Source organism: Aureimonas sp. AU22 (assembly GCF_001463745.1).
Classification (GTDB): Bacteria; Pseudomonadota; Alphaproteobacteria; order Rhizobiales; family Rhizobiaceae; genus Aureimonas.
In genome coordinates this window covers 56,592-114,262 of the sequence record NZ_BBWJ01000049.1, presented here as the reverse complement: position 1 = coordinate 114,262, position 57,671 = coordinate 56,592, and the positions used below count along the sequence as shown (strand labels likewise).

Below are 57,671 nucleotides of genomic sequence, written 5' to 3'. Positions count from 1 at the left end.
TCTGGATGGGGAGATCCTGAGCCCGGAGGCGCGCGAACATCTCGCCTTCTTCAGCGTCCGGGTCCACGATTCCATCAAGGTCGCGGTGCGCAACGCTCAGCGGCGCGGCGAGTTGCGTGACGACGCGCCGCTGGACGACCTCGCTTTCCTGCTCGTCAACATCGTCAATTCGTCGTCCGTGTTCACGCAGGATGCCGGAAGCTTCGAGCGGCTGGAACAGTTTTTCGAAACGTTCTCGCGCGTCGTCTTGTCGGCCTACGAGCCGGAAGGGCCGCCCCGCGACGGCGGCGGTCGGGACGTATCCGCTTCGGCCTGACCGGCCGCCGGGAAGGCCCTTGGGCTTGATGCCGCTTCCGGCGCGCCCGTTCAGCACCATCGACGCACGACATCGACGCCGTGCGCATCCCAGGACGCTTGCCGCGCGAGGCCACGCTTGCCCTGCACAGTGGCATGGAAAGCCGCGCTCGCAAAAAAGGTTGCCAACCTCGCCTCGATTACTTATCGATAAGTAAGTTTACGGACATCGGGGCATCCATATGCAAGTCATCACGGCCGCCCAGGCCGCTGCACTCGTGCGCGACGGGGACACGATTCTGATCGGCGGCTCGGGCTCGGGCCATGCCGTGCCGGAGGCGCTCATCGAAGCCGTGGAAAGCCGCTTCCTCGAAAGCTTCGAACCGCGGGCGCTCACCACGATCCATCCGGTCGGTCTCGGCAACCGGGGATCGGCCGGCGCGGCGCGCTTCGGGCACGAAGGCCTCCTGAAGCGCGCCGTGTGCGGCACGGTCGTCGACGCTCCGTCCGTCGCCGAACTGGCCCGTCAGGGCAAGGCGGAGGTCTATACCCTGCCGCAGGGCGCCCTCTCGCAACTGGTCCGCGAGATCGCGGCGGGGCGGCCGGGCCTCGTGTCGCATGTCGGACTGCACACCTTCGTCGATCCCCGCCAGGAGGGTGGCAAGCAGAGCGCGGCGTGCAGCGAGGATCTCGTCGAGCTGATCGAGCTGAAGGGGCGCGAGTGGCTGTTCTACAAGCCGTTCGACATCGATGTGGCTTTCCTGCGCGGCACCACTGCGGACGAGGACGGCAACGTCTCCATGGAGGACGAGCCGATCTTCGGCGAGATGCTGTCCATGGCGCAGGCGACGCGCCGCTGCGGCGGCCTCGTCATCGTGCAGGTGAAGCGGCTTGCCAAGCGCGGCATGCTTCCCGGGAAGACGGTGAAAATCCCAGGCATGCTGGTGGACGCCGTGGTGGTGGATCCCGATCAGATGCAGACCTACCAGACGGCGTTCGATCCGTCCTATGCCGGACAGCTCAAGATCCCCTTCGGCTCCTTTCCGAAGCTTCCCCTCGACGAGCGCAAGATCGTGGCGCGTCGTTGCGCGATGGAGCTGAGCGTCGGTGCCGTCTGCAACATCGGATCGGGCATCTGCACCGGCATCGGGCTCGTGGCCGCCGAAGAAGGGCTGCTCGACCATGTCGTCTTGACCAACGAGCAGGGACTGATCGGCGGCGCCCCCGCGAGCGGCCTCGACGCGGGCGCCGCGCGCAACTACTGGGCCATGATCGACCAGCCCTACCAGTTCGACTTCTACGACGGCGGAGGGCTCGACGTCGCGTTTCTCTCGGCCGTCGAGATCGATCCGCAGGGGAGCGTGAACATCAGCCGCTTCGCGGGACGCGTGGTCGGCATCGGCGGCTTCGTCAACATCAGCCAGAACGCGCGCAAGATGGTGTTCGGCGGCACGTTCACGGCCGGCGGGCTCAGCGTCGAGGCCCGGGACGGCACATTGACCATCCTGACCGAAGGCAAGCATCGCAAGTTCGTCCAGACCCTGGAACAGGTCACCTACAACGGCGCCTACGGGCGCGAGCGCGGCCAGACCACGGTGTTCGTCACCGAGCGCGCCGTGTTCCGGACCGGGCCGAATGGTCTTGAACTCTTCGAGATCGCCCCCGGGATCGACTTGGAGCGCGATGTCCTCTCGCACATGGCGTTCCGCCCCGCGATCGCGGACGACCTGAAGGTGATGGACCCGCGTCTCTTCGACGATCGGCCGATGGGCTTGGAGGCGGAACTCCCGGGCGCCTGGCCGGTCCACGCGCGCCTTGCGGCGGCGCATCGTTGAACCGGGGAGCTCAAGCCATGACCGGCACGGCCAGCATTCGCCTTCCGAAACCCGATCGTTCGGTCGAGACCTATCGACTCGTCGGACAGCCCTTGCCGGTCGTCCCGCCAAGCGCCCCGTTCAACCGGATCGCCTACGCCGCCGGGCACGTCGTGTTCGATCCGCTGGAGCCGAGCGATCCATGGGTCACGCCTGCGATCGACTGGGAGCGCACGCTCGCGTTCCGCCAGCACCTTTGGAGCCTCGGCCTCGGCATCGCCGAGGCGATGGACACGGCGCAGCGCGGTATGGGCTTCGGCTGGGATATGGCGCACGAGCTTATCCGCCGGACGATGGACGCCGGGGGGCGGGATGCGTTGGTGGCGTCCGGCTGCGGCACGGATCAGCTGGACCCCGCTCGACCGCACGATCTGGACGCCGTCATCGCCGCCTACGAGGAGCAGATGGAGGCGGTGGAGGCCTGTGGTAGTCGCGTCGTCCTTATGGCGTCGCGCGCACTCGCTCGGGCCGCTGCGGGCCCGGACGACTACCGCATGGTCTATGACCGCCTCTTGCGGCAGGCGAAGCGCCCGGTCGTGCTCCATTGGCTGGGGCCGATGTTCGACCCGCAACTCGACGGATACTGGGGGCATGCCGGATACGAGGGCGCCAGCCAGGTGGTCGTCGACATCATCGAGGCCAATGCCGACAAGGTCGACGGGATCAAGATCTCGCTTCTGGACGCCGGCAAGGAGATCGATCTTCGCTCGCGCCTTCCTCAGGACGTGAAGATGTTCACCGGCGACGACTTCAACTACGTGGATCTCATCGCTGGCGACGGAGATACCCATTCCCACGCCCTGCTCGGCGCGTTCGACGCGATCGCACCCGCAGCGTCGGCCGCGTTGTCGCGCTTGTCGTCCGGTGACGTGGCCGGCTACCGCGCCGTGCTCGATCCGACCGAGCCCCTGTCGCGCCATCTCTTCGCCGCGCCGACGCAGTTCTATAAGACCGGCGTCGTCTTCATGGCCTACCTCAACGGCCATCAGGACCACTTCACGATGGTGGCCGGCATGGAGAGCGCCCGTTCGACCCTGCATCTGGCCGACGTCTTCCGTTTGGCGGACGGCGCGAACCTCCTGTCCGATCCGCAACGGGCGGTCGATCGCATGCGGGCCGTCCTCGCCGTGCGCGGGGTCGCGGCATGACGCATGCGGCCGGTGCCGAACGGGGCAACGAGGGTTCGCCGGCTCTTTCCGGCGCGACCCACCTTTATGCGATCCTCGGTGATCCGATCGCCCAGGTCGCTTCGCCGCGGCTCTTCAACAGCGCCTTCCGGCGTCTTGGCGTCGATGCGGTCCTGGTGCCGTTCCATGTAGCGCCGCAGGGTATCCCCGCGGTGCTCGAAGCCTTTCGTGTCGGGCAAAACTTCGACGGGCTGGTCGTCACCGTTCCCCACAAGATCGCCATCGCCTCTCTCATCGACGAGGTCGGACCGCTCGGTCGGCGCATTGGCGCGGTGAATGCCATCCGCAAGCTTCCCGACGGTCGGCTCGTCGGCGACAACTTCGACGGTCTCGGGTTCGTTCGCGGGCTGGCCGGCAAGGGGCACACGTTGCGGGGACGGCGCGTCGTGGTCATCGGCGCCGGTGGCGCGGGGTCGGCGGTCACCCACGCGATTCTGGACGAGGGCCCGTCCGCACTCGGCGTCTTCGACGTCGATGCCGTCCGCCTTGCATCTCTTCTCGGCGACCTGAGACTGGCGTCCTCGTCCGTCGACATCCATGCGGCCCGTGCCGATGCCGAGGGCTACGACGTGATCGTCAACTGCACGTCGATCGGCATGCATGACGGCGACCCGCTGCCGCTGGCCATCGACCGCCTGAGCGAAACCGCACTTGTGGTCGACATCATCCTCGAGCCGTCCGAGACGCCGCTTCTGAGAACTGCGTCGAGCCGAGGCTGCTCGACCCATCCTGGTATCCATATGCTGGATGGCCAGGTCGACGAGATCTGCCGCTTCTTCGGACTGGGTGGGTGAGGCGCATGCCGCGGTCGCTGGATAGGCACTCCGTCAACACGGCGACCCTCGGCTACCAGATGCCGATCGGCGAGACTGTCGATGCGATCGCCAGAGCCGGGTTCGGGGGCATCGCGCCCTGGCGGCGCGAGGTGGAGGGGGGCGATGTCGACGTGATCGCCCGGCGCATCCGGGACGCGGGGCTGCGCGTCAGCGGCTATTGCCGCAGCACGTATATTCCCGGCACCTCGCGGGCGGCATGGGCCGCCAACGTCGATGACAATCGCCGAGCCCTGCGGGACGCCGCACGCCTCGGTGCCGAATGCTTCGTTCTGGTCGTCGGCGGGCTGCCGGAGGGTAGCCGCGACATGCCCGGCGCCCGGCGCCAGGTTCAGGATGGCGTCGCGGATCTCCTAGCCGAAGCCACGACGCTCGGCGTGCCGCTGGCGCTCGAGCCGCTTCATCCGATGTATGCCGCCGACCGGGCCTGCGTGAACACGATCCGGCAGGCGCTCGACCTGTGTACGCTTCTCGATCCCGCCCGAACGTCGCATCTCGGGATCGCGATCGACGTGTACCACACCTGGTGGGACCCCGAACTGCCGGAGGCGATCACGAGGGCGGGCCGGGAAGGGCGCATCCTTGCCTATCACGTCAACGACTGGCTCGTGCCGACAGGCGATCTTCTGATGGACCGTGGCCTGCCAGGCGAAGGGGTCATCGACCTCGAAAGCATCGGTGCCCTCGTGCGCGACGCAGGCTATCGCGGGCTGACGGAAGTGGAGGTGTTTTCCCACAGGGTCTGGAAGCACCCACCCGATCGCATCCTCGCCGACTGCGTCGCGTCGATCGTCCAGGGACCGCCTACGTATCTGCAGAACGTTCGATGAGGTCATTTGAGAATGTCCGCTTCGTGATGTCGGAACCGTAGCCGGGACGTCAGGGAAGGGTCGAAAGCGGATGAACCGCTTCCGGGTATCTGCTTCCTTGGCGTCGATCGGCTGGACCAGACCCTGATGAGCTTGATTCAATGACGCGCGGCAGGATGCTAAGCGTGAGCATGCGAACCTCTCGCGAATCGACATCCCATCATTGGTGGATGTTGATCTTCACGCGGCAGGCGAGGGAAGGGATCGGGAGGGGACCGCAAGGTGCGGCCTATCTCCAATGTCGGAATGATCCTTTCGAAAGGACGAGACCAGTCGTCAACTATCAGGCATCTGCCTTGGCAGATGTCTTGGTTGACCGCTTGCCCTTCGGCTTCGCCATGGGCGCGGGAACTGGCGCGACTTCAGAAGCTGTGGCTTCTTGCGCTACCGCATCTGCGGTCGCCGAGCGCTTGCGTCCAAGCCCCAACTGCTTCGCCACTTCAGCACCGAACTTCGAATAGTTCGGAGCCACCATCGGATAGTCCGCCTTCAGGCTGTACCGCTCGCGATAGGTGTCGGGCGTCAGGCCATGCGTGGCTAGAGTCAGGACCCATTGATTTGAGGCGTGCCGTCTGATTCAGGCTCCGTCCGGGGGGCTGGATATGAGCGATCTGTACTGACTGACGGACGAACAGATGGATCGGCCTCGTCCGTTCTTTCCCAAAAGCCACGGCAGGCCACGTGTCGACGACCAGCGGGTTCTCACCGGCATCATCTTCGGCAACCGCAACGGGTTGCGATGGCGCGATGCGCCCAGGGACTATGGGCCCGCGAAGACGCTCACCAACCGTTGGAAGCGTTGGGGTGAAGCGGGCGTCTTCGTCCGAATGATGGAAGGCCTGCCGCAGTCGGCGCCGATCCCAGGACCGTCATGATCGATGCGACCTATCTGACGGCTCACCGCACGGCAAAGAGCCTTGCGGTCAAGAAGGGGCTTGGACGACTGATCGGTCGGACAAAGGGCGGCATGAACACCAAGCTCCATGCTGTCGCCGATGCGAACGGTCGCCCGCTGAGCTTCTTCCTGACCGCTGGGCCGGTGAGCGACTACACCGGGGCAGTCGCGCTGTTGGACGCTCTGCGCCAAGGCGCAATGGTTGCTCGGCGATCGGCCTACGATGCCGATTGGTTCAGGGACGCTCTTGAGGCGAAAGGCATCAAACCCTGCATTCCAGGCCGAAAGTCCCGCAATGCACCCGTACGCCACGACAAGCGCCGTTATATCAGTCGCAACCGCATCGAGATTATGTTCGGGCGGCTAAAGGACTGGCGCCGCGTCGCAACACGCTACGATCGCTGTCCGACCGTCTTCTTCTCTGCCATCGCGCTAGCAGCCACCGTCCTGTTCTGGCTCTAAACTACGAGTCCTGACCCTAGCCACCAGAAGTTTTTAGCAAGCCCGTCCGAGCAAGTTGTTGGGTAAAATGCTGCGTTGGCAGGCCATAACTGACGACGACGATGTCGAGATCGCGCTCGCCGACAATTCGAACTGCCCGAACGAGCGCGTCATCGATCCATTCGTCGGCATTGCCGAAGGCGCCGCCTCCGAGACGCGTGAGCAGAATTCGATTCGATGCGCCGCGCTCGGCATTCAAAACGCCGGCAAGAAGGGTTGCTTCGTAGGCCGCCTCCAAAACGAGACGTGCGAACGATGTCCAATGCGCCTTTAGCAGCCGGCAGTAGGCAACTGGCAAGGCCGAGCAGAAGATTTGACTGACGGTCTGCCCAGGCAGAGGTCCGTCCGTCACCTCTACGTCCTGGTGCAAGCCGAACTGCATAAGACCGCGTAACGCGTCCCGTTCATTCTCGTCGAGAGTTTCGAGAAGGCCTGATAGAGCAGCCAGCCCACTTGCGGTCGGCAGAGCATATCCATTCTGCATACACCAGAGGTCTTCGACGATCCAGTTCAGACGCTGCGCCAGTTCGCGGCCCAGATCGGCAAGTCCGTCGAGCTGACGGTCGGCCGTTTGTCCGATGCCGTCGGCAACCGGAGCGAAATAGTTTCGGTAGATCGTCGCAGCTCCGGCCGCGATTGCGCAGGCGGGGCCTTGTGTTCGATCGTAAGCATATCGGGTGACCCCATCCTCCGGCGTGACATCCGGTCCGACCATTTCGAGCATGTTGAACTGCGACGCGACCTGAAACAGCGCCCCTTGGTTTCCCTCGTGGCCATGCAGGGCTCGGACGTCGCCTTGGACGATGGAAAGGCGGGATCGTCCCGCTCGGTGGACGCGGTTCGCTTTGATCCGCAGTTCAGAAAGGGACGGAAGCGTCAGACGACCAACACCGTAGCTCCAGTCCGTTCCGTTAACGGAGAGTCGACCGTTAACAACAGAGAGCCGCGCTTGCGTTTCGGCGTAGGTGCTTTCCCGAAAATGCGTCAGTCGCTCGAACCAGTCCATCCTGCACTTCTCCGTTTTCTGTGCGAACGGGAATCTACTGACTGGTTTCCCCTTCAGCGACCCGCCAATCTCGTTGTTTCAGATAGGGGCGTCAGTTTTTGTCGCCTCGCCGTGCGATGGACGCCGACAAATTTTTGGAGATCGAAACAACATGAACACGACGAGCTTCGAGCACGCATTGACGCCCACATTCATCGAGGCCTTACGCAAGCAGGCCGAACAGTCAGGTTGGTGGCACGATGTCCTCAATGATCCGAAGCTCATCATCGCAGTTCGTGGTCGGAGCCTGAACGTCTACTGGCAGGGCCAGGCAATTTTCAATGTCTCATGCCCGAACGGCTCGCTCCGCGTGACGACGCACGAGAAATTCCTGACAGATCCCGAACTGGCTGCTCAGGTGCCGCTCTTAGAAGATGGAACTTTCGAAACTGCTGTCCTGAAAGAGCGGGGGCTCATCTCTTACTACAATAGCGGAACCGGCAATACGGGTACGCTCTCGAAGCTGAAGAAGACAGCCGCGTTGTTCTCGGGCGACGAGAAGCGTGGCTGCCATGAGATCGCAATTCGCAATGCCAAGGTCATTGACGTCGAGATCGCCTTCCCCGGTCGGCATGTGATCGAGGGCGACGAAGATCCCTGGAACGCCCCGCGGGTCGATTTGGCGGCCATTGAGGAGGACGGCGATCATGCGCGCCTCGTCTTCTGGGAGGCGAAGACTTATCGAAATGGCGAACTGCGGGCTATCGGGGATAACTCTGCCCCGGTTTGCCAACAGATCAAAGCCTATCGCACCATCCTTGCCTCGCAACGGGAAGCGATCGAGGACAGCATGACCCGCGTTGCGGCCAATCTCGTGGCATTCCAGAAGATGGGTTGGAAGCGGGAACTCTCGCCCTTGATCGTGGACGTCGGGACTGGAAAAGCCAAGCTTCGTCTTGGCGACGAGCCGCAGGTTGGGCTGATCGTTTTCGGCTTCGATGCTGCACAGCGCGACAGCAAGGTCTGGAAGGACCATCGCACCAAGCTGGAGAAGGAAATTAAGAACGTGCGGCTGGTCGGCGACGCGAAGGACATCAAGATTTGATGAGCCTGACGCTCACCGTTCATCGCGGCACGCGGGAAATCGGCGGAAGCTGCATCGAGATCGCCCATCCAGACGGCGCGCGTCTCGTCCTCGACGCCGGCCGCCCGCTGGACGCGCCGGTGGGGGCGAGTGGGTTGTTGCCAGCGAGCTTGGATAGGGTCAAACCCGCGACGGTCCTCGTCAGCCATCCGCATCAGGATCATCATGGGTTGCTGCACGAGTTGCCAAAAGACTGGGTAGTCTGGACGGGACAGGCCTCAGCGCGGCTTATCGCCATCTCCGAGAAGATGGCAAAGACTTCGGCGCCGCGCGGATTGCGGACCTGGACGAGCCGGGGCGCACCACTCCGATTTGGCCCGTTCACCGTCACTCCGATTCTGACCGATCACAGTGCATTCGACGCCTATATGCTGCTCGTGGAAGGGGCCGGACGGCGCATTCTTTACACGGGGGACTTCCGTCGGCACGGACGCAAGTCCTCGCTTGTTGATGCGCTGATCGCCCGTCCACCAAAAGAGGTCGACGTCCTCGTCTGCGAGGGCACCAACCTGGGAACGGATAAGCCGACGGCGACCGAGGCCGAACTCGAGGGCGAATTCGCAGCGCTCTTCCGTCGGACACGAGGCCGCATATTCGTTGCCTGGTCGGGACAGAACATCGACCGCACGGTGACGCTGTACCGTGCGGCGAAGCGAACCGGTCGCACGTTGGTGATCGATCTCTACACTGCTGATGTTCTTGACCGCATCGCAGACGGCACGAAGCTGCCACGTGCCGGATTTCCGAATCTGAAAGTCGTCGTGACAGCGGGTTTGCGGACGTTTTATGTGGTTCAGGGGCGCGAGGAGTTCGTCTCGCGCATGGTGCCCCATGGTGTCGCTGCGCGGAACGTTCCGGCCGACGCAGTCGTGATGATACGCCGATCTCTTATTCGCGACTACTCGCGGGCCGGGCTTCATCCGACGAAGGATGACGCCTTCAATCACTCGATGTGGCGCGGCTACTTGAAAGAAGCCTATTACGCCGAGCCGCTAGAATGGTGCCGAGCCGGTGGGGCGAAACTCGCCTACCTGCATACGAGCGGCCATGCGTCCTCCGACGATCTGCGCGCTTTTGCGGCGGCCATGTCCGCCAAGGTCGTCGTGCCGGTCCACGGGCAGAATTGGGACGCCCAAGGACATGGTTTTGATGCGATTCACCGGCTTGGCGACGGCGAGCCGTGGGTGCTGCAATGATCTATGTGCCTCCGTCCTTCAAACCGTGATCATATGTATCTCGACCGGGCCGCCCGGGATGTCAGGATGGAAGACTGCGACACAAAGCCGATCCGTCCAGACTGCGCCCGTATCGAGATTGGTACGGAAGACACGAAGATCCGGCCCATCGGGATCCGGCGTGTGTCCGTGAACGACGTGAAGGCCGAAATCGTGTTCGGCCATCAGGAAGGGCTGGCGGATCCAGAGCATGTCCCGTTCGCTCTGCTCTCCGAGCGGCAGTCCTGGACGAACGCCGGCATGGACGAAAAAGCGGCGTGCGTCGTCGAAGAAATGCGGAAGAGCACTTATCCATTCGAGGTGGCGGGCGGGTAAAGCGCCTGAATAGGACGCGAGCGTCTGATCACCTCCGTTGGCGAGCCAGAAATCACGGGCGCCTTCCGCCGCAGTCTGCGCGTCGAGAAGCATCTGCTCGTGATTGCCACGCAGGCAGACGTAGCGGTCTTGTGACCGCAACGGACCCTCTATCAATCTGGCTATGACGGCTGCGCTGTTCGGACCTCGATCGACGTAGTCTCCGAGGAAAACGATGCGACGAGCCTTCTCTCCCCGACCATGGCTATCGATCCAGTCGAGAGCCGGGGCGAGCAGGTCGTCGCGACCGTGGATGTCGCCGATTGCGTAGGTCAGAGTCATTCGCCGTCTCCATTGCGCTGGCCGACACGCCACGAGCGGACGGCAGGCGCTCTCATGGCGCAGCCGGAAAATCGGTGCGTTGATGGTCCTCAACAAGAGCCCGCAGAGCGGCCGGTTCGACGACCTCGACCTTGTCCCCCCACTGGTATAGGAACCAAGCCATCTCGAGGTGGCCGGCAGCGTGGAAGCGAACGGTCAGCGATCCGTCGGGGTTCTCCTCGATGGTCTGGTCCGGGTGGAACCGGAAGCCGCGCGCGTTCGCGGCTACGTCCGGCAGGAAGCGCCAGACGACCTCACCATACTCATCCTTGTTCTGAAACACGCCGAATGCACGCTTGGCGTGATCGACGAGTGAGAACCCCTCGGGCACATGCGAGCGCGCGGACATCATTTCCACATTCGCCATCCGGTCGAGGCGCCAGAGGCTTGGCTCGCCTTCCCTTCTCTTCGCAGTAAGCGCCACGAGGTAGGTCCGATGGCCCGTGATGAGGCCGTAGGGGTGAACGACCTGACGCTTGACGCCGCCGGTGCCGCGATAGTCGAAGCCAACTTGCTTCATGGCGAGAAGCGCATCACCAATAGGTTCGATGACGGCCCGGTCCTGAAGCGGCCGAGGTCCTGGACGGGCAGCGAGGTGGTAGCTCTGCAGCATCGCCTCGATGTCGGTTTCCACTCGTGACCGCATCTTGTCCGGCAACAGCATGCGGACCACCGCCAGAACCTTCTCCAGCCGTTCGACATCGCCTGGGTCTCCAGCCGTCCTCGCGGAGGTGACGCTGCGCTCGAGGGCCGCGACATCGCGCGCGCCGATCGCGGATAGATCCACAATGCGGCCGCGCCGAAGCCAGACCGTTTTACCCTCCGGTTCGGTCCTGTCCTCGTAAGCGTCCGGGAATAGAGCCTGCAGTTCGCTCAAGATACGCTGCGTACGCCTTCTCGCTGCCTCCGTTCCTCCGCCCCAGCGTTGGTCGATCTCCGAGAGCGTCATTCCGCTGTGGCGGGCTGACAGGTCAAGGGCGAGCCGTAGCAGTTCGCCAGCCTTGGCATAGCTCATGAGGTATCTCCCGTCCTTCAGTGATGGGACGACCATTTTCGTCGCCCCCATCCTCTATCTCTCCACTGGCGGACAATTCAGTCGGAGACAAGGTATGGAAGGGCTCTACACCAGCGGTCACGCGGCGGCACGCATGAACCAGCGGGGAATTCGTGAGGAGACCGTCGAGACCCTCCTGAGCTTTGGCGAGCGAAAGCGATCGCATGGCGCCGACCTCTACTTCATGGACCGGACCGCCCGCCGGCGCGCTCGCGACGAGCTCGGCGCCAAGGCCTTTGCCCGGATCGAGAAGAGCCTCGATGCCTACGTCGTCGTCGGTGACGACGGGACGCTTGTCACTGTGGCCAAGCGCCTGCGTCGCCTGCGCGACTGAGCGCATCTTCTAACTGACGTTCCCACCACCTTAGACGGAGATTCCATGCCGCTCAGACGTCATCGCGCTCGACGTTCATTCGCTGCTTCCCTTGGCGGATTCGTCGATCTGCCGTTCGGCGCGTACGAGAAGCACGTACTGCGGAGCTACGCGCTGACGGTCCTGCGGCCCGATCGGGGCAAGAGCAAACTCGAGATCACCGACGAGCTCATCGAATGGTACAAGTCGCATCGTCGCCTTCTCGGCTTCCGCGTGGGCCCGATCGATAGCTGGATCCGCGAGGCCGAAAGCGCTCGACGTTCAAGCTTTGGCAACACGTTGCGCTTCACTCCGGGAAACCTGCCAGAACTCACGGAGTCAGCGCCCAAGGCGTCGGCGTTCCAGTCCCGCGTCGACTGGATCGGTCGAACGCTGAACCTGGAACCCGCCGAAGTTTCGCTTCTGGGCGCCGTGGCGCGGCTGACGCAGGTTCCAAGGTTCCGCGAACTGATCGGCGCTGCGTCCGGATGCATGCGCGATGATGACGAGGTGCCAATCAAGAATGCCGCGCACATGGCGGGGTTGTCGGAGCGCGATACACAACTCCTCGGTACCTGCCGGACAGCGCTTTTTCAACTCGGTCTCCTTGAGGACCGAGGCGGCTTCGACGTTGCTCTCTCGGCACCCGTCACTGCGATCCTTGCAAGCCGCACGACGAGCGAGGAGGCGATGAGACGCTCGCTTTTCGGCGAACTCACCCCGTCCAGCCTCGATATGTCGGACTTCAACCATCTGGGCTCAGCGCGAGAACTTTTTCTCTCCTTGCTCGATGGCGCTCTTCAGAAGAAGGTATCGGGGGCGAGCTTTCTCTTCCATGGCGAGCCGGGCACAGGAAAGACCGAATTCGCCCGTGCGGTCGCTGCCGAACTCGAGGCGCAGGTCGTCTTCATCGGCGAGGTGGGTTCCGATCGTCGCGGACCTCATCGGATGGCTGAGCCCACGCGAGCCGACCGTCTCGCTCATCTCGCCTTCGCTTCGGCTCTCGCCAAGCAAGCAGGGCGAACCATTCTCGTGATCGACGAGGCCGACGATATCTTCACCGGAGTCGATGACGAGAAGTATTCGAATCGGACGGGCTCGAAGGTCTTCATGAATCGTGTGGTCGAGACCTGTCCGGTCCCGATGATCTGGATCACCAATCATCCCGACCGCATGGGGCCGGCGGTGCTACGCCGCATGCTGACGGCCGTGGAGTTCCGCGAGGCGGAAATGACGACGCGCCGACGAATCGTCGAGCGCCACGCCCGGGCTCACGATGTCGCCTTCGCGGATCATGACATCGCCGCGCTCGCCGCTCTTCCAGCGTCACCCGCGCTGCTGCAAGCCGGCATCCGTGCTGCGTCTCTTGTCGGGCATAATGAAGCGGCGCCGGGGGAGGCGGCCGTCGCTGTCACACGTTCGCTCCTGCGGGTCGCCGGTCGCGATAGGCCCGCGCTCGCCATTCCCGGTCCGATCGGGTTCGATGCCTCTCTATCGAACGCGGACCAGGATCTGGCCGAGATAGAGCGGAGAGTGGCGCTGGCCGGGCCTGGCCCCCTTTCGTTTCTGTTCTCGGGCCTTCCCGGCACCGGGAAGAGCGCCTTTGCACGTCATCTGGCGACCCGCCTTGGAATGGAGGTTCTGGAGAAGCGTGCCTCCGACCTTCTCGGGATGTTCGTCGGAGAGAGCGAGAAGCGGATCGCGGACGCGTTTCACGAGGCAGCCGATACAAAGCGCTTCTTGATATTTGACGAGGCCGACTCCCTGCTCGGCGACCGCTCCGGCGCGAGACACGGCTGGGAGGTGAGCCAAGTCAACGAAATGCTGACTTGGATGGAGAGCCATCCGCTGCCTTTTGCGGCCACGACCAATCTTGCGGTCCGCCTCGACCCGGCGGTCCAGCGCCGGTTTCTCTTTAAGGTTCGGTTCGAGGCGTTGACGCCCACTCAGATCGCCTCGACGTTTGAGCGCGTCTTCGGCACCTCGGCACCAACTTCTGTGGAACGATTGCACCCCATGACACAGGGTGACTTTTCAATCGTAGCGCGTAAGGCAAAGATCATGCGCGAGGGGTGTCCAGTGCAAATCGGTAGGATGCTAGCGAGCGAAGTCGAGGCCAAAAGCGTCGGCTGTGGCCGCATCGGGTTCTAGGGGGAACGGCATGACAATTTGGCGGCTTCACTTGCGTCCTTGGGACCTCGATCCACGCGGAGTCGTGGAACACTGCATCGAGAACCGGATCCTTGGCGTTGGATACCGTGGGGAGGGTCTGGTGGAATTGAAGAATGAGTCGACGGAAGACTATCTCAAGCGCCACATCCTAGACCATGACGGGAAAAAGCACACCTCCGTCCACCTCATGATGCGTGAGGTTCGAGAGGGTGACTTCATCTGGACGCGTGACGAGAAGGGAGCTTTTCTTCTCGCTCAAGTAACGGGCTCACCTCATCGCAGATATGGCGATTGGGCCGAACTGCAGGATATGTTTCACGTTGCGCCGGTTCGTTTTGCCGTCGAGGGCAGCGGTAGGCTCGATGACGTCGAGGTTCCCGGCAAGGTGAAAGCAGCCTTCGGCTCCCGCGGTCAGTCCCTGTGTCGTATCTGGGAGCCGTTCGTTTCGGACTATACCTCTTGGCTGTTCGCATCGAAAACAGGCGGCGTCCAAGTCGCTCGTCCGAAGGGTAGGCTCGTCAACACGCTGAGTGCTTTTGAACTTGAAGACCTCGTGCTCCTTTTTCTTCAGGAGCACGGCTGGCGGGTCGTCTTGAGCAGCCATTCGCCCAACACGCCTCGTTACGAATGCAATCTCGTTCGCGCCGACGGCCGAACGGCCGGCGTTCAAGTCAAGAATGGTGACACCATTCTGCCGGCCGCGCAGTATTCGTCGGATAAGCAGGTCGATACCGTCCTGCTCTTCGCCGCTTCGGGAAATTATGGAGAAGGCCCGCTGCCGCCCAATGTGCAGATCATTTCGGAGGCCGACCTCCTCGCTTTCACGCAGGCTAAGCCCAACCTTCTGCCAGGCCCGATCGCAGTCTGGTCCACGCTGGAAGCACCGAAATGAACACAACTGGCGAAGTCTGGAGTTCGGAACTATGGGAGCAGACACGCAAAGCGGTCGAGGATTGCGATTTCGCGTCCCTTGGAGATTTGGTCGCGTTCAAGCATGTCGACGGGCGTTTCGGAGCGATTACGATCAGCGATCTGATCGGTGGGCGGCTCAAGCTGACCGTCCGGCGCTCAGGAGACATCGAGATGTTTGCCGACGCGCAACAACTCATCGATGCAGGCTGGGCCATTGACTGAGCAGCCCCATCGCCTGTCACCAACACTAGCGGGCGCGTTTCTCGGCTGCCGGGCGTCCGTCGCCTGGTCACTGGAGATGCGTTCCGGTCTGCGTGAAAAGCCGTCGGAAGACGTCGATCCGCAGGCCGAACTCGTGCTCCGAAAAGGGCTGCAACACGAGTCCGCTTGCCTTTCTGCGTTGCGTTCGCTGTACGGCGTGGAGTGCGAGATCTCCGGCACTGCAAAGGACCGCTTTGCCGATACGACCGAGGCGATGGCCCGTGGCCATCCGCTGATCTATCAGGCTGCCCTCGGACGTTCGCCTTGGATCGGCTACGCCGATTTCCTCGTCCGGATCAACGAGCCGAGCGCGCGCTGGGCCTGGTCTTACGAGCCATGGGACGCGAAGCTTTCGCGTTCGGCCAAGCCGGAGCAGCTTCTGCAGATCGCGCTCTACGCCGACATGTTGGAGGATGTGCAGGGGCGCGTGGCCGAGCGGGGCCATCTTATGTTCGGTACAGGTTCGGCGGCCGAGCCCTACGCCATCGAGAGCTTCGATCTCGCACACGTTCGCCATTACGTCCGGCGAGCGGCAGGGCGCCTCGAAGCCTTCTCGTCGGCTCCCTTCCCCGCCTTCACCCCCGATCCGTGCGGGTTCTGCAGCAAATGTTCCTGGGCAGACGTCTGCGACGAGCGATGGGAGGCGACTGACCATCTCTCACGCGTCGCAGACATCTCCCGTCTGCAGATCGCCAAGCTGCGGGCCCAAGGGATCGACACCGCGGCCAGCCTCGCGGACATCGAGGGGGCCGCCGTTAAGGGCATGGCTGCCGAAACGTTGGCTCGCCTGGTCCAACAGGCGCGGCTGCAACGTGACAGCGTAGCGTCGGGCATGCCGAAGCATGAACTGCTGCCGCACCGTCCTGGCCTCGGCTTTGACCGCATGCCCGCGCCCGATCCGGGCGACCTCTTCTTCGACTTCGAGGGCGACCCGATGCATCCGGGCGGCCTCGAGTATCTCTGCGGCGTTCTCTGGCGTGAACCGGACGGCGGGCGAGACGAGGCGGTGCCGGATTATCCTGATCTGACGTTCCGGGCCTTCTGGGCGCATGACCGCGCCGAAGAGGGGCGAACCTTCGTCGAGTTGACGCGCTTCCTGACGGCGCATCTAGCGCGCCACCCGAAGGCGCATCTCTACCATTACGCGCCCTATGAGAAGACCGCACTTCGGCGCCTCGCGTCGCTCCATGGTGTGATGGAAACCGAGGTCGACGATCTTCTGCGCGCAGAGCGGCTTGTCGATCTCTACCGTGTCGTCCGAGAGGCGGTCCGGGTGGGCGAGCCGAGCTACTCGATCAAGAACCTCGAGCGCTTTTACATGAGCCGGCGGAAGACGGAGGTCACCTCCGGGGGCGACAGTCTCGTGATCTATGATCGCTTCCGGGAGACCGGAGAGAGTTCGCTGCTCGATGCACTGCGCGACTACAATCGCGACGACTGCCTTTCGACGCTGCTCCTGCGGGACTGGCTCGTTGAACTCGCGCGACCGACAGGCCTGTGGCCGGCGGCCGGTGCGGCGCCGACCCAGCCTACGGAGCGCGAGATCGAACAGCAGCAGGCCCGCGAGGCGCAGGAAAAGGCGGATGCCGCCTTATCGGCGAGCCTGGTCGGGGCGCACGACCCCGACAGTCCCGAAGGACGTGCACGTCAGTTGATGGCTGACCTCGTCGGGTTCCATCGACGCGAAGACAAGCCAGTCTGGTGGGCGTACTTCGATCGTCTTGGCCGGGACGCCGAAGAGCTCTGCGAGGACGAGGAGTGCCTCGGCGCCTGCATCGCGGACGGCCATGGCTGGATCGGGCGCGAGAAGCAAAGCTTCACGTTCCGCATGCGCTACCCGGAACAGGACACCAAGCTGCGACCGGGCGACGCTGTGTATCTCGCTGAAACAGGGCAGACAGCGGGCACCATTCTCGAGCTCGACGAAGCCGCACGCATGATCGTCCTGAAACGGGGGGTGCCCAAGGGCGAACTGCCGCAATTCCTGTCGCTCATCCCAGGCGGCCCGCTCGACAATTCCGTCCTTCGCCAAGCCGTTAGCGACGCTGCGTCCGACATGATTGCGGAAAGCCCGGCCTACCCCCACATCGCTGCCCTCCTGAAGGGCGACGCTCCCCGGATTGCGGGTCGGACCACCGGGCAGGCTATCGTGCCTCCCGGTGATCGCGACGATCCCGGGCGCACACTTGCTGCGGCGCGTGACGCCGTGCTCGGTCTCGATCGATCTTGGCTGACTATCCAAGGGCCACCTGGGGCTGGAAAGACCTACACAATCTCTCATCTGATCGCCTCGCTCGTGGCCGCAGGCAAAACGGTTGGGATCGCGTCGAACAGTCACAAGGCGATCGACAATGTCCTCCATGCCTTTGAAAGCCGCCTCGACGAGGCGGGGCGGCCTGTCGAGATCATCGGACAGAAGAAGGACGGCGGCGGCGAAGGCTTCTCTGGGCTTGGATATATTCGGAGCGTCACCTCCAACAGTCAGATCGATCCGACGAGCCCGGTCGTAGCCGGAACTGCGTGGCTGTTCGCACGGCCTGAAATGCGCGGCAGCCGCGACGTGCTCTTCATCGACGAGGCAGGACAGGTTTCGTTGGCGAACCTCGTCGCCATGGCGACGAGTGCACGTTCGATCGTGCTGGTCGGCGACCACATGCAATTAAGCCAGCCTATCCAGGGCGCTCATCCGCGCAGGAGCGGCATCTCGGGACTCGATCACCTCTTGGCAGGAGCAAGCGTCGTACCGCCCGAGCGGGGCGTCTTTCTCTCACGCACATGGCGCATGCATCCGCACCTCTGCGAATTCATCTCGGACGCGGTCTACAATGGTCGGCTTCTTGCAGAAGCCGGCTGCTTTAACCAGCGTCTTGTTCTAGGAAAGCAACCTCATCCGTCGCTGAAGCCGACCGGGCTGAGCTTTGTGCCCGTGATCCACGCCGGCAACCGCCAGGCATCGCCGGAGGAGGTCGCAGTTGTCCGCACGATTCTCGCCAACGCGCTCCTTCACGAGGTGATCGACCGGAAGGGCCAGCGTCGCAGACTTGGCCTGTCGGACATCCTCATCGTGGCCCCCTACAACATGCAGGTGAACCGGCTGCGTGATGCTTTGCCGGAGGGTGCTCGCGTCGGCACGGTCGACAAATTCCAAGGTCAGGAGGCCGAGGTCGTCATCGTCTCGATGACGACCTCGGGAGCCGACGACATGCCCCGCGACGCCTCGTTCCTTCTGTCGCGCAATCGCCTCAACGTTGCGCTCAGCCGCGCTCGCTGCCTCGCCGTCCTCGTCGCTTCGCCCGGTCTTTTAGACATGGTTGCAGGCAGCGTCGAAGAGATGAAACTCGCCAATCTGTTGTGCTGGGCGGAAGCCTATGCCCGTTCGAACCATGTAGATCATCTGTGACCGACGAGGAACTTCTAAAGCGCTTCGAGCTAGACGGAAATACGATCGGGGAGCAATGGTCGCAGACCGTACGCTCCAATTTTATCAAGATTGTCCGAGAGGTGCATGATGCCAATTGGGATTGGTATTGGATCATCGGACCAAGTCAGCGACCACAACTGCGCTTCGGTCGGAAGGAGAAGGATGGAGTAAAAGGCAGGTTCTGCGGTTTAATTCGGAACTACAACTCTAACAACGCTTACCTAGGGTTTAACAGGCGCGCAACTTCGAATTACGAACCAACCAAAGCTCCTTTGAACTTGCGCGGCCAGATTCCAGCTGATCTTAGTCAGCGGTTGGAGGCCATACGGCCGGCGGGCAGGCCCCTGGAGGATATAAGCCGCGGTCCGTACTGGCCGGATCAATTTGCTGCGGAGGAGAGCGACGAAGAGGACATCAGTGATGCGGTCAACGTGGACGACGAAACCGTAGATACAGTCCACGTGCCAAGCGGCACTCATGAACCGCAAAACATCATTCTGTACGGGCCGCCCGGAACAGGCAAAACCTATACCGCACGGCGGCGTGCCGTAGAGCTCATTGATGGCCATGCTCCCAGCAGCCGTAGTGCCGTCAACGAACGCTATCGTGCGCTTGAAGAGAAGGGGCAGATCGCTTTCGTCACTTTCCACCAGTCCTATGGCTACGAGGATTTCGTCGAAGGACTGCGTCCCGAAACGTCCGCGGGGACCGTTGACGAAGCCGGCACGGAACTAGGTGCCGCGAGCAGCGCCGGCTTCCAACTCGTCCCAAGGGCGGGAGTTTTCCGAACCCTTTCGGAACTCGCGGAACAGGCGTTGACGGTACCTCGCGCCGCGCCGTCACCGCTGACGCCAGCTGTCGCCGAACGCGGCAATGGCGAGTTCTCTCTTGAAGGTCGAAGGGTTTACAAGATGAGCCTCGGCCGCGCGGGTATCGAGGACGACATCTTCGAGGATGCCATTCGAGGTTCGTTTGCTGCGCTCGGCTGGGGTGGCAGCATCGATTGGTCCGATCCGAAGTATCGAACGTACGACGAGGTCGCAGCCCGGTGGCGCCAGCAGCCGGGGGAGGAAAAGGCAAGCGGAAACCGCGGAGACGTCGCCCAACTCTGGCGGTTCAGGGAGATGAACGAAGGCGACGTGATCGTCGTCTCACAGGGCAACCACCGCTTTCGCGCCATCGGCATCGTGAAGAGCGACTATTATTTCGAGCCGAACGCCGGCAACAGCTATCACCACCGTCGCGCTGTCGATTGGCGCCTTCGACTTCAAAACCCGCTACCCGTCTCGGAAATCAGCTCCGGCGATTTCACGCAGATCAGCTGTTATCGCGTCGCCGATGCCAACCTGAAGAAGGCTGCCCTCGAGCGCTTGCTCAGCACCGTCTCGGAGCCGGAGGCCGGCGCCATTCTAACACTCCCGCCAACAGCCGATCATCCCGCCGATTCGAATGCAGCTGACAAAGGCCGGCAATTCTTCCGGGTGGGGTACGGTCCAGACTTCCACGACGTTGCGATGGTAAAGCGCTCCCTGAACGACGGCTTCGTCGCGACAAATGCCTGTCGCGACAAGGATCTCTCGGCCGCAATCCATACGCCCACCAGCACCGCGGTCCGGGAGCTTCACGGAACCGAAGCCGGATCGGGCGAGCCCTATGACGCAGCCACGTTGCTGAAGATGAAGCCCGGAGACGTCGTCCTATTGCAGGAAGGCCGGGACTTGACGCGCGCGATCGGAACGGTCGCGGGCGGCTACCGCTACGATCCCTCCGATCCAGACGGCTATCAGCACAGGATCCCAGTCAGCTGGCGGAACGTCTTTCCCGCAGCCGTGTCTACCAACCACTTCCATGTGAAGGATCCCAAGAGCGGCGAAGCGGTTCTTCGCTACCGCGAAGGCGTAAGGACCGATGCCATCGCAGCGGCGATGGACCCTCGAGCAAGCGCCGGGCTCGCGGCAGGGCCTTCGCCATCAGCTCTTGCGACAGGCAGCGAGATGCCCTCGTATCCCAACACCTTCGAGACAGGTTCGGCGGGGTCTGCCCGCGTCGACCAGTTCGTTCTCGTCATCGACGAGATCAACCGCGCGAACATCTCCAAGGTTTTTGGCGAATTGATTACGCTAATCGAGCGCGACAAGCGTCTTGGCATGGGCGAAGCCATCGCTGTCACACTGCCTTACTCGAACGAGAAATTCGGGGTTCCGGCCAATCTGCATATCCTTGGCACGATGAACACGGCCGATCGCTCGATTGCTCTTCTCGACACGGCATTGCGTCGTCGCTTCACCTTCGAGGAGATGACACCTGATCCGTCTCTCTTGGAGGTTGTGGACGATATCGACCTCAAGGGGTTGCTCACAGCCATCAACGAGCGGATCGAGTACTTTCTCGATCGGGAGCGCCAGATCGGGCACGCTTTCTTCATGGGATGCAGGAGGAAGGCGGATGTTGACGCGGTGATGGCCCACAAGGTCATTCCGCTTTTGTGCGAATACTTCTTCGAGGACTTCTCCCGCGTCGCAGCCGTTCTGGGACAGACCGATGGCAGGGCTCCGGGCTTTCTCGAATCCCGGGAGTTACGCTCTCCCTTCGGGGGCGGAGCGGCGGAGGCGCGACGCAGCTGGCGCATCCTGCCGCAGGAATCCTTCACAGCAGCCGCCTACCAGCGGGCGATTGCGATATCCTCGGCGAAGCCCAACGAAGACACGTTCGCGATGGACAGTGCTTTCCCGTCATGAAGCACTACAGAATGCGTGAATGGGAGTCGCGTCCTCTCGGATCCATCGACGACTCAATCTCTCCGATCCATGCCGAGGCCCTGATCTCGGCCGTGCGGGCGGTAGGGATAAAGGGATGCAAGGACGATTGGCAGAACCGAAACCTGCCCTTCGATTCCCATGACGGCCAATCGGATCGGAACGTTCTAGAGCACGGTCGCTACCATCTTCGGGCAACTAGCTACGTTGGACAGGTTGCGGCAGCGGGATGTTCACTCGAGATTCTGCCGAAGATCGATCATTTGGCGAACGATGCTGCCGTCCGGGCACGCCTCGTCCATATGCTTGGTATCGCGCTCGATATCGACATCCTCGCAGGGGACACCGCGCAGCATGGATCGCAGGACGAAACGCTGCTCGACATCTTGATCCGCTTGTTCGCGGCCAGGCTCACCGAACAGGTGCGTGGGGGCCTGCCGCGATCCTACCTGCGTCATGAAGAGGTTCGAGCGTCGCTCCGCGGCAAGCTCAACGTGATCCGCCAGTTCTCGAGTCTGGCGGCGACGCCACAGCGTATCGCCTGCGCCTTCGATGAGCTCTCGCCGGATATTGCGTTGAACCAGATCATGGCCGCTACCGTGCGTGCGTTGCGGCCACTTGCGCAAAGGCACGAGACCCAGCGCCTTCTCTCCGAACTGGCCTTCGCCTACGCCGACGTATCCGCTCTGCCTGTTGCTCTGTTGCCGTGGCAAATGCTCCGGTTCGACCGCTCGAATATGCGGTGGAGAAACCTCGTCGAGCTTGCGCGCCTGCTTCTCGCGCGTCTCTGGCAAACGACGGGATCGGGCCAAGCCAAAGGCACCGCACTGCTGTTCGATATGAACGACCTCTTCGAGGTTTACGTGGCACGGCGGCTGGCTCGCGTTCTGCCCGCAAATTGGGAGATGGCGGTACAAGGAGGCCTGCGCCACTGCGTCACCGAAATTGGCAACGGAAAGTCGCGTTTCGCAACGAAGCCGGACCTCTTGTTGCGACGGAACGGTGTCGCCCGCATCGTTATCGACACCAAATGGAAGCGTCTGAGCCACCCTGCGAACGACGCCAGGCGCGGCATATCACAGGCGGACATCTATCAGATGATGGCCTATGCGGGCCTCTATGGAGCCCCGATCCTTCTGCTCTACCCTTGGCACGAGCGTTGCGGTGGCGAAGCCGCTGCGGCGCTCGCGACCTATCTGATCTCCGATGGGACCGAACGGACCATCAGTGTCGGCACGGTCGACGTCGCTCGCGATGATACGGGCCGTCAGCTGTCTAGTCTGCTCGGTACCCTGATGCAACCTCCCCGATAACTCTGCAGTACAAGTCCATGGCGAACACCATCAAGAACCCCACGTGCGATGCCTTGGTCGGCGAGGCCGACGCGAGATTTCGACGCCATCCCGATAAGCCGCAAGGGACGCTATACATCGCAACCTTCGTAACGCCGACTGGAACGCCATTCGCCATAGACATGTCGACTGCGAGTAAACTACCGATCTGGGTGCCGGCTAGCGTAGCTAATCCGAACGAGCTGAGCGACCTGCCGCAGGAATTCTATCCCCCAGACAGACCGCGTAATTCAAACCTCAACGTCGCCGGCTTGAAAGTTGGGAACGCGCTTACACGGTTCACGCCCCAGTCCCTCCACGAAGCGCGGCGGGTATTGGATCATCTTGCGCACCGGTAAGCCTCGAGTTTGGGTCGTAGCGCGGTGATCGTGTTTGACTGAAGTTGATTCGGTCTTGGCGTCGGCACCCGCAATTGATTGGCGTTCGTGCCCGATTATTCCACTCAGGCACCGTGTCAAGCTCGAACGAGAGTTCGCAGTTCTGTACCGGAGTGGTGTAATTTTTGGCGCACCCGACAGGATGAAAGTGGGCACTGGCAGATCGAGGTTGCGCTGTGACGGGGGACAGGCGCACCGCTCCTTTCGCGGCAGCTTCGTCCGTGTCTGAACCAACTCGGAGCGCGTCAACGGAGGCAAGCTATCGGAAATGCTATGATCGTCTATGGGTGCAGTTTGGTGTCCAAAACCCTTATAATCGCTTGGACGCCACAACCTACGCTCACTGGCTCATCGGGCGACGGCATGACCTGGATGCCGCGACGTTTCGCCAGTATCGCAGCGCCTCTACCTTCATGATTGGCGAGCGGCTCCGGGATGAAGCGTTCACTTATGGAGAACGAGAGGACAGTCTGCACGCCCTTAGTCTGTTGTTGGCCTCACGGTCTCCATTTTCGACGGGTTCGACAGGAGATCGAGTTTGCTCCAAGCCTCTTCCGAGGCGGACCTCTGCCAAGAAGGCAAAGACCGTCTCTCCAGGCGATTGGGATCGGCTCATGGCAACTCTAGCCTTGAGCCGAAGCCGGCATGTTCGGTCGATCGGCCTTCTTCTTGCAGCGGGTTTGTATACCGGGCTTCGCCCATCCGAATGGAGAGACGCGCATCTGACGATCGAGCCTGTTTCGGGAGAACGTCGTCTGACAGTCGTCAACGGGAAAAATAGCAACGGCCGCGCGCATGGACCAACCCGAACCTTGATTTGGCAGCAGGCTTGTTCCGAGGTGGACGTCATCGCCGCATGGATGACGCATCTCGATCAGCTTTTACCCCGCGATCCGGACGAGCGAGCGCGCAAGTGGGAGGCGCTTTACAAGATGTGGCGGGACAAATTACACGAAATCACATCAAAGCTATGGCCGCGTCGGAGCCAGCTCCCCTGTTTCTACACGACCAGGCATATGTTTGCAGCGGCGGCAAAGGACGCTCGCCTCAGCGGCGTTTGCTCGCGCGAGGAGCTCGCTGCCTTGCTTGGGCATGCGACGGACGCGACAGCTTCCACACATTACGCTCGTCCTTCTAAAAACGGCAAAGCCAAAAGGCCCTTTACGCTACCAGTAGCGGATCCATCCGAGGTAGCTCGTGTGCGTCAGGTGATGAACGAGCGCGAGGCGAAGGCAACCTACCGGATAGTCTTGGAAGAGACGTCGGAGAACGAGAGTCATCTGAAAATGGATGGCCCGTGAGGCGTGAGGCTGCGCTGTCCTTGAAACCGGAGAAAGAAACTGATGGAGCAGTATGTAGCAGTGCCAACGCGCGGTCGTTGATGGTCAGCCTTCGAGAAGCAGAACGTCTTGCGCCAGTGACTGTGAAATGGATCGATAACTGTTAGAACACTTATAAGCGTCCGCTTTCTTGACGACGATCGGCTTGTCGGTGTAGCTGCCGGCCCACTTTTCACCAATAGGTCATGTTAGCTGACATTCCCACCCAGTTTCACTTGTGTCTGCAAGCCAATTGGTTATCTTTAGCGCAGAGTTAAACGCTTAACGATCGTCACAGCTATCGCCGCGGTTGAGTGGTAATCAATCATGATTATCAGCAGGGTAGACCTTCGACAGCCGGTGAGAGTGTTAAGTATTGAGTTAATGAGTGTGGATTACTGGTCGGCGTCTTCGCTTTTGGAGTTCGCCATGCTGAGTCGCCGACAAGTCGTCAGAGTTCTTGCCGCGTTACCTGCGGTTCTCCTGACTCCCTTACACGCTACGGCGGCAAGGGCTTTGCTGCATGTCAGGGGAGCGATCGGCGATGCTGGTAGTGAAGGTCAAGTCTCGTACGACGCCGCAGCGTTCGATGCCCTTCCACAGACCCGCTTCGTCACCACGACCCCCTGGCACGACGTTCCTGTAGAGTTCTCAGGCGTCGCTGCCCGTGATCTCTTCGCAGCGGTCGGCGCACGTGGTGAGAACCTGCAACTCATCGCGCTCAACGACTATGTGGTAGAGGCGAAGGCCGGCGATATCGTTATGGGCGACGGCTTGTTCGCAACCCGGCAGAACGGGGTCCCCATGCCGGTTAGCGACAAGGGACCGGTGTTTCTGGTCTTCCCCTTCGATCAGCGACCGGACACGCAGCACCAGGTTTATTACAGCCGTGCCGTCTGGCAACTTACCGAGATCGTCGTGGCGTCATGATCCACCAGGGGAAGTTGACGCTGCCGCGCAGCTTCCATCGGCTGCGGTTCGGCCTCATCGCGGTAACGGCGCTACTCGCCGTCACCGCCGTCGCGGTCTCCGTTCTGGCCGCCGCCTATCAGCATCGCATCGATGAGGCGTCGCGTTACAATCGAACCTTCGATGCAGCGCAGACGCTTTCGGAGCTCCTCCGGCTGCAACTGGCCTTCGCTAGAGCCGACAGCGCGAATGATCTTGACGAACTGGAGTTGCGCGCCGCCATTTTGAAGAACCGCACGACCCTTCTGGACAGCGTAACCTTCCCGATCGCGGAAATGCGAAGCGAGTTTATCCCGCGCCTTGCCGAAGCGATCCGACAGATAGAGCCGCTGCTCGAACGGATGCCAGGTTCAGACGCTGCAGCACACGCCCTCGCTACCCTCGATCCGCTCGTGCAGCCGTTGGCGCGCATGACGTCCCGCAGCCATGCCCTGGCCGGCGACGAGGTGGCCCGAACGCAAACGCATCTGCGCTTCGTCTTCGCCAGCCTGTGCGCAGTAACGCTCATGCTGGTCCTGTTCGGTGCTGCTCTGGTCATCTTCGTTCTAAGGCAGAACCGTCGTCTCGACCGCACTGTGCGCACCGATGCGTTGACGGGTCTGGCGAACCGCCTGGAGTTCGGCTTGCGTCTCGACCGCCTTGCGGCGGACCGTGGTTGCGCCGTGGTTCTTATCGACGTCGATCACTTCAAGACGTTGAACGATACGTATGGGCACGACGTCGGCGATGCGGTGCTGGGCTATGTCTCGCGTCGCCTGACCGGAGCCGCTCCCGATGCAGCGCTGGTGGCACGCATCGGCGGTGACGAGTTCGCGGTCCTCTACGAGGGGGATGACACGCAGCGACGGAGCCGGGCGGCCTGCGAGCGCATTTTAGCCCTCATGCGGCAGCCGATCTCCCTCCAGGGGCGCGATGTCCCGGTCGGTGTTACGCTGGGTCTGCGTGCCTCCGACGCAGGCGAGCCGGTACAGTCGTCGGACGCCCTGTTGAAGGATGCCGATCTTGCTCTCTATGCGGCAAAGGTCGCAGGTCGCGGCCGGGCAACCGAATTCCAACTTGAAATGAAGCAGGCCTTTCTCGACCGTCACCGCCTGCAGAACGATCTGCGAGGTGCCGTGGAACGCGGCGAACATCATCTCCAGTTCCAACCTATAGTCGACCTTCAGGCTGATAGGACCCTAGGCTTCGAGGCCCTCGTGCGATGGGATCATCCGGAACTCGGCTCCGTGCCGCCATCTCGGTTTATCCCCTTGGCCGAGGAGAGTGGTCTCATCCTGGACTTGGGTCGCTGGGTTCTTTGGGAGGCGATTAGATCCGCACGCCTGTGGTCCGAGGACGTCTTCATCGCGGTGAACATATCGGCCCGTCAACTGACCGATGCTGACCTTGTTCCCTTTATCTCGGCCACATTGGCAGAGCACGGCGTTCCGCCTCGACGGCTCGAGATCGAGATCACCGAAACGGCGCTGGTCGACAACGATGCAATCGCGATCCGGACGCTGCAAGCGCTCCGAGATCTTGGATGCCGGATCGCCCTCGACGACTTCGGAACCGGCTACGCGTCGCTCAGCTACCTCCAGCGCTTTCCTTTCGACAAGCTCAAGATCGATCGCTCGTTCGTGGAGAGCTGCCGCGTCAACGAGAACAGCTCAGCCATCATCGCCGCGGTCTGCGCCCTAGCGCGTCGCCTTCGGCTGGGCGTAGTTGCTGAAGGGATCGAGACGGCAGACCATCGCGTCTTCGTGGCCGAAGCGGGCTGCGGACTGGGCCAAGGCTACCTGTTCGATCGCCCCCTCACGCAAGCAGCGGCTCTGGAACGCTTGGCGCGTGAAGCACATCAGACGCAAGCCCCGACATCAGCTGACACCTCGACTTTTTTCGATGCCGTTTTTTGCTAATCTGCGTGGGTGCCCTCACGGTTCAGTTCTGAGACGGAACGAGCACTCATCGCCATCGCACAGGCTTGCCGATTGGTGGTCATCTCCGTGTTGGTTTCCAGAAAATCTGTGATCCCACTTGGGGGGGCATAACTGGTTGGGAACCAGGTGGAAGTGCGTTCCCGGGCGGCGATACGAGGCCCGTCAAAGACTCGCGTGGGTCGGAAACGGATGGACCGCTTCCGTTGGTTGTCAGGGTCGGTTTCCGCATAGCTTACGTTCGCTCACGGGGATCGACCCAAGGTGACAGACGTTTCGCAGCCCATCGAAAACCGTGCGGCAATTTGCCGTCCGAGATCGTCGGTCTGGGATTACGTAACGAACCTCATGACGCGATAAATTATCGTTCGGTAAATGTGTCGCGGCTAACCCGTTCACGATGACGTTTGGTCATCGCGTTGGGAGCCTACGCACCGTGCTTCAGAACACCAGTATCTTCCGCAAATTCATTCTCGCGATCGCGACCGTCAGTCTGATCGGGCTGGGTCTGTCGACCTACAGCGCGATCCAGATGAATCGCATCGGAGCCGACTATGCCGCCATCGTCGACGTGAACGATCCGGCTGTGGTGAAGCTGGCTCGGGCCGGAAGAAACGTCAGCGACGCGGCTTACTCAGCCTACAAGGTCCTGGCCTACGACGGCCGGAGCAACGAGGCCCAAGCCGCTTCCGCAAATTTCGACGTGAAAATGGAAGCCACTCGGAAGTTCCTAGAAGAGATCGGTGCGAGCGTTCCCGTTTACGGAGCTGCTCTTGCGGAGATGACAGCCGACGTCAATGAGATCGCCACCAAAGGCCGTGACGCCATCAACCTTGGGCTCCAAAATCGCGGTGACGAGGACAAAGCTGTCCTAGCTGCCATGGACGGGACCGCTTCGCAGTTCGCCACGCGCTACCAGGATCTTCGCGATCGGATGCTGAGTGACAACGCGGCGCACTCGGACGTGCTGACCGCGCAAACCTGGTCGACCATCTACACGACGATCGGACTGTCGCTGGCCGGGTTGCTTTTGGGCATGGTCGGGGCAGGCCTCATGGCATCGCGCGGCATCACCGATCCGCTGTCGCGGCTTCGCGGGCAGATGGACCGACTTGCCGCGGGGGATCTCGATGTGACGGTCAGCGGTGCGGAGCGCGGCGACGAAGTCGGAGCAATGGCCCGCACGGTCGAGGTGTTCAAGCAGGCGGGGTTGGAGAAGCTGCGTCTGTCCGCGGAAGCCGACGCAGGTCGCCGGGCGCAGGCAGAGCAGCGCGACCGCCAGTCGGCGATCGACAGCGCCAAGGCCGAAGACCTCAGCGCCTTCGTGCATCACGTGGAGGCGGGCTTCGCTCGTCTGTCGAGGGGCGACCTGACGGTGCGCATGGACCAGCCTGTGGCCGCGGAGTTCGAGCCAATCCGTACCCAGTTCAATCAGTCCGTCGTGCAGCTCGAGAATACGATCGGCCAAGTGATCGGCGCTGTTGGGGCGATGCGTTCGGGTCTGTCGGAGATCACCATCGCGGCCAGCGACCTCTCCCAGCGCACCGAACAGCAGGCAGCCAGCCTTGAAGAGACGGTAGCCGCGCTCGGCCAGGTGACGCGGGGCGTCGGCGAGACGGCCGTACAGGCAGACGCCGCTCGCCAGACGGCCGGCATCGCGTGTCGCGAGGCGGAGAAGGGCGGCGAGGTGGTGTCTCGCGCGATCGCAGCCATGAGTGAGATCGAGCAGTCCTCGCAGAAGATCGGCAACATCATCGGGGTGATCGACGAGATCGCCTTCCAGACCAACCTTCTGGCGCTGAACGCGGGCGTCGAGGCCGCGCGCGCCGGCGAGGCGGGCCGGGGCTTTGCGGTGGTGGCGCAGGAGGTGCGCGGCCTTGCCCAGCGCTCGGCGGAGGCGGCAAAAGAGATCAAGGCGCTGATCTCCGTGTCGGGCACCCAGGTCAGTTCGGGCGTCGAGCTAGTGACGGCTTCGGGCCTCAGCCTGGAGGCGATCGTCAGCCAGGTGGGCAGCGTCGCGCGGACGATCGCCGACATGGCGGGCTCGGCTCGTGATCAGGCCGTGGCGCTACGCGAAGTGTCCGTTGCGGCCGATCAGATGGACAAGGTGACCCAGCAGAACGCGGCGATGGTGGAAGAAACCACAGCGGCAGCTCAGGCGCTGTCAAACGAGACCGAGCAGCTCGGCGGCCTCGTAGCAGGATTTGTCACCAGCGGGACGCAGGGCTCCACCGGCTGGACTGCGCAGGGATCCAGTTCGGCTACCTCCAGGCGCCCGGTCGTGCCGGCTCAAACGTCCGTGCGTCCGATGCCGCAAATTCGCAGGACAGGCCTTGGAAGCGCTGCCGCCAAAGCCGCGCCCGCCAATGACGGCTGGGAAGAGTTCTGAAGATAAGGCAGCGAAGCGGATCGCCGTTCGTCGGTTGGTATGGGCAGCCATTCGCTGCCCATACGAACAATCTGAGGACGGACAGTTTTCAGCTGGATCCACCTCGATAAGTAGGAAAGCGGACGCACGCCTTCGCCGGGCAAATCCAAGTCATCGATCATGTCGTAGCACTTGTTCGATGGTCGGCAGCGGATGGTGTTGCGCAAGCTGGAGGTAAGGAGTGTAGAGGTAAGATAGCGCACGATTTAAACTCGTGGCCCTCGAGGCGTGCGTTGTAGAAGCCTAGGGTCGAATGCTGCACAGCTTTTTCGTTTGGAGTGTCGCGCTCAGCCTCTGTGTTGCAACCCGAAGTGCGGTGGCTGCCGATCCGTCGATGCAAGACCTGCAGGTCATCGGCCGCGCGCTCTCGTTCAAGGAGGGCGCCAAACGCGCCACTCTTTCTCTCGCGATGGTCTACGATGGGACAAGCGCTCGCTCTCAAAGCGAAATGCAGGCAACCCTTGCGGCGGTGCGCGGGGGCCTGCGGGTCGGCGACGCAGTTCTGAAGGTCGTCGCGGTAGAGCAAAATCAGTTTGCTTCGCCGTCAGGCTTTGACGGTGTCCTTACCTTAAGCGACGTTGATCAGACACGCCTCGCCGGTACGCTGAACGGCCGGGGTGTGCCCTGCCTGACCCTGGATGCCCAACAGGTGAAGAACGGGGCCTGCACAGTTGCGATCCGCTCCCGGCCCAGCGTTACCATATCAATAAACTCCAAGAATGCTGCGGCAGCCCATGTCCGGTTCGCTACGGCTTTCATCATGATGGTTCGTGAAATATGAGTGCCCATCGGACCATCGTCATTGCGATGTCGCTTCTGGCGCTCACCCCGGAGGGGACGCGGGCGCAGACCGTCGACTACTCGGCCGCCGAGGGAATGTTTGGCGAGCCAGTGACCGTATCGGCCACCGGCAAGCCGCAGCGCGCCAGCGAAGCGCCCACCAGTATCAAAATCCTCACCGCCGATGACATTCGCCGCTCGGGCGCGACCGATATCCCCTCGATCCTGCGCTTCGTGCCCGGCCTCGACGTGCGTCGCTACGGTCAGTTCGATTCCGCCGTCGGTATCCGGGGCTACAACACCGCGCTCAATCCGCGCGTGCTCGTGCTCGTCGATGGGCGCCAAGTCTACCAGGACGACTACGGCTACACACTTTGGTCGCTGATTCCCGTCACCCTCTCGGAGATCCGGCAGATCGAGATCATCCGTGGCCCCAACGCGGCACTCTACGGCTTCAATGCTGTGTCGGGCGTCATCAACATCGTCACCTACGATCCCTTGCGTGACCGCAAGAACGCCGTGAGCGTCCAAGGTGGCACGCAGAACCAAATCTACGGCGAGGGCGTCGCCACGCTTCAAAGCGCAGACCGCTTCGGCATCCGCGTCTCGGGTAAGGCAACCCGCGCTGACGAATTCGGGGGCTACCGAGCCATCGACACGATCGAGGGCCCGGACGTCGAAACGGGCGCAGCCGATATGCGCTATCGCCTAAACGACAAGACAGAGCTTGGAGTGTCCGCATCGATCGGCCAGATTCGAACGGATTTCTACCCGGATCTGGGCTCCTACCTACCGCTCGACGTGGAGTCCGACAGTCTTCGCGGCACGTTGTCGAGCGATACCGCAATCGGTCTCATTCAGTTCGACGCCTACCGGAATGCGAACAATCTTCGTTCTACCGGAACCAAGATCGACCTTGGCTGGCAGCAGGACACGACCGTCGTCAAGGCGAGCGATCTCGTACGGATCGGCAGTGACCATACGGTGCGGATCGGAGCCGAGTATCGGAACAACACAATCGCGTCGGACACGTATTTCAGCGGTGAGATGACGAGCGACGTCCTGTCCGGTTCAGCCATGTGGAACTGGCAGATGCGCCCGAACCTTTCGTTGACCAACGCCGTCCGGGTCGACGCCATGTCGGTCCGGCGTGACGGTTCCGATGTCTCGATTCCGGGCATCGGCAAGCGGTTCGAAGATCGCCGGATCGTGGAGCCAAGCTTCAACAGCGCTCTTCTCTACGCGCCAACCGAGGTCGACACGTTCCGGCTGTCGGCCGCGCGCGCGCTACAGCTTCCGAGCCTCCTGTCGCTCGGGCTCTTCTATTCGCAGGGTCCATTCCTAGGAGCGGGAACGACCGATCTCGATCCGAGCGCGGTGATGAACTACGAGATCGGCTACGAGCGGAAGCTGCCCACGCTTGGCTCGCAACTTAGCGCGTCGGTATTCGTGCAGGATACCGACAAGACGATCGGGTCGCCCTTCGCTGCACCTTTCGAATTCACGCCCGAGGGACAGATCTTGACGCTCGCCGACAATTTCGATGGGAGCAGCGCGGTCGGCGGCGAGATCGGCATCGACGGGCACAGTGAAACGGGCTGGCGTTGGAATCTCAGCTATAGCCTTGCCAGCATCCGAGATCGCTCGCCAGACGCCGTTCTCTTCGACTCCCCTTCAATCAACTACGCTGCCCAGAACCCAGTTCACTCCGTGATCGCCGGGCTAGGCGTTACCTGGGACCGCTTGGAGATCGACGGACAGGCGCGCTGGCAATCGGAGTTCACGGATTTCCGGTTCGACGACACGCGCGCCCAGAACGTTGCGATCGAGGTCCCCGACTACGTCACTTTGAACGTCCGGGCAGGTTATAAGCTGAACGACAAGGCGACCGCATCGGTCACGGCCGAACAGTTGAATGCGGCACGCATCCTGACCTCGGCTGGCCGCCCGAGCGAGCGTCGGCTGATGGCTGGCTTGAAGTTCGAGTTCTGACGCATGTCCCTGTCGCATGAGTGGAAACACAAGGCATGACCCACCTTCTGGCCGATCTTGCCGCGGCGCGTGATCCTTGGTGGAGCTTACTCGCGCTGTTGATATCGGGTGCTGGCGTCACTCTGATGCTCCATCTTATCACACAGGCGACCCAAGCGACCGGATGGAGCCGGACTGCACGGATAGGGGGTGCTGCACTCGTTTCCTCGGGCATGGGCTGCGCCGTATTCCTGGCCGCCTTCAAGAGCGCCTACCCGTTGATCCCGATCGCCATCCCGCTCGCCTACGCGGCCGGTGGCAGCCTGATCATCCTGATCTGCAGCCTTGCGGCCGTCCAGCTCGCGGCAAACAGCCACCGGTCCGGCCGCAACGTGTTCCTCGCCGGCTCGCTCATGGCGTTCGGGTTCTCCTGCCTCGTCTTCACCGGCGTTTCGGGAATGGTCGCGCCGTTCGCTTTGTCCTATGATCTGACTGCGGTTCTCGCCGTCATGATCCTCGGATCCATCCTCGGCAGCTTCGCGATCTGGGAAAACGGCAACGCGGCGCGGCAGCGACCCCTCCTGATCGCCATTCCGCTCGGCGTAGGTTCGATCGCCGCGATGGCTTTCGGCTCGGTGGCAGCCATCCTATCCTTCGGCGACTGGATGAACGCGGTCGCCCAGCCCGACGATCTGACATCGTCGCCCATCGTCGTGATCGCGGCGGTCGAGGGCGTTACCGTGCTCGTCCTGAGCCTCTTGGGATCGCTCGTCGATAACCGTGTGGCCGCGCGCGACAAGCTCGAGGCCGACCGCCTCCATCAGCTGGCGGACGGCACGTTCGAGGCCATCCTGATCCATCGGGACGCCACCATTCTGGACGGCAACCGCAACTTGGCGGTGCTTCTCGGCTTGTCGGACGAGCCCGTCGCCGGTTGCTGTCTCGAACGCTTCGTGCCGGAAGCCAGCTGGCCGCTTTGGGCCGCCAGCGCTTCCTCGCAACGAACCGAAGGTGAGATCGCCACCGCGGACGGACGCAGCCTTCCTGTTGAGATGCTGTCGCGACCCATCGAGTATCGCGGCAGAACCGCTACAGTGACGGCTCTGCGCGATATCACCGAGCGGCGCGCTTCGGAGGCGCGGATCCGCTTCCTCGCCCATCACGATGCTCTGACCGAGCTCCCGAACCGGGCGTTGCTCGGCGAGGAACTGGCGGCGCGCATTCGTGCAGCCACGGTAGAAAGTCGCTCGCTTGCGGTCCTATGTCTCGACCTCGACGGGTTTAAGCTCGTCAACGACACGTTCGGCCATGCTGCGGGCGACGACCTCCTGCAGCAGGTCGCGGGACGGCTCCGCGCCTGCCTCAGAACAGGCGAGCTGGTGGCCCGACTCGGCGGCGACGAATTCGTCGTGCTGCAAGCCATCGACGACCAGTCGGAGCAGTCCAGCGACCTTGCGCAACGTATCATCCAGAGCTTGACCGAGGTCTTCGATCTGGAGGGGCGCCGAGCCCATATCGGAACCAGCATCGGCATCGCGATCTGCCCCGCAAACGGCGTCACGCCCCAGCAGCTCCTGACGCGCGCCGATATTGCGCTCTACAGGGCAAAACATAGCGGACGCGGATGCCTACGGTTCTTCGATCCGGCGATCGACCACGAGGTAGATGACCGCCCGCAGCTCGAACAGGAACTGCGCAACGCTCTTGTCAAAGATGAGCTGACGCTCCTTTACCAGCCGATTTTCGACGCGGACGGGCGCGTCGTCTGCTTCGAGGCGTTGATGCGCTGGACGCATCCCATCTTGGGCGAGATCCCTCCATCCCGCTTCATCCCCATTGCCGAGAAGCGCAAGTTCATCGTGCCAATGGGCGAATGGGCAATTGAGAGGGCCTGCACTACCGCAGCGTCATGGGCAGCTGGCTGCCGCGTGGCAGTCAACTTGTCGCCGGTTCAGATCCTTCAGCCCGACCTGGCGCGCAAGGTTGAAACAATCCTTCGCCGTACCGGTCTGGCTGCAGACCGGTTGGAGCTGGAGATCACGGAAGGTGTTCTGCTTCAGGACGCCGAGACGGCCTTGACCGTTCTTGGCAAGCTGAACGCACTCGGCGTGCGGATCGTCCTGGACGATTTCGGCACGGGTTATTCGAGCCTTTCCTACCTCCACCGCTTCCGCTTCCAGAAGCTCAAGATCGACCGTCTGTTCGTTGGTCGGCTGAGCGAGGACCAAAGCGCCCGTTCGATCGTCAAGGCGATCCTATCGATGAGTCAGGAGCTTGGCATTGAGGTGACGGCGGAGGGTGTAGAGACGACGCAGCAGGCATCCACGCTCCGGGCACAGGGCTGCAACGAGTTCCAGGGCTTCCTTCTGGGTTACCCATCGACGGCCGAGACCGCGAAGGAGTTGGCCGCGCAGTTGAGTACCCACGATATAGTCGAACAGCTCCGCGCCGTTTCCCGGGAGCTCCATGCTGGTGATGGCTACGCCAAACAAGCATCGTAACGCCCCCGACCCAACTACGTCCGCTTACAAGACGTAGCGGAACCAGCATCGAAAGGCCGTAATGGGTCGAAAGCCGTCGCGCCGAGTTGGGCCCGACGGCTTTCCCCTCTACAAGATGCCGTAGCTCAATTGCCAAACGCCTTGGTCAGCGCGGAAACTGCCATATCCGTCGCCTCCTTGGCCTGCGGCACGACCGCCGCCATGCCGAAGAACTCGTGGGTCACGCCATCATAGGTCTTCTGCTCGGTCACGACACCGGCTGCCTTCATCTTCGCGGCCAGCATCTCGCCTTCCGAGCGAAGCGGGTCGATCTGCGCGTTGATGATGGTGGTCGGCGGAAGGCCAGCGAGATCCGTCCGGTTGACAAGGTCGAGACGCGGGTCAGCAGCCTGCTCCTTGCTCTCGAAGACATTGGCGACGAACCACTCCATCGCCTGCTTCGACAGCGGCATGGCCTCGGCGTTCTCGACATAGGACGGCGTCGTCATGTCCTTGCCGGCGACCGGGTAGACGAGCACCTGGGCGAGCGGCGCCGTCAGCTTCTGGTCACGTGCGGTGATGGCCACGTTGGCTGCGAGATTGCCGCCGGCACTTTCACCGACAAGTGCGATTTTCGAGGCATCGCCGTTGAACGAGCCGGAGTTTTCGACCACCCATTTGTAGGCAGCGTTCGCGTCGTCGTGCGCGGCCGGGAACTTATGCTCGGGCGCATGACGGTAGTCGGCGGAGACGACGATGGCCTCGGCTCCAGCCGCGATGCCACGAGCCGATGCGTCGTAGGTGTCGATGTCCGCGATCACCCAGCCGCCGCCGTGGAAGTAGACGACTATCGGGAAGGGACCCGTTCCTTCCGGCGTGTAGATCCGGATCGGGATCTCACCGGCGGCGCCCGGGATCATCATGTCCTTGGTCTTCACGGCCGCAACGGCTGCGTCGGGCTGGATGCCCTTTTCCTTCATGACCGCCATGGCGGCGTCGGCCGGCGTCGGACCCTTGCGCGTGTCCTCGACAGACTGGGTGCCGATCGGCTTGGCGCCGAGCTCTTGGAGCTTGTCCAGGACCGCCTTCATCTCTGGCGCAGGCTGTGCCATCGCGGGCTTGGCATTCTCCGCGGCCGGCGAAGGCGTCGGGGTCGCGGTTTGAGCGAGCGCGGCGGTCGACAGGACGGTCGCGGCGGTGAGGGCCACGACGATCGAAGATACGGACTTCATGAAGATTTCCTTTGTGCGAGATCTTCTTGAAGTCGCTCGAGCGGGGGATGTTCCAGCCGAACGGCAAGCCCTGCCGAAGCCAGCGGCTGGTGCCGAGCTCGTTGTTAATGACACTGGATGGTCTTGGCTTGGTGGAATGCGAATAGACCATGCCCGAGCGTCCGAATCTTCCGACCCGAATAGATCGGCTGGACCAATGGGCCACTGTTGGGTCCTGGGCAGGCCAGTGCCATAAGTGATATATGACGAACTGATCCATCCGCTCAACGGAGCGTTGCGACGGTCTTACCGCTGACCCCATCGGCAACTCCGCGAACGGGACGAAGATGGTCCCCGGTGGCGACCCGCCCGGGAGTATCAATGACCGTGCGGGTCTTCGCGGCGGCCACCCAAGTTGCCGACGCGATATGACTTGCTTCCCTTTCGGAAGGAACAGTGTCAACCATGCAAAAAAGCCCGCTCACGGTGATGTCGTCACCGTGAGCGGGCCTGCGCGCTTCTTCCGGGCACGGATCAACGCGGTGCAATGCACATGTGCCCCGATGACAGCGTGTCAACCCGACCCCGTGCAATCCGCGGAGCTCATCGCCGCCGCGTAACCCACACGCTCCCGCAGCATTGCGCCCCCGGGGTTAAGCTGGGATTGAGGTGTCGTTTCGTGTGGTTGAGCGAGATTATCGAGGCCTACGAAGTGGGTGTGATGTCCGCAGACGAAGCCCTTGAACTCTCCAGCTGCGTGACGTTGCTCGACATCTACCAGACGGAGGAGGATCTACGCCTCATACTGACCTGGGCCGGATGCCGGGTTTCAGCGAACGACAACCGGCGTCGATGACGTTCGGCTTCTCAGCGAAGGCGCTGGAGTCGGTTTCGAAGGAGCTCCTCTGTTTCGGACAACGCGTGGGTCAGCACGGCAGGATCGCCGACAAGCTTCTCCGTGAGGATGTGTTCGAAGCTCTGGTGCAGAGCGAGGACTTCGTTGCACAGCACTTGGCCTGATGCCGTAATTTGGACGAACGTTCGCCGACCGTCGTTCTTATCGGAGATGCGTGCGACCAACCCCTTCTTGATCAGACGATCCAGCATCTTGCTGACCGTGGAAGGGCGAACGTTAAGCTGCTTGGCGACCAGTGAGACATGCAGCGGCTGCCCGCCTCTGACTGCAAGCAGCAGCTCATCCTGACCGTTGTGAAGCCCGAGCTCGACCAGCTTCAAGCCCATGATGGCTCGCGTCTTCTTGGAAATCGACAAGAGCAAGGCCGTGAGTGGAACCTGTGATAGGCGGTCCGGCTCAACTTCGAGGAGAGGATCTGCGGCTTCCAGCATCTCAACCTTCACTCTAGGGGGCGAACGCACCGAGGGGCGATAACCAGACCTCCGAAAGTCACGATGCTACTAAATTGCCAGCTACAGGTCGCTGCCGATGCCGCTCGGAGGCAAATGGGCGGAAGCGGCATACGGACGCAGGAGCTTTGAAGCGGGAGTAAAACCCCACGTTTGCGCCGAAGCGACCCGCTCGAGTGGCGTGGGGTCTCGAGCGGGTCTTCGCGTCGACCGCAAGCAGCGGCTGACGCGATGCGGAAGCTTCATTGTCGGCTACGGCAGGGCAGGGACCATGAAGGGGCACGGGACAGCCTCCAGTCATCGGAGAGTCGGCTCGGTGCCCTCAGATCAGGTGAGCCGCGCTGCTGGCAGCCGCGAACGAGAAGATGCCGATGATTCAGGCGGCGCCTTTGTAAGCGAAAGGGCGAAGACGACTGGGAACCGCCGATCCGATCGTCATCCAGAGCGTGCCGACCGCGATCGACAGGAAGGGGAAGAGAAGGACGCCGCTCATGCCTTGCGTGGGGAGCGCCGTCGGAATGATGATCGTCCCGACCAGCATGGCTTTCGGGTTCAGGAGCGTCGTCAGGAACACTCGCTTGATGGCCTCGCCGACCGCGGGTACCCGTTGTTCGACGGGCTGCGTCCAAAGCTTGTAGGCGGAATAGAGCAGCCATGCCGCCGCGACCCCCTTCAGCGCCGGCAAGGCGATCGGAATGTCCGCGATGAGTTCGGAAGCGCGAACGAACGCGAAAATCGCAATGACGTAACCAGCTGCTTCCGCGAGTGGAAGCATCCAGGCCCTGCGCAGTCCCATGGCGGCACTGCTGGCGGCGAGAATGGTGTTCGTTGGGCCCGGCGTCAGCAGAAGCGCCATCGAGGCCAGGACGAACGGCGCGAATGTATCGAGCGGCATGGGGCGTTCCATGTTCGGGATCGAAGCCGGAATGCCGCGAAGCGGATTGGGTTGCATGACGGCTAAGCTGTTGCAATTAATGAGGAAGGCTGACTTCACGCGGCCGTGAACCTTCCCTGGCTTCCGACGTTAGCCATGCCTGCTTGTCAGACATGGAGATGTGTCCGGCAGGTGAGCGGGGACAGCCATGCAGATCAACGACGACGTCACGCTTGTCTGGAGCGATGCGGAAAGGCGGCCGACGAACGAGCAGTGGTCGGGCAAGGCGGCGGACCGTTGGCCGTCGCTCGGCGAAGCCATCCGGTTCGCGATCGCCATGCAGACGGACAAGGCGGCACTCGGTCTGTCGCCTTGGATCTGGACGCCGTCGGGACACGTGTACTCGCCGGGAACGATCACCGCGATGGGACGCGCCTTCGAGGAGAACCGGTTGCGAGATCGGGGTATGCCTAAAGATTAGATGCTCGGCGCCCGACGCGTTACAATTTTGGCGCTAGCCGAAAGTGGTGAGTAGCGGACGGAACCCTTCAAAGAGGCTCGTTTCTGACGGCGATCGACGCGACTGGGTGGAAAGGCGACGGTCTGCTTCTGACCGACATGTTAGAAGAAGCGGACCTACGTGGTCGAGGATCTCTGTCCGCCAGAGGCGATGGATCTGTTCGAGCGCAGTCGCGAATATAGAAGCATTTCGCAAGCGTACGGACTTCCCGGTTTCATACCAGGTGACCCTTAAGCGGCGTATCCGGGCTGAGTCGGCGAAACGACGACGCGCTGTCCGTCAGCTCTCATCGGTTCTCTGGAGTTCCGTGAGACCCGCCGTTATGCGGCACCTGAGTCCCTTGGGCGCATAATCGAGATCGACGCCGCCATCCGCCGACCCTCCGAGCCCCATCTGGATCAACCGCGTGCCGAAGCTTTTTCGGGTCGGGACCTCGACGGGAGGACCTCCGCTCTCGCGCCACTCCCATGCCAGCATAGGAACTCGCGTGTCCGAATGCCGATCAACCGACCAAATCACGTCGACGACCCCGTCGGGCACGGACAACGCGCCGTACTTGCCCGCGTTCGTCGCGAGCTCGTGCACGATCAGGGAAAGGGTCAGCGCGGCCTTCGGCCCGATCAGGATCCGCGGACCCTTCAACCGGACGCGGCGCCCATCGTCATGGATCGCCAAGGCACCAGTGATGATCGCGTCGATGGAGCCAGCGTCCCGTTGTCCGGTGAGCAGGATGTCGTGTGCCTTGCTCAGCGCCAGGATGCGATCGGTCAGCGACTTTCGGGCCGTGGTCATGTCGGGTGCAGTGCGTAGCGTCTGCGTCGTAATGGACGACACGATGGCCAGCGTGTTCTTCAGTCGGTGCGCGAGCTCGGCGTTCAGGAGCTGGCGCCGCTCCTCGGCGGCGACGCGTTCGGTCACGTCACGGACGGCGCCGATGAAGCGGCGTGACCCATTCGCCTTGCGGATCACCTGTCCCTTCACCGCGACCCAGCGCAGGATGCCGTCCTCGATCCCGACGGTTCGGAACTGCAAGTCGAACTCGCCGCCCTCCAGGGTCGACACGAACTGGCGGTCGAACTCGGGCCTGTCGTCGGCATGAACGGCCGCAAGCTTGGTTTCCTGTGCCACCGGACGTCCGGACGAGACGCCGAACGCCGCGCGGACGCGGTCGTCCCAGAGGAGCTCCCTCGTGTCGAGGTCGAGATCGAAGACGCCGACCTCGCCCATGTCCGCGGCAAGCCGACGGCGGTCTTCACTCTCGCGCAGGGCGTACTCGGCACGGCGTCGTTCCGTCGCCAGGCGTGTCCGTGTCGCCGCTTCCCCGACGAAGGCGACGTCTTCCTCCGTCCAATGGCGTGGCTTGTCATCGTTCACATAAAGGATGGCGACGGTTCGGCCGTTCTCCACCGTCGGGTAGTTGACGAGCGTGCGAACCGAGAGGCTCTCAAGCGCCGCCGAGTTGTTTGTGGTGCGGGGATCCAGCCTGACGTCGTCGATCACCACCGTCTCGCCACGGACGAGGTTCTCGCTGTAGCGTCCATAGTCGTCGAAGTGATGAGTCCCGGCGACGGACGCGAACGCGGGGGCGGTCCAGTCATAGGGCACGGTCAAGGTCACCCCATCCTCGGCGATGGTCCCGTACCCGACCCGGCCGACGCCGAGTGCCTTCCCGATCACCGCGGCGGCCGACTTCGACAACGCGTCGTCCTCGACCTGTTCAAGGAGGGCGTCGTTCAATTCGGCGAGCGCAGTCCGCCGCGCCTCCGAGACGATCCGCTCCGTCACGTCGAGGAAGATCACCGTGAAGCGGTCGTCGCCGAGGGGTTGGACGGCTCCCTCGTACCAGCGACCGAGCGCGCCGACCTGCCGCGTGAAGGAGGAGCCGACATTCCGGTCGACGACACCCGCCATCTCCGCGATCCATTCGTCCTCAACCTCGGGGATCAATTCCCGCACGGTCCGGCCGACCGCCGCGCCAACGGGCACGCCCATCAGCTCGTGCCAAGCCCGGTTCACCTCCTCGTAGCGCCAGTCGACGACTTTGCCGGCCTCGTCGCGAACGACGCTGCCGAGAAGGAAGCCCTCGTGGAGCTGCTCGAAGAGGGAGCGCCACTTCTCCTCGCTGGCTCGGAGCTCCGTTTCGACCTGCACCCTCGCCGTGACGTCGCGTGCCACGCCGAGGAAGCGGACGGGGCGGCCGTCGTCGTCCTTATGGAACTCGCCCTTGCGCGCGATCCAGCGCAACTCGCCCGTATCAGCTCGGCGAATGCGGTATTCCACGTCTCGGGGTGACTCGGCTGCGCGGCGAGTGGAGTTCGTCGATACCAGGTCCCGGTCCTCAGGAACGACGAGCGCCTCGAAGTCCTCGGCCGGGCGTTCGGGCCTCTCGTCGAGACCGTAGAGGCGACAGAACTCAGGCGTGCCGCTTAGCGTCCCCGTCGCAACATCGACGGAGAATACGCCGATGCCGCCGGCCTCTTGCGCCTGGCGCAGCCGCGCCTCGGCAACCTCAAGCCTGCGGCCGGCGAGGTGCTCGGCCGTCCGGTCCCGCAGGATCTTCACAAAACCGGCGTGGCCACCACTGCCGTCCAGAAGGGGCATCATCTCGCCACTGGCCCAGAAGCGGGAGTTGTCCTTGCGAAGGTGCCAGCGCTCGTCCTCGGCGCGACCGTCCCGTAGCGACAGGTCCATCTCGACGTCGGCTCGCGACGCGGCCCGGTCCTCCGGCGTGAAGAAACGATCGGCACGCTGTCCGCGCATCTCGTCCTCGGTCCAGCCGAAGATGCCTTCCGCCCCCTTGTTCCATTCCGTGACGAAGCCGTCCCTGTCCATCACGACGATGCCGAAGTCGACGGCGCTGTCCAAAACCTGACGGGCCCGCTCCTGCTCAGCCGTTCGGGCTCGGGCAGTGACATCGCGTTCGGCCAAAGCCCGTCGCAAGTCGAGTTGCGTCATCACCTGCCGCGACAACGCCTCGAGAGCTCCCCGTTGCGTTGGGTTCAGTCCGCCCGGCCTCGCGATGTGGTCGATGACACAGAGCGTCCCCAGGACCTCGCCGTCGGGTGTGACCAAAGGAGCGCCCGCATAGAAACGCAGGCGCGGCTCGCCCGTCACGAGCGGGTTGTCGGCGGTACGGGGATCGGCTGCCAAGTCGGTGATGACGAGGAGGTCGGTCTGCTTCAAAGCATGGGCACAGACCGACTGCCCGAGCGGTGTCTCGCACGACTCGAAGCCGATGCGCGCCTTGAACCACTGACGGTCTCGGTCGACAAGGCTAACGAGCGCCACGGGCGTTCCGCAAGTCTGCGCGGCAAGCATGACGATGTCGTCGAAACCCTGCTCGGGCGGCGTGTCGAGGACACCGTAAGAGGAGAGGGCGTCCAGCCTCGCATCGTCCGCGGCCGTTGCCTCGATGCCACTTTGTCGGTCTTGCACGTCAAAATTGCCTTATGTCGTGCCGATGCCGCGCTTGCCTACTGACGCTCGAGAGCTGGATAGAGCTCTTCATGCACGGGATCCAGTGCCCCCAGTATCTGCCTTGCGACGAACGGTTTGTCGATAAAGCCTACGGGATCGAGTACCGCCGCCGCCGCCCGCGTTCCCACCTCGATGTTGGCGCTGACGAAGAGCGAGCGAACTCCGTGCTCCTCGCGGAGGCGGCGGGCCGTCTCGATGCCATCCGGCATGGTCGCGAGTTCGATGTCCATGATCGCGACGTCGACGTTGGCGCCTGTGGCGAGCGCTAGGGCTCGCCCCATCGTGTCGGCGATGCCGACGAGATGGTGTTCGGCGTCCTCTATAATTGTCTGGAGGTCGAGGGCGATCAACGGTTCGTCCTCAACGATCAGGATGTTGAGCGGCATGAGGCTATCCTTCCGTCCGGAAGGCGGCACGTAAGCCTTCGGCGCGAGACCGACGAGGTCGACAGGCGAGGAATGGTCCATGGCCGCCTGCGTTCCCTCCCGTTTCTGCTCCGGGTGTCCGGAAGGTGCTGCCTAGCGCATCGGTGGAACTCCGCCGGTCACGGAGCCGGGCCACGCTGGACCGCTCGTTTCCGCGATGCGCCGGCTTTAACTGGGAACGACGATCCACTCCTTAAGGTGAGTCCCTCAAGAATTTTGCAGAACCAATCTCACGTGCAACGTGTGGTCCGGAGCTCCCCCAGCTATATCGCGAACCCAGCCGAGGGCACCGACACGAAGGCACAGTCGAGGCTCCTTCGGGAGATCGGACGCGATACCCTCTAAGGCTACCTCGTGGGACGACCCGAATACATGTCCGCAGGGTTAGATGCGGCAAGCCCTTCTCGCGGCCGGCAGACCGGGCGGTACGCCTTTGTGCGTCAGGCAGCTTTCGTTGACACGGCTGCCAGCGCCTTCAGGACCTCACGCTGCGAGAACGGCTTGCCGACGAACCCGGCTGGCTCCCATTCCAGGGCAAGGGCCTGCATCCTTTCGTCGATGTTGCCGCTGACGAAGAGCGAAGGGATGTTCCAACGCTGGCGCAGGACCTTCGCCGTCTCGACGCCGTTTGTGCCGCGGGCGAGGTGGACGTCCATGATGGCGATGTCGATCCGCTCGCCGTGCTCCTCGCACATCGCGATCGCCTGGTGCATGTCGACGGCGTTCCCGACGACGCCGTATCCTGCCTCCACGAGGATGTCCTCGAGGTCCATGGCAAGCAGCATCTCGTCTTCGACGATCAGGACGCAAAGGCTCATGTGAGCTCCTCGCGGGAGAAGACGAGCGAGACCTTGAACCCGTCCCGTGTGGTCGACCTGTCGACCGTGGCTCCGAGCTGGCTCGCCATGGTGGCAACCAGCCTGGTGCCAAGGCCTCCACCGGACTCCTCCTTCGTCAACATGCCGACTCCCTCGTCGGCGACAGTCAGTTCGAGCATGTCGTCGCTTCCCTTCAGGAGGGAAAGGACGATCGGGCCCGGACGATCCGCCGGGTAGGCATATTTTAGACAGTTGGTTACGAGTTCGTTCACGATGATCGCGAGCGGGATCGCGCGCTCGGTCCTCATCGAGATGCCATCGACGTCGACCTTCATCCGCTCACGCATCTCCGGCGTCACGGCGAGATCGTCCGCGAGCCCCTCGAGGTACGCTTTCATCTCTACGACTAGGGGATTGTGCGATTTATAGAGGCGCTCGTGCACCGAGGTGATGGCACGAACCCGGCTGATGGCCTGATCGAAGGCCGCCTTCGTCGCGGGATCCTTGAGGCGTCGGCTTTGCAGGCTGAGCGCACTAACGACAAGCTGGAGGCTGTTCTTGACGCGGTGGTTGACCTCCGCGAGCAGGACATCCTTCTCTTCCAGCAACGTTTGGTGCATTGCAAGTGCCTCGGAAAGGTCCCGTTCGCGTTCCAGCAACTGCCTCTGCGACATCACGAACCCGGTTGTTTCCACGCACGGGCAGAAGATGCCGACGACTTGCCCGTCGGCCTCGCGAACGGGCGTGTAGGAGAACGAGAAGTGGGTTTCCTCCGGAAAGCCCTTCCGCTGCATCAACAGCTCGATGTCGTCCATGAAGACGGACTCGCCCGCCATGGCCTGAGCGACGATCGGCTCGAGGTCGGCCCGGATCTCATGCCACACGTCAAAAAAGGGCATCCCGAGCGCCGCAGGATGCTTCGACGCAAGGATCTCCGCATAGCCGTCGTTGTAAATGATGCGGTGCTCGTCACCCCAGACCACGAACATAGGCTGGTGCGAACCCATCATGATGCTGAGCAGCAGCTTTAGCGCCTCTGGCCAAGTGTCCGTTGAACCGAGCGGAGTGGACGACCAGTCATGTCCACGGACGAGTGCCGCCATCCGCTGGCCGCTGGCATCTACGCGCTTCATCCACCACTCCAATGCCGCAGCCGGCCGCGAGGGGTGACCCGTGCCACGGCGAGGGGAACATGGCAAACGGGGAAATCCAACGGTGGCCGTTTCTTCCATCGTCGCCTACAAGCACGTGGGCCACCCGTGACGACGTGCCCGAGCACGGGCTCTCCTTCTCGGAGACGTCTCCTTCGAAAGCCGCAACGGAGGCGCTGGACAACATCGCCGCACGCGTCCTGTCGTAGGACTCCCGATGGGTTCAGCCGCCTCCACTGAGATCGGTTCCTCCATCGCCGTTCCCGACTGCTTCCGTTCCCAACGGTATGCGGAAGGTGAACCGGGTCTCGGCGTGCGACGACTGAACCTCGATCCGGCCACCGTGCGCCTGTGCGATCTGCGAGGCGATGTGCAGACCCAGGCCGAGCCCCTGCTTGCTCGGCTGCGTTCCGCCGCGAAAGAACGGCTGGAACAGTCGCTCCATCGCGCCGGGCGAGATCGGCACGCCGCCATTGGTCACCGACACCTCGAAGACCTCGGACGTGGAACGTGCGGTAAGAACGATGGGCCGATTCTCGGCACCGTGCGTCAGCGCGTTGCCGAGGAGGTTCGAAACCAACTGGGCGATGCGCGCACGGTCGCAATTGACGGGCGCCGCCAAATCGAACTCCGTGGCGATGTCGCGTCCTGTCCCCGAACGAAGCTCGTCCACGACCTGACGCAGGATGGGTTCGAGCGGTTCCGTAGCGTTGCGGTCGAGCGTGATGCCACCGCCGAGGCGCCCCCTCGCAAAGTCGAGCACGTTGTCGATCAAGCCCGACATGCGCAGCACGCTGCCTTCCATCAAGGCGAGGACCCTGACCGCCTTCGGGCTGGCCACCTCGCGCCCCAGAAGCTTCGCGCCGGCCTGGATCGACGCCAGGGGGTTGCGCAGGTCATGCCCGAGCACGGCGATGAACTCCTCGCGCAGCTTGCCGAGGTCTCGTTCCTCCTTGAGACGCTTGGCGAGCGCTGCGTTACTCTCCTCGAGCTGGCTTTGCAGGGAGCGGGCCTGGTCTTTCGCGTTGAGGAGGTCTCGCTCGTAGCGGCGGCGCTCCGCCGCCTTGAAGATCGCGACGCGCGTGACGTCTCCCGAGGTCCCTGCATCCCGTGTGGCGTTCAGCAGGACGGGAAGGCGCTCACCCCCTGCGGCGACAAGTTCCACCGCCATCTCCTCGACCGAACCCCGCATGAGGAGAAGGGGTGCGAGATGCGTTTCGTGCAAGATCCGTCCGGCGACGGAAAGGAGGTCCTGGAACCGCCGGCCCACGAGTTCCTCCCCCCCAACGCCCACCCATGATGAGAGGGTTGCGTTGGTCGTGAGGAAGCGCCCGCCTGCGTCCAGCACTGCCAGCCCGCAGGGCGCATGCTCGAACAGATCAACGCCTTCGTTCCGCACCGTCAGGCGTCTCGGTTGAGGAATGACCTCATCGCCGATGTCACCTGGTCGGGTGCGCTGAGGTTCGGGCAGTGGCCGGTGGCGTCGAGCAGCACGTACGTGCTGCCGGGGATGCTGTCTCTGACATACTCGCCGACAATCGGCGGCGCGATCATGTCCTCGCGACATTGCAGGATGAGCGTCGGCGCCCTGACCTTCGGCAGATCGGCACGGTTGTCCGACGTGAATGTCGCCCGGGCGAACGCCTTCGCGGTTTCGGGGTCGGTCCGGCAGAAGCTTTCCGTCAGTTCTTGTCCGAGTTCGGGTCGATCGGGGTTGCCCATAATGGCCGGGGCGAGAGCGGCCGACCATCCCAGGTGGTTGTCGGCGAGCGATCCGAGGAGTTCGTCGATATCGGACGAGCTGAAGCCGCCCCGATAGCCCTCGTCGTCGATGTAGCGCGGGGACGGGCTGACGAGCACGAGGCTGCCGAAGATCTCGGGCGCCCCGATATGGGCTAGGACGCCGATCATGGAGCTGACCGAGTGCGCCACCAGGACGGCATCCCGCAACGCCAGTTCGCGCCCGATCTCGACGAGGTCGGCCGCGTAGCCGTCGAGGGTGGCATACTTGCTCGGATCGAAGGCGGAGAGGTCGGAACGGCCAGCGCCGACATGGTCGAACAGGATAGTGCGAAAGCTGTCCTCGAACCTCGGTGCTACGAACCGCCACATGTTCTGGTCACAGCCGAAGCCATGAGCGAACACCATCGCCTGGGTTTCGGAACCTGCTTCACGGATGTTGTTGCGCTTGCGGACGGACAAAGCAGTTCCTTGCTGGCGCACTTGGCCTTCTCGCGAGGGCTACCATTGTCAGGGCGCTTGGTCGAGGATTGCGTCGCAGGACACCTGAGATGGCCCGCAGCACCTTGATCCTTCTCGCCTACTTGTCGGCAATCCCGAAGTGGGTGGTCGCAGATCGCGGCTACACCAGCCACGCATTCCGACAGCACATCTGGAACATAGGCGCACGTCCTGCCATCCCGCCGCTGCGCCATGAGGCGCCGGCCGCCTGCCCGAGCTGGATCTAGAACAACCGCAACCGCGTTGACCGCCTGTGGGCGCGGCTCAAAGAATGGTGCGCTGTAGCCACCCGCTACGAAAAGACCGCCGCCAGCTTCTTCGGCGTTCTCTGCCTCGCTGCCGCCCTCGATTGGCTCAGGCGATGACAGACCCTAATGCGTGACTGTAAGGCTCGTATCATCGCCTCCTAAGCCATCATTCAAGTCGTCGTAGGAAGCCTGCGAACTTCGCGAAGCGCTCGGTGCCGGGGTTACCCCGGTGGCACCGTTCTAGGTCAGCCTTCGGCTGACAGCCACCTCTTTCAGGGCGTCCCCGGAGGGTCGGAAACGGTTGGACCGCTTCCGGGCGGCCGCCAACCATACGCAGACCAGCTCGGCTGGGTGGGCTGCGGCCGTCGGCTATCGGCTGATCTCAGCGAAAAGCGGACACCAACGGTTGAGGTTCGGCCAGATGCGTCCACACGCTTTAGACTGGGGCCCATCTGGAAATCGGGTGGCTGCCGTGGCTGGCGTTGGGGGATTGGTGTCACGAGCCGACATGGTTCGGAGGGATACGCCATGGAACTACAGGGAAAGACCATCATCGTGACCGGAGCAAGCAGCGGGATCGGGGCTGCTGCGGCACGCCTCTTTGCTGCCGAAGGGGCCAACCTGATCCTGGGGGCACGTCGCGCGGCCGAGCTAGAGGAGCTGACGGCGGATATCGCCCGAGGCGGGTCGGGGACCGCGATACACCTGCCGGGGGACGTGAAAGACGGGGCCTATGCGCAGGCGCTGGTCGATCTGGCGATGGATCGATACGGCGCCTAGGACGGTGCTTTCAACAATGCCGGCATCGTGGGGGATATGCTGCCTGCGGCCGACATGCCGTTGGCCACATGGAACGAGATCATCGCCGTCAACCTGACGAGTGCGTTCCTGGCGGCAAAGGCGCAGATCCCCGTCATGAAGAAGCAGAGGTCTGGCTCCATCATCTTCACGTCGTCGTTCGTGGGCTTCAGCAGCGGCGGGCTCGCAGGCATGGGCGCTTATGCAGCTTCCAAGGCGGGACAGATCGGTCTGATGCGCTCCCTTGCCTCGGAGCATGCCGCCGATGGGGTCCGCATCAATGCCCTGTTGCCTGGTGGCACGATCACGCCCGCCGGCGGCCAGGGCAACGCAACCGTCCTCGATTTTGTCGCTAGCCTTCACCCGATGAAGCGCATGGCGAATGCCCAGGAGATCGCGCAAGCGGCGCTGTTCCTCCTGTCCGACCGATCGTCCTTCGTAACTGGAAGTCCGATGCTGGCCGATGGCGGGATATCGGTGCGTCTCGCTTAGGGGTCTCGTCTATACCGCTTCGGTGATCGCTGGGATGTCTGTTTTGAAGACATCTCGGCAGCCAACGGGACGCCCACTTTGGGTCGATAACTGCCAGCTGTCAGCTCAGAGTCACCTGCAAATCATAGGGAAGGGGCAGTGCCGCTCATCGTAGAATCGACGAGGGTCTGCCTGAGTAAGCTGCACCATTCTACATGAACAACGGCGCCGGTATTGTCACAGACCTCGACCGCAGCATCGCACGAAAACGGCCCGGCGCTGCATGCGTCGTAGAGGTGGATCGCACCAATCAATTGCGCAGCCGCTTTCGCAGACTTGAGGTCTGGGAGGGAAAGACCTGTCCTGTCCAGCTTTCTCGGAATGCATCCGACCTGATGAAAATAAAGTGCGGCATCTCGGCCTCCTGCCCAAGAGACTGTTCGTCCGCAGGTGTTCGACGCAATGTATGGATCGTACGCACGCGTCTGAGTTGTATTTACGCAACACATCGTCGCCCCGGTCCACTGTGGCGGACTTCGTGCGGCCAGAGCCACCTGCATTTGCGGAATGAGTGGAAGGCGACCCATCCGGAGCTGACACAACCGGACGGGTCTTCGCGGTCGAACCTTGGGCAGGCGCCCGCGATTGCGTGAGGTCGCTCACATCCGATGTCGGAGTCAACCCAACATCAACGGGTGATCTGCGCCGGAGCGTCATGGTTGTGCAGATGTTGCAGTTCTGGCGGTGATGGACGGCGCTTACACCAACCGCTAGCATCAAAGCCGATCACTTCGACGGAATGGGAAGTAGCCGTGGCCGACAGCGGAAGTCAAAAGCGGATCACAGATCCCATGTCGTTGTCAGACGCTGAGGGTGAAGCTTTTCAACTCGGCTATACGAAGGGGACAAGCGGCACGGGCTATGCCGGTGACTGCCCGCATATGCAGGATAGGCCCGACCTCAGGTTCGCTTGGATGGAAGGGTTCTCGAAGGGACGCGCTGAAATGCGGCTTGCACGCAAATAGAGGATCGCCGACCGGTCCCGCGGCACTGGAGGCACCTGCGTAATCAACGGCTGGTCCTTATCGCGATTTCGATGCGGGTCATGACGTCATTGATGCTGTCGTCGACGTTGAGGACGAGATCCGACCCCTCGCGTCGGAAACGTGTGAAGGTCGTGCTTTCGTGATCGCCGGAGATGAGGTCGTAGCGATCGACATTCACGTAAGATCGCACGCCCGCGTGCGTCACCAAGATCCACATCTTCCGTCCCCGTTCAACGTCCACAGGAGATAGATCGGTACGTGGCGTTCGACAGAAGGGGCTGCAGCCTGAGCCGCCTAGCGTGGACGAGACGCTGTTGAGTAAGGGCAGGCATCAACGCCACTAGAGTCACCTAAGCATTCATCCGGCTCCGGGAAGGCCGATCTCCTGGTCGTTGAAGAAGTTCGCACTCATGCAGTCTGGTCGATCCTTCCTAGCGAGAAGCCGTCCAACCATGCATTCCGCAGGTCGAGCTGATCATGCGGGAACGGGCAGTTTCTCGCGGTGTGCTGAAAGCTGAACCCTAGGACACGGCCTACGTCCCTCGCCAGACTTTGGGTGACGGGGCGGTCGAGGTAGTCGGAGATCGAGATAACGTGCATTCGTGTGGTCCGTGGGGGTCGCCACCTCTTCGGTGGTCTATCTGTTGCATCCGACAACGGCAGCGCGCTCGCCACCTCGTCCCATCGCGGACAGTGCTTCTATCGCATGGGTGAACGCGACCTCTGTAAGAAGTCGACCTTTCGCGTCGCAGATCCCGATCTCATACGAGTAGGGGAGCGGTTGTCGCCGGCGTAAAGCCTCGATCGCAAACGAGAGATGGTCCTCAACCGCTTCCGAGACGGCGTCTTCAAGGGACGCCAGTTCGGTTCCGTCATGGTCGATTGCGGTGTCCGTCCCTGTGTGAACGTGGAAGAAGTAGCGCGGCATACGAGCAATCCTTGTGGTCGTCGCTTTTGCCAGAAGTGTCGCTCATCGCTCCATATCGTAATTTAATGGTGCGCGACCAGATCCAACGCCGGCTACAGGACCGGCAGAGTCACCTGCAAATTCAATCGGCGGCGGCGGATGGAGAGAGGACTGACCACTTTCTGGCGTGCGACGTAGGAAGCTGGCGGCGAGTTCGAAACGACTGCGACGACGGACGCAGTGCTGGGTGCATTCAGCGCGACTGGCTCGCCATTGAGCCGCCGAAGAGATCATGGTCCCAAAACGGCTCGCTCCCGAAGGCGTCGACTAGGAAATCGATGAACGCCCGGGTGCGCGCGGTTTGGTTGCGCATCGATGGGTGCAGCGCATGCATCGCGATAGGCGGTCGCATGTGGTTCGCAAGCACGATCCGGAGCGCACCGCGCCGGACTGCATCGTGGGCGATGAAGGTTGGAAGCACGGCCACGCCGAGGCCAGCGATGGCAGCCTCTCGGATAGCATCGCCGTTGCCGAACTGAATGCGGCTGGTTACGGACGGCAGGACGTCGCCATCGAACTTCCAATAGGTGGCTTCGTCGACGTTCGAGTAGGTTACCCCGGGGAAGCGAGAAAGGTATTCGGGCTCTTGCGGCATCCCATAGCGCTCAAGCAGCGCGGGGCTGGCAACGCATACGTGCCGGATCGTCGCGAGCCGCCTCGCCACGAGCGACGAGTCGGGAAGTCGTGCGATGCGGATTGCGACATCGAAACCGTCGCGCACCAGATCGACCTTGCGATCATCTGTGTCGATCGACAGCGTGACGGCAGGGTGGCGCTCCAAGAACTGGCCCACCGCCGGGGCCAGACAGTGCGCGGTGAACGAGACCGGCGCGGCGACGCGGATGCGGCCTCTCAGTTCGCCGCTCGCGCTCGAGGCCGCTTCCTCAGCGTCATCGAGCCCTGCCAAAAGCTCGAGGGCGCGATCGTGAAAGTCGCGTCCGGTTTCGGTGAGTTGGACGCGTCGTGTCGTTCGGTCGAACAGTCTTGCGCCGAGGCGATCCTCAAGCTCGTGAATACGGCGGCTCACCGCCGACTTGGCAACGCCAAGACGGTCCGCCCCCGCAGCAAACCCGCCGCCGGAGACGACCGCAACCAGCACCCGCATTTCTTCGAATCGATCGGCCATCGCCCATGGTGGCGGGGCGCGGTTCAGACATCAACATCGCGGTTCACAACATCAGAACAATTAGTGCCGAGAAGTGCGCTTTTTCCAGAACGGCAGAGCAGGTAGCCCGTCGCGACGTGGTTCGCCCCATCGAACCGCCGGGCCAACCGATGCGGGGCCTACTACCGCCGATCTCCTGCTGAAACCAAGAAAGCGATCTACCGATGACAAGCGAAACGATCCGCAATCCCCGGACCGACCATCTTCTTACATCCGAGAACTCGGCCCTCATCATCATCGACTACCAGCCGATCCAGGTTTCCTCGATCCGGTCGATGTCGCGCGAGGAGCTGGTGTTCAACATCGTCAGCACCACCAAGGCCGCGCTCAACTACAACCTCCCGATCATTCACTCGACGGTCAACGTCGAGACAGGCCGCAACAAGCCACCGATCCAGGAACTTCAGGACATCATCGGACACCTGCCGACCTACGACCGCACCACGGTCAATTCGTGGGAGGATGTTGGCTTCCAGCAGGCGGTCAAAGCGCTCGGGCGCCCGAAGCTCATCATGACCGCGTTGTGGACCGAGGTGTGTCTGGCGTTCCCCGCGCTCGACGCGATCCAGGAAGGCTATGAGGTCTATGTCCCCGTGGACGCCGTGGGCGGAACCTCGGTCGCCGCACATGAGACGGCGCTGCGTCGCATGGAACAGGCGGGCGCCAAGCTGATCAGCCGCGTCCAACTGTACTGTGAACTCCAACGGGACTGGGCACGCGAAGCCACCATTCCTGGCTTTATGGACGTCTTCGAGAGCTTCGACGGGTTCAACCCTGAGAAGGCTTAGGGAGCACACGCAGCCTGAACAACGGCTGTTGCTTGACGGGGCGGCGGTGGCGAATGCTTTCGCCGCCCCGTACAAGGTGAGCGGCGAACAACCCGCGACCAGCGAATGCTGTAAGCATGGGCACGGCGCAGCGTTGCTTCAGTCGCACTGATCGCTAGCGGCTGGAAAACTGCTGGGTATCTGGTTCCATGGCATTGATAGACCCGACCGGGTGGAAAGGCGACCGTCCGGTTTGGGGAGACGGTTCAATGAAGCGGACGGTTACGCTGTGGCATGGCAGGATAGGAGACGGCAGGAGCGAAGCGCATGCACTCGTACGTCGACGATTGGTTGGTACCCTATCGGAAACAGACGGTGCGAGGTCGAGGAGCCTCGGATGGCGACGCGGGAGAGTGCGCCCAGATGTTCGCGACGTCAGCGAATGACGTATCAAATCAACATCTGATGCGACGGTGTCGGCGGCCTACCTCCCCGCCGTTGCAGTCTCGATCGATTGGCGACTTCAGAGCGTGACGAAATTGGTCAGCCGATTGCGGGATGGCGGGGCGATAGCGCCCTAAATGCACGTATGAGGCCGTTCGGCCTGGCAGGACAGGTCATATTCTTTGGTTGATGCAGTTTCCCTCCCGACTTCAACGGACAACGTCGGAACGCGGCGCTCGTCCAGAGAAACAGGCAGTTTGAATCCGGTTTCGGAAATCCTGCGTGACGGCGATGTTCTCGCTCGCTTTGCCCGTCCGGTTCCTGGCGGCGGATATCGCTACGAGGCACCCTGGCCGGAAGTTCTGAAGCTCCTGTCAGAGATCGGCGGCCGCGACCTTTCAACGGCACGCCTTCTCGAGGGGCATCTCAACTCGCTCCAACTGGTCGCTCTCTACGGTCATGCTGTGCAGCAGGCGCGGGTCCTGCAGGCAGTTCAAGCGGGAACGCTGCTTGGTGTGTGGGGCGCGGATGCGGCCGATCCCCTACGCTTCAACGAAGAAGCCATCCAGCCTCGCCGATTGATCGGCGCCAAGCGCTATGCGTCCGGAGCGGGCACCGTGGGGCTCGCGATCGTGCCGGTCGACGAGGGGGGAGCGTTGCATCTCCTTCTCTTGGACACGAAAGACGCGAATCGAGTGGACCTGTCGTCCTGGGACCATCGGGGTATGCGCGCGACGGCGTCGGGCATCTATGACTTTACAGGTCTCGAGGTTGAAGCGGACGAGGTCCTTGGCCAACCCGACGACTATCGGCGCGAGCCCTTCTTCGTGGGGGGCATCTGGCGATGCGCGGCGGCGCAGCTCGGTGCGATCGAGGCGATCGTTGCCGGGATGACGCGTGATCTCTTCGGCTCGGGCCGGGATGCGCATCCCTTGCAGATGGCCCGGATCGGCGAGGCGATCCGGGAGGCGCGCACCGCACGGCTCTGGGTGGAGGATGCGGCGCGGCAGGTGGAGACCTGCGCTCCGGACGGGCAGAAGAGCGATGTCGATCGGATCGTCGCCCTGTCGGCCTACGCCCGCCTTGCCACGGAAGCGGCGGCTATGCGGGTCATCGATCTCGCCGAGCGGGCAATCGGCCTTGGATCGTTTGCGATCGGCCATCCGGTGGAGGCGCTGACACGCGACCTTGCGGTCTATATTCGCCAGGCGAACCCGGATGCGGTCTTGCTCGGGCACGGGCGAGTGCTGGCGCGCGATCTCCTCACATGACGGCAACGCTCGGGGACTGGCGACGACAGCTCGCAGCGGCGCCGGAGGTGGACGGCGAGCGGCTGCTGGGGTCCGGCGCGCTCGTCGTGCTGTCACCCCACCCGGACGACGAGACGATAGGGTGCTCCGGGTTGATCCTGGCGGCGGCACGGCTCGGCCGTCCGGTCGGCATCGTGGCGCTGACGGACGGCGAAGGCTCGCATCCGAATTCCGTCGCGGTGCCACCGACCCGACTTGCCGCGATACGAGCCGAGGAGCAGCGGGCGGCGATGGCGGCGCTCGGGCACGCGTCGGCCGAATGGCTGCGGCTCGGGCTGCCGGACGGCGCCAGCGGACGCAACGCGCGTTTCGCCGCGGCGGCCGAGGAGGTCGCGGTCTTCTGCAAGCATATCGGGGCAAGCGCCCTGAGCGCTCCACATCCGGGCGATCCGCATCCCGATCATCACTCGGCGGCGGCGCTGGCGATGGCGGTGCGACGCCGCCTGCCTGGCTTGCGCATTATTTTCTATGAGGTCTGGTCGCGTCGCCTGGACGACGATGTGCCGTTCCGCAGCGAAGAGCTGACGCCGTTTCGAGTGCGGACGGATGTCGACCTCAAACGCCTGGCGCTCGAATGCCACGCAAGCCAGCTCGGGCGCGTCGTGCGCGACGATCCCAGCGGCTTCGTGTTGCCGGCTTGGTTTCTTCAAGCAATGGACGAGCCGGTGGAAACGGCGAGCTGGCTCAACATGCCGGGCGAAGTCCCCGGACCCGACCATTTCGCGAACCTCTACGCGAATGGCGGGGATCCCTGGCACGTGCGCTCGTCAACCTACGAGCGGGACAAGCGGAAGGCCGCCGTCGAACTGCTCGCAACTCGCAACTACACCCGTATGCTGGAGGCCGGTTGCGGGGAAGGGCATCTGACCGCCGCGATCCTCAAGGCCGGCATCGTCCAAGAGGCGCTAGCCTTCGATCGCGATCCGACAATCGTCGCGCGAGCAAACGCGATGGGGTGGGACGAGGGCGCTAGATTTGTGGAAGGAGCGATGCCCCATGCCGTCCCCGACGGACGCTTCGACCTCGTGGTGCTGAGCGAGGTCCTCTACTTCCTGCGCGAGGTCGATCTGGTTCGTCTCGGCGTGGCTTTGAAGGAGCGGCTGATGGACGGCGGGCACATCCTCTTGATCTCCTATCTCGGACCGACGGACACGCCGCTCGATGGCCGGGCAGCGAGCGACGTGTTCCTGGCCTCCCTCGGGGCTGGCGTCACGACGCTCGCACTTCGGGAAACGACGGAGTACCGGATGGAACTCGTGGCGTGTCCAGCAAGGCTTGCTGCATCGCCGAATGATGGCGGCGCAGGTCCGACAGGTGAAGGCGGGTTCGAAGCAGCCGCGGACTGAGGTCTTCCGCCTCCATCCAGGCAAGCCCATCGCCGCGCTCGGCTAGGCGCTGGGCCTCATTCGGTTCAAGGGCGAGGCTGCAGAGCACCTGGAACCGAGCGTGCGCCTCCGTGGCAAGCCGGAAGTCGCGGCGCGACCGCAGGCGCAGAAGCAGTGTATCAGCCGGCTCCAGCGCCTCATCCACGATGGGATCCGTCTCGAGGCGGTCGCGGCGCAGTTCGTCCGCAAGGCCGCCCTGCGCTCGCCCGTCCAAGCGGCACGACGTTTGGACGCAAGCGTCCTCGCTGTATCGGATGGGAACGTCGAATGCCTCGCAACGTCTGCGCAACGCGCGATCTTCCGCTGACGCGGGTGTCGGCAAGGGACCGGCACGGCGATAGGCATCGGCCGAGATCGCGAAGTTCGCGCCGCCGATGTTGCCGTGGTGCGGCCAAGGGTTATGGGGATCGGGAAGGATGCGGGCGGCAAGCTCGCGGCTTGCGTCGCGAAAGAAACGAATGAGTCTCTGGCCGTCACGGTCGGCGGCAGGCAGTAGGAGTGAGGCCTCCTCCGGTAGGAAGCCGATGCGTCCGCATACGAGGCCGAAGCCGCGTTCGAATTCGGCCGCATAGGCCGCGCGCAAACCCGGCAGAACCAGCGTATCGCCGTCGACCGACAGGAGTGCGGCATTGGGCGCGAGCGCATGGGCGAGATCCAGCGCGAGACGGCGCGCAAGCGGCGCCGTCCCCGTGCCTTCTCTCCAGTCGCAATCGATAAGAAGCCAGGGGCGCCGCCAGTCCATCATTCGCCGAGCGGCGATAAACGCAGTTTCATCGCGGCAACCGTTGGCGACGAGGAGTACGCCGTCGCCCGGATCGAGCTCGGCGTCGAGTCCTTGAAGGCACCGGTCGATCCTCTCGAGTTCATCCCGAGCCGGAACGCATGCGACGAACCGAGCGGCGTGGAAACGGGCGGAATCCCCTCGCGTCTGGACTGCCGCCAGCGGCAGGGCCTGCGAGAGTGCGGCAAGGATCTTAGAAAGCTGACTCATCCATCAATCCGCAACGACCCGCGGGCGGAGGCGCGGCGGGGCCAACCTTCGCTACTTCAGCTCGCCGCCGAGCGAAAGCGCCGGACGGCAGGCTGGCGTAGAAGCATTCGTTGACAACAGCAATGGCGTCGGGTTGGATGCTCTCGAAAGGCGTCGCTAGCCGACGACCGACCTAAGACGGAACAAGCGTCGCCGGATGGACTTGGATTGGTAACCCAAGGACACACCATGACCGCCAAAGCAATCCTGTTCGACGTTGACGGCACGCTCGTCGACAGCAACCGACTGCATGCCCAGGCTTGGACGGACGCCTTTGCCGAGTTCGGCATCACGATCCCCATCGACACGGTGCAGGGCCAGATCGGCAAAGGCGGCGACACTCTCATGCCTACACTTCTTGACCCAGCCGTCGTCGACGAGCACGGCGAAGCGATCTCTCAGGCGCGAAGCAACATCTTCAAGGAGAGATACGCCGATCGCGTTGAGCCATTCAGTGATGTTGCGGCCTTGTTTCGTCGCGCGAGGCAGGACGGCTGGATGATCATCCTTGCGACGTCCAGTCCGGGCGAGGAGCTGGAGCCACATCTGGATCGGCTTGGGGTCCGCAACCTCATCGACGCGGTAACGACCGCGGACGATGCCGAACGGTCCAAGCCTCACCCTGATATCTTCGCCGCGGCGCTGGAGAAGGCCGGTGTCGCCGCAATGGACGCGATCGTCATCGGTGACAGTCCCTACGACATGGAGGCCGCCTCCAAGCTTGGCATCCCGGCCATTGCTGTGCGAAGCGGTGGTTTCGACGACAGGACGCTGACGAACACAGGCGCCGTCGCCCTTTTCGATCATCCCTCCGACCTTCTTGCTCGATACGACGTTTCGCCGCTCGCCGCAGCGCGTTAGAACGGTTGTTGACGCACAGTTGGAGGCGCCATCAATTCGATAGCTTATCGGCTTTCGGCCTCTCGCTCACTCAGTGACGTTGGCA

At 62.8% G+C, this 57,671-nt stretch carries 43 protein-coding genes and 2 pseudogenes (1 of these 45 only partly in view); 29 read left to right on the top strand and 16 right to left on the bottom strand.

Annotation, left to right across the window (positions count from 1 at the left end):
- The 5 genes from AUL34_RS19065 to AUL34_RS19045 all read left to right on the top strand — a co-directional run.
- Positions 1–316 carry the final stretch of a TetR/AcrR family transcriptional regulator gene (locus AUL34_RS19065; RefSeq protein WP_061937443.1) on the top strand. Its footprint begins 326 nt before the window's first position, so only the last 316 of its 642 coding nucleotides appear in the window; the start codon falls outside the window, past its left edge; its stop codon occupies positions 314–316.
- A gap of 220 nt (positions 317–536) precedes the next feature.
- Positions 537–2,129 carry an acyl CoA:acetate/3-ketoacid CoA transferase gene (locus AUL34_RS19060; protein WP_061937389.1) on the top strand — a complete coding sequence of 531 codons (1,593 nt, stop codon included), beginning with the start codon at positions 537–539 and terminating at the stop codon, positions 2,127–2,129.
- 17 nt (positions 2,130–2,146) lie between these two features.
- Positions 2,147–3,316, top strand: coding sequence for a dihydrodipicolinate synthase family protein (locus AUL34_RS19055; protein ID WP_061937387.1), 1,170 nt, complete (start codon positions 2,147–2,149; stop codon positions 3,314–3,316).
- Positions 3,313–4,149: a shikimate dehydrogenase gene (locus AUL34_RS19050; protein WP_061937384.1), complete on the top strand. Its 837-nt coding sequence runs from the start codon at positions 3,313–3,315 to the stop codon at positions 4,147–4,149. Before AUL34_RS19055 ends, AUL34_RS19050 begins: the two co-directional genes overlap by 4 nt.
- A 5-nt stretch (positions 4,150–4,154) precedes the next feature.
- Positions 4,155–5,018 carry a sugar phosphate isomerase/epimerase gene (locus AUL34_RS19045; RefSeq protein ID WP_061937381.1) on the top strand — a complete coding sequence of 288 codons (864 nt, stop codon included), beginning with the start codon at positions 4,155–4,157 and terminating at the stop codon, positions 5,016–5,018.
- Positions 5,019–5,340: 322 nt separating this feature from the next.
- Here AUL34_RS19045 and AUL34_RS22050 read toward each other — a convergent pair whose 3' ends face one another.
- A complete protein-coding gene (locus AUL34_RS22050; RefSeq protein ID WP_274532666.1) occupies positions 5,341–5,604 on the bottom strand; it encodes a MucR family transcriptional regulator in 264 nt (87 codons plus the stop codon).
- Between the two features lie 88 nt (positions 5,605–5,692).
- Between AUL34_RS22050 and AUL34_RS22045 the strand changes: the two genes are divergently transcribed.
- Positions 5,693–6,414 (top strand): IS5 family transposase gene (locus AUL34_RS22045; RefSeq protein WP_244492647.1). Its coding sequence is split into 2 segments (ribosomal slippage): positions 5,693–5,906 and positions 5,906–6,414, totalling 723 coding nucleotides; the frame shifts between segments, so codons are not numbered across the junction.
- Between the two features lie 16 nt (positions 6,415–6,430).
- On the opposite strand, the gene AUL34_RS22040 is transcribed toward AUL34_RS22045, so the two are convergent.
- A complete protein-coding gene (locus AUL34_RS22040; protein WP_082653503.1) occupies positions 6,431–7,459 on the bottom strand; it encodes a hypothetical protein in 1,029 nt (342 codons plus the stop codon).
- 151 nt (positions 7,460–7,610) lie between these two features.
- Here AUL34_RS22040 and AUL34_RS19025 point away from each other — a divergent pair, with 151 nt between their 5' ends.
- A complete protein-coding gene (locus AUL34_RS19025) occupies positions 7,611–8,543 on the top strand; it encodes a hypothetical protein (RefSeq protein ID WP_061937374.1) in 933 nt (310 codons plus the stop codon).
- Entirely contained in the window at positions 8,543–9,778 is a 1,236-nt protein-coding gene (locus AUL34_RS19020) for an MBL fold metallo-hydrolase (RefSeq protein ID WP_061937371.1), read from the top strand. Before AUL34_RS19025 ends, AUL34_RS19020 begins: the two co-directional genes overlap by 1 nt.
- 18 nt (positions 9,779–9,796) lie before the next feature.
- Here AUL34_RS19020 and AUL34_RS22035 read toward each other — a convergent pair whose 3' ends face one another.
- Both AUL34_RS22035 and AUL34_RS19010 read right to left on the bottom strand, forming a co-directional pair.
- Positions 9,797–10,453 (bottom strand): metallophosphoesterase family protein, encoded by a 657-nt coding sequence (locus AUL34_RS22035; RefSeq protein WP_082653502.1) that lies wholly within the window; start codon positions 10,451–10,453, stop codon positions 9,797–9,799.
- Between the two features lie 52 nt (positions 10,454–10,505).
- Positions 10,506–11,507, bottom strand: coding sequence for a YafY family protein (locus AUL34_RS19010; protein WP_192845793.1), 1,002 nt, complete (start codon positions 11,505–11,507; stop codon positions 10,506–10,508).
- 94 nt (positions 11,508–11,601) lie between these two features.
- Between AUL34_RS19010 and AUL34_RS19005 the strand changes: the two genes are divergently transcribed.
- The 14 genes from AUL34_RS19005 to AUL34_RS18945 all read left to right on the top strand — a co-directional run bounded on the left by AUL34_RS19005 (position 11,602) and on the right by AUL34_RS18945 (position 35,033).
- Complete coding sequence (locus AUL34_RS19005) at positions 11,602–11,880, top strand: DUF4258 domain-containing protein (protein WP_061937362.1); 279 nt, start codon at positions 11,602–11,604, stop codon at positions 11,878–11,880.
- 45 nt (positions 11,881–11,925) lie between these two features.
- On the top strand, positions 11,926–14,049 hold the full coding sequence (locus tag AUL34_RS19000) for an AAA family ATPase (RefSeq protein ID WP_061937359.1): 2,124 nt from the start codon (positions 11,926–11,928) through the stop codon (positions 14,047–14,049).
- 121 nt (positions 14,050–14,170) lie between these two features.
- Complete coding sequence (locus AUL34_RS18995; protein WP_156421013.1) at positions 14,171–14,962, top strand: hypothetical protein; 792 nt, start codon at positions 14,171–14,173, stop codon at positions 14,960–14,962.
- Entirely contained in the window at positions 14,959–15,204 is a 246-nt protein-coding gene (locus tag AUL34_RS18990; protein ID WP_061937353.1) for a hypothetical protein, read from the top strand. Before AUL34_RS18995 ends, AUL34_RS18990 begins: the two co-directional genes overlap by 4 nt.
- A complete protein-coding gene (locus tag AUL34_RS18985) occupies positions 15,158–18,643 on the top strand; it encodes a TM0106 family RecB-like putative nuclease (protein WP_156421012.1) in 3,486 nt (1,161 codons plus the stop codon). The genes AUL34_RS18990 and AUL34_RS18985 overlap by 47 nt, the downstream gene beginning before the upstream one ends.
- Entirely contained in the window at positions 18,640–21,402 is a 2,763-nt protein-coding gene (locus AUL34_RS18980; protein WP_244492646.1) for an AAA family ATPase, read from the top strand. Before AUL34_RS18985 ends, AUL34_RS18980 begins: the two co-directional genes overlap by 4 nt.
- Complete coding sequence (locus AUL34_RS18975; RefSeq protein ID WP_082653500.1) at positions 21,399–22,733, top strand: McrC family protein; 1,335 nt, start codon at positions 21,399–21,401, stop codon at positions 22,731–22,733. Before AUL34_RS18980 ends, AUL34_RS18975 begins: the two co-directional genes overlap by 4 nt.
- A gap of 1,030 nt (positions 22,734–23,763) precedes the next feature.
- Positions 23,764–24,450: a hypothetical protein gene (locus tag AUL34_RS22440; protein ID WP_156421011.1), complete on the top strand. Its 687-nt coding sequence runs from the start codon at positions 23,764–23,766 to the stop codon at positions 24,448–24,450.
- Positions 24,451–24,852: 402 nt separating this feature from the next.
- Positions 24,853–25,398: a hypothetical protein gene (locus AUL34_RS18970; protein WP_061937342.1), complete on the top strand. Its 546-nt coding sequence runs from the start codon at positions 24,853–24,855 to the stop codon at positions 25,396–25,398.
- Positions 25,395–27,335, top strand: a complete 1,941-nt coding sequence (locus AUL34_RS18965) for a bifunctional diguanylate cyclase/phosphodiesterase (protein WP_061937339.1) — start codon at positions 25,395–25,397, stop codon at positions 27,333–27,335. The genes AUL34_RS18970 and AUL34_RS18965 overlap by 4 nt, the downstream gene beginning before the upstream one ends.
- A gap of 454 nt (positions 27,336–27,789) precedes the next feature.
- On the top strand, positions 27,790–29,742 hold the full coding sequence (locus tag AUL34_RS18960; protein WP_061937336.1) for a methyl-accepting chemotaxis protein: 1,953 nt from the start codon (positions 27,790–27,792) through the stop codon (positions 29,740–29,742).
- A 292-nt stretch (positions 29,743–30,034) separates the two neighbouring features.
- Positions 30,035–30,562 (top strand): hypothetical protein, encoded by a 528-nt coding sequence (locus tag AUL34_RS18955; protein ID WP_156421010.1) that lies wholly within the window; start codon positions 30,035–30,037, stop codon positions 30,560–30,562.
- Positions 30,559–32,553 carry a TonB-dependent siderophore receptor gene (locus AUL34_RS18950; RefSeq protein WP_061937330.1) on the top strand — a complete coding sequence of 665 codons (1,995 nt, stop codon included), beginning with the start codon at positions 30,559–30,561 and terminating at the stop codon, positions 32,551–32,553. Before AUL34_RS18955 ends, AUL34_RS18950 begins: the two co-directional genes overlap by 4 nt.
- Before the next feature lie 35 nt (positions 32,554–32,588).
- The gene (locus tag AUL34_RS18945) at positions 32,589–35,033 is read left to right on the top strand and encodes a bifunctional diguanylate cyclase/phosphodiesterase (RefSeq protein ID WP_082653499.1); all 2,445 of its coding nucleotides are present in this window, start codon (positions 32,589–32,591) and stop codon (positions 35,031–35,033) included.
- A gap of 125 nt (positions 35,034–35,158) precedes the next feature.
- Here AUL34_RS18945 and AUL34_RS18940 read toward each other — a convergent pair whose 3' ends face one another.
- The 3 genes from AUL34_RS18940 to AUL34_RS18930 form a co-directional block, all read right to left on the bottom strand.
- A complete protein-coding gene (locus tag AUL34_RS18940) occupies positions 35,159–36,244 on the bottom strand; it encodes an alpha/beta hydrolase (protein ID WP_082653498.1) in 1,086 nt (361 codons plus the stop codon).
- Positions 36,245–37,090: 846 nt separating this feature from the next.
- Positions 37,091–37,570 (bottom strand): MarR family winged helix-turn-helix transcriptional regulator, encoded by a 480-nt coding sequence (locus AUL34_RS18935; protein ID WP_061937324.1) that lies wholly within the window; start codon positions 37,568–37,570, stop codon positions 37,091–37,093.
- 394 nt (positions 37,571–37,964) lie between these two features.
- Positions 37,965–38,483, bottom strand: a complete 519-nt coding sequence (locus tag AUL34_RS18930) for a LysE family translocator (protein ID WP_156421009.1) — start codon at positions 38,481–38,483, stop codon at positions 37,965–37,967.
- 187 nt (positions 38,484–38,670) lie between these two features.
- On the opposite strand from AUL34_RS18930, the gene AUL34_RS18925 reads away from it, so the two are divergent.
- On the top strand, positions 38,671–38,943 hold the full coding sequence (locus AUL34_RS18925; RefSeq protein WP_061937322.1) for a hypothetical protein: 273 nt from the start codon (positions 38,671–38,673) through the stop codon (positions 38,941–38,943).
- A 318-nt stretch (positions 38,944–39,261) separates the two neighbouring features.
- Here AUL34_RS18925 and AUL34_RS18920 read toward each other — a convergent pair whose 3' ends face one another.
- The 6 genes from AUL34_RS18920 to AUL34_RS18895 all read right to left on the bottom strand — a co-directional run bounded on the left by AUL34_RS18920 (position 39,262) and on the right by AUL34_RS18895 (position 47,055).
- The gene (locus AUL34_RS18920; RefSeq protein ID WP_061937319.1) at positions 39,262–42,417 is read right to left on the bottom strand and encodes a PAS domain S-box protein; all 3,156 of its coding nucleotides are present in this window, start codon (positions 42,415–42,417) and stop codon (positions 39,262–39,264) included.
- 38 nt (positions 42,418–42,455) lie between these two features.
- Positions 42,456–42,845 (bottom strand): response regulator, encoded by a 390-nt coding sequence (locus tag AUL34_RS18915; RefSeq protein ID WP_192845792.1) that lies wholly within the window; start codon positions 42,843–42,845, stop codon positions 42,456–42,458.
- Between the two features lie 479 nt (positions 42,846–43,324).
- A complete protein-coding gene (locus AUL34_RS18910; RefSeq protein WP_061937313.1) occupies positions 43,325–43,702 on the bottom strand; it encodes a response regulator in 378 nt (125 codons plus the stop codon).
- Positions 43,699–44,835: a sensor histidine kinase gene (locus AUL34_RS22670; protein WP_061937310.1), complete on the bottom strand. Its 1,137-nt coding sequence runs from the start codon at positions 44,833–44,835 to the stop codon at positions 43,699–43,701. The genes AUL34_RS18910 and AUL34_RS22670 overlap by 4 nt, the downstream gene beginning before the upstream one ends.
- A gap of 241 nt (positions 44,836–45,076) precedes the next feature.
- The gene (locus tag AUL34_RS18900) at positions 45,077–46,276 is read right to left on the bottom strand and encodes a PAS domain-containing sensor histidine kinase (protein WP_156421015.1); all 1,200 of its coding nucleotides are present in this window, start codon (positions 46,274–46,276) and stop codon (positions 45,077–45,079) included.
- Entirely contained in the window at positions 46,255–47,055 is an 801-nt protein-coding gene (locus AUL34_RS18895) for an alpha/beta fold hydrolase (protein WP_061937307.1), read from the bottom strand. Before AUL34_RS18895 ends, AUL34_RS18900 begins: the two co-directional genes overlap by 22 nt.
- Positions 47,056–47,183: 128 nt before the next feature.
- Between AUL34_RS18895 and AUL34_RS18890 the strand changes: the two are divergent.
- A pseudogene (locus AUL34_RS18890) lies at positions 47,184–47,459 on the top strand (transposase); the annotation flags it as partial.
- 411 nt (positions 47,460–47,870) lie between these two features.
- Positions 47,871–48,632 (top strand): annotated as a pseudogene (locus AUL34_RS18885) (SDR family oxidoreductase).
- Positions 48,633–49,679: 1,047 nt separating this feature from the next.
- Here the strand turns inward: AUL34_RS18885 and AUL34_RS18880 are convergent.
- From AUL34_RS18880 to AUL34_RS18870, 3 genes are all read right to left on the bottom strand, one after another.
- Positions 49,680–49,865, bottom strand: a complete 186-nt coding sequence (locus AUL34_RS18880; protein ID WP_156421008.1) for a hypothetical protein — start codon at positions 49,863–49,865, stop codon at positions 49,680–49,682.
- 429 nt (positions 49,866–50,294) lie between these two features.
- Positions 50,295–50,585, bottom strand: coding sequence for a hypothetical protein (locus AUL34_RS22665; RefSeq protein WP_192845791.1), 291 nt, complete (start codon positions 50,583–50,585; stop codon positions 50,295–50,297).
- Positions 50,586–50,817: 232 nt separating this feature from the next.
- Entirely contained in the window at positions 50,818–51,750 is a 933-nt protein-coding gene (locus AUL34_RS18870) for a LysR family transcriptional regulator (RefSeq protein ID WP_061937300.1), read from the bottom strand.
- Between the two features lie 203 nt (positions 51,751–51,953).
- Here AUL34_RS18870 and AUL34_RS18865 point away from each other — a divergent pair, with 203 nt between their 5' ends.
- The 4 genes from AUL34_RS18865 to AUL34_RS18845 all read left to right on the top strand — a co-directional run bounded on the left by AUL34_RS18865 (position 51,954) and on the right by AUL34_RS18845 (position 57,586).
- On the top strand, positions 51,954–52,577 hold the full coding sequence (locus tag AUL34_RS18865) for a hydrolase (RefSeq protein WP_061937297.1): 624 nt from the start codon (positions 51,954–51,956) through the stop codon (positions 52,575–52,577).
- Between the two features lie 680 nt (positions 52,578–53,257).
- Positions 53,258–54,271 carry a hypothetical protein gene (locus AUL34_RS18860; protein ID WP_061937294.1) on the top strand — a complete coding sequence of 338 codons (1,014 nt, stop codon included), beginning with the start codon at positions 53,258–53,260 and terminating at the stop codon, positions 54,269–54,271.
- Positions 54,268–55,656: a PIG-L family deacetylase gene (locus AUL34_RS18855; RefSeq protein WP_061937291.1), complete on the top strand. Its 1,389-nt coding sequence runs from the start codon at positions 54,268–54,270 to the stop codon at positions 55,654–55,656. Before AUL34_RS18860 ends, AUL34_RS18855 begins: the two co-directional genes overlap by 4 nt.
- Positions 55,657–56,914: 1,258 nt before the next feature.
- Entirely contained in the window at positions 56,915–57,586 is a 672-nt protein-coding gene (locus AUL34_RS18845) for an HAD family hydrolase (protein WP_061937285.1), read from the top strand.
- The last annotated feature ends 85 nt before the right edge of the window (positions 57,587–57,671 follow it).

Excerpts from the sequence above, each read along its gene's own strand:
- AUL34_RS19060 (WP_061937389.1), top strand. The coding sequence starts at position 537 with ATGCAAGTCATCACGGCCGCCCAGGCCGCTGCACTCGTGCGCGACGGG.
- AUL34_RS19055 (WP_061937387.1), top strand. The coding sequence starts at position 2,147 with ATGACCGGCACGGCCAGCATTCGCCTTCCGAAACCCGATCGTTCGGTC.
- AUL34_RS19050 (WP_061937384.1), top strand. The coding sequence starts at position 3,313 with ATGACGCATGCGGCCGGTGCCGAACGGGGCAACGAGGGTTCGCCGGCT.
- AUL34_RS19045 (WP_061937381.1), top strand. The coding sequence starts at position 4,155 with ATGCCGCGGTCGCTGGATAGGCACTCCGTCAACACGGCGACCCTCGGC.
- AUL34_RS22040 (WP_082653503.1), bottom strand. The coding sequence starts at position 7,459 with ATGGACTGGTTCGAGCGACTGACGCATTTTCGGGAAAGCACCTACGCC.
- AUL34_RS19025 (WP_061937374.1), top strand. The coding sequence starts at position 7,611 with ATGAACACGACGAGCTTCGAGCACGCATTGACGCCCACATTCATCGAG.
- AUL34_RS19020 (WP_061937371.1), top strand. The coding sequence starts at position 8,543 with ATGAGCCTGACGCTCACCGTTCATCGCGGCACGCGGGAAATCGGCGGA.
- AUL34_RS22035 (WP_082653502.1), bottom strand. The coding sequence starts at position 10,453 with ATGACTCTGACCTACGCAATCGGCGACATCCACGGTCGCGACGACCTG.
- AUL34_RS19010 (WP_192845793.1), bottom strand. The coding sequence starts at position 11,507 with ATGAGCTATGCCAAGGCTGGCGAACTGCTACGGCTCGCCCTTGACCTG.
- AUL34_RS19005 (WP_061937362.1), top strand. The coding sequence starts at position 11,602 with ATGGAAGGGCTCTACACCAGCGGTCACGCGGCGGCACGCATGAACCAG.
- AUL34_RS19000 (WP_061937359.1), top strand. The coding sequence starts at position 11,926 with ATGCCGCTCAGACGTCATCGCGCTCGACGTTCATTCGCTGCTTCCCTT.
- AUL34_RS18990 (WP_061937353.1), top strand. The coding sequence starts at position 14,959 with ATGAACACAACTGGCGAAGTCTGGAGTTCGGAACTATGGGAGCAGACA.
- AUL34_RS18975 (WP_082653500.1), top strand. The coding sequence starts at position 21,399 with ATGAAGCACTACAGAATGCGTGAATGGGAGTCGCGTCCTCTCGGATCC.
- AUL34_RS22440 (WP_156421011.1), top strand. The coding sequence starts at position 23,764 with ATGGCAACTCTAGCCTTGAGCCGAAGCCGGCATGTTCGGTCGATCGGC.
- AUL34_RS18970 (WP_061937342.1), top strand. The coding sequence starts at position 24,853 with ATGAGTGTGGATTACTGGTCGGCGTCTTCGCTTTTGGAGTTCGCCATG.
- AUL34_RS18965 (WP_061937339.1), top strand. The coding sequence starts at position 25,395 with ATGATCCACCAGGGGAAGTTGACGCTGCCGCGCAGCTTCCATCGGCTG.
- AUL34_RS18955 (WP_156421010.1), top strand. The coding sequence starts at position 30,035 with ATGCTGCACAGCTTTTTCGTTTGGAGTGTCGCGCTCAGCCTCTGTGTT.
- AUL34_RS18950 (WP_061937330.1), top strand. The coding sequence starts at position 30,559 with ATGAGTGCCCATCGGACCATCGTCATTGCGATGTCGCTTCTGGCGCTC.
- AUL34_RS18945 (WP_082653499.1), top strand. The coding sequence starts at position 32,589 with ATGACCCACCTTCTGGCCGATCTTGCCGCGGCGCGTGATCCTTGGTGG.
- AUL34_RS18940 (WP_082653498.1), bottom strand. The coding sequence starts at position 36,244 with ATGAAGTCCGTATCTTCGATCGTCGTGGCCCTCACCGCCGCGACCGTC.
- AUL34_RS18935 (WP_061937324.1), bottom strand. The coding sequence starts at position 37,570 with ATGCTGGAAGCCGCAGATCCTCTCCTCGAAGTTGAGCCGGACCGCCTA.
- AUL34_RS18930 (WP_156421009.1), bottom strand. The coding sequence starts at position 38,483 with ATGCCGCTCGATACATTCGCGCCGTTCGTCCTGGCCTCGATGGCGCTT.
- AUL34_RS18925 (WP_061937322.1), top strand. The coding sequence starts at position 38,671 with ATGCAGATCAACGACGACGTCACGCTTGTCTGGAGCGATGCGGAAAGG.
- AUL34_RS18915 (WP_192845792.1), bottom strand. The coding sequence starts at position 42,845 with ATGCCGCTCAACATCCTGATCGTTGAGGACGAACCGTTGATCGCCCTC.
- AUL34_RS18910 (WP_061937313.1), bottom strand. The coding sequence starts at position 43,702 with ATGAGCCTTTGCGTCCTGATCGTCGAAGACGAGATGCTGCTTGCCATG.
- AUL34_RS22670 (WP_061937310.1), bottom strand. The coding sequence starts at position 44,835 with ATGAAGCGCGTAGATGCCAGCGGCCAGCGGATGGCGGCACTCGTCCGT.
- AUL34_RS22665 (WP_192845791.1), bottom strand. The coding sequence starts at position 50,585 with ATGCCGCGCTACTTCTTCCACGTTCACACAGGGACGGACACCGCAATC.
- AUL34_RS18870 (WP_061937300.1), bottom strand. The coding sequence starts at position 51,750 with ATGGCCGATCGATTCGAAGAAATGCGGGTGCTGGTTGCGGTCGTCTCC.
- AUL34_RS18865 (WP_061937297.1), top strand. The coding sequence starts at position 51,954 with ATGACAAGCGAAACGATCCGCAATCCCCGGACCGACCATCTTCTTACA.
- AUL34_RS18855 (WP_061937291.1), top strand. The coding sequence starts at position 54,268 with ATGACGGCAACGCTCGGGGACTGGCGACGACAGCTCGCAGCGGCGCCG.
- AUL34_RS18845 (WP_061937285.1), top strand. The coding sequence starts at position 56,915 with ATGACCGCCAAAGCAATCCTGTTCGACGTTGACGGCACGCTCGTCGAC.